Genomic DNA, 55,646 nt, shown 5'->3' with positions numbered 1-55,646 from the left:
AGCCACCAGGTCAGTGCTCCCGCGGCGATCACCAGCAGAAGCGCGTAAAAGGTACCGCCGTCACCGGTCTGGAACGGCATGTCCTTGGTGTTCATTCCGAAGAAGCCGGTGACCAGCGTCGAGGGCAGCATGCATGCGGTCAGGACCGACAGCGTGAACAGGCGGCGGTTGGTGATCGCCGTCATGCGGCCGGCGATCTCGTCCTGCAGCAGCCGCGCGCGCTCATAGATCGCGCTGAACTCGTAGTCGAGCGCGTCGAACTTCTGCGCAAGCTTGCGCATCGCCGACAGCAGGGTTTCGGATTCGACGTCCTCGCGCGTCTCCATGCGATGAAACAGCGCACGGATCTGCGACAGCTGCCGCCGCGTGCGGATCGCCTGCAGGCGCACGCGACCGAGCCGCAATCGCTCATCGTCGATTTCATCGTGCAGTACATGATTCTCGACGATGTCGAGTTCGTCGCCGAGACCTGCCGAATAGCGTCCGATCACATCGGCGAACTGGTCAACGATCGCATCGAACAGCGACACCGGGGTGGGAAACTTGCGACCGCCATCAATCGCACGCCGTGTCAGCTCGATCGCGCGCAGCGGCTTGCGCCGGGCGGTGACCATCAGCTTCGCCGAAATCTCAAAGTGCACCCGCAGGAGATCGTCGCCCTCCTGCATGAACTCCTGATGCAGGTCGGGCAAAACGCCGGCGATCTCCTCGTTGAAGATATCGAGGCGGATATGCTCGTCGGCATCGAGCAGGGTTTCGCGCGCGACATCGGACAGCGCCACACTCCTGGCGAGCCAGTCGTGGCAGCGGCGGTTGGCCAGATTGAAATGCAGCCACAACCAGCCACGCGGATCGGCGAGTTCCGCATCGAGGTTGGTGACGTCGAGCTTCGTCGCGGAACCGTCGCCCGCGAAGCGATAGGCGGAGATGATGCCGATATCGGCGAGGGCCTGGTCCATCCGCTAACCCGTTGCTGGTGTGAAGCAGGCCATGCGTCAACGCAGTGACAAGCTGATGGCGACTACACCCCATCGAAGCTCTGGAGACAAGCTTTTGATTCAATTGGGCAGTTCGTCGGTCGCGCGGTCGCGGATTTTTCTGAAATCGGATCGCGAGCCCTGCCCCCAAAGTCCAGCGCGTAGGGTGGGCAAAGCGACTTGTCCGCCGTAGCTCGCAGAGCGAAGGCGGAAGCGTGCCCACCATCTAGCACCGCGATCGTTGAGCGATGGTGGGCCCGACGCTTCGCGTCTTTGCCCGCCCTACAGCAGCGTTACTCCGCCGCGATCTGCCTCGGCGCGGGTGGCGAGTTCACTCGAAGATCGCGACGGCGCGGATGGGGCTTGCGGTACCACCGCGGATCTTGAGTGGAAAGCCGATGAAGCGGAATCGACCGCGTCCCACAAGCTTATCGAGATTGGCAAGGCATTCCATGTGCGTGATTCCCCGTTCGCCGCATGCGAGATGGGCCTGGAAGTTGGGTTCGCCTTCGGGGGCCGGGCTCACCGCCTCCACACCAAACATGCCGATGCCCCGGTCGGCCAGCCAATGCACGCTTTCCACCGCGAGACCGGGGAAATCGTGGAGGTAGCCCGGCTGACCCAACAGGCGATCGTTGGTGGCCATGTGCAGCAGCACGGTGTCGTCGGCGCGGATTTCCTGCCCGGAAGCCGCCAGGGCCGCTTCCATCTCCAGGACCGTCACGGCATGGCGCAACGGCACGTGGGACAGATCAAGACAGATGCCGGACGTATAGAATTTCTCCAGCGGCATCTGGTCGATTGAAAGGGCATCGGGACGGGAATCGAAGTGCACCGGCGCATCCACGTGTGTTCCCGCATGATCGCTGAAGGCGATGGACAAAGCCTTGGAGGAAAAGTCCGTGTTACCCGCGCGCTTCTTCTCGGCGTGGTCGTACCACACGGAGATGATCACGGGAGGATGGGCGGGATGGGTCTGCGTGCGGTGGAACAGGTCACGGCTCAGATCGATCATTTCCATGGGGTTCTCCCGCGCGAACGATGGACCAATCCTCTTAGGACAGCTCTCTCCGTATAAGCCCTCGTACGGCGGGCAAAGCGAAGCGTGCCCACCATCTAGCACCGCGATCGTTGAGCGAGGGTGGGCACGACGCTTCGCGTCTTTGCCCACCCTACGGCAGCGTTACTCCGCCGCGATCTGCCGTGGCGCGGGTGGCGGGTTGACGAGATCGGCGGCGAGTTGCTCGTAGCGCGCTTTCGCGTCCTGCACCGCCTTCTCCTTTACCGGGCCGTAGCCGCGGATGCGGTCGGGCAGTGACAGGATCTCGACGGCGGTATCGTGCGTCACCGGAGACAGCAGGCCGAGCACGGTGGCGACGTCTTTCTCGTAGCCCGCGATCAGGTCGCGCTCGAGCTTGCGGTCGGGACTGTGGCCGAAGATGTCCAATGGCGTGCCGCGGAGGAAGCGCAGTTTCGCCAGCGTCCGGAACACTGGCATCATCCACGCGCCGAACGCGCGCTTCTTCGGCCGGCCGAGCGCATCCTTGCCGCCGCCGAGAATGGGCGGCGCGAGATTGAAGTTGAACTTGAAGTCGCCTTCGAACTGGTCGCGGAGTTGCTTCTCGAACCGGCCATCGGTGAACAGCCGTGCGACTTCGTACTCGTCCTTGTAGGCGAGCAGCTTTGCGTAGTTGACCGCGACCGCACGCGGCAGCGCATCGCCATAGCCGCCGTCGGTGGCGGCATCGCGCACGCGCTTGACGAGAGCCCGATAACGCTCGGCGAGCGCGGTATTTTGATAATCGGCGAGGTGCGCGCTGCGATGGGCGATGATCTCGTCGAGCGACATCGCATCCAGCGTCTTCGGTGTAACGACCTCATCCTGGCCCTTCATCATGGCCTCAAGCCGCGCCGGGTTGGCGGCGGCGAGACGGCCGAGCTGGAAGGCCTGCGTGTTCATCTTGATCGAGACGCCGTTGACCTCGATCGCCTGCAGTATGGCCTTCGCCGACAGCGGCAGCAGGCCCTTCTGATAGGCATAGCCCAGCATCATGATGTTGGTGGCGATGGAATCGCCGAGCAGTGTTTCGGCCGGTTTTGTGAAATCGTAGAACGAGGAATCCTTGCGCAGCTCGGTCTCCAGCACGTGGTTGACCTTGCGGCTCTGGAAATTGAAGTCGCGGTTGAGGATGAAATCGGCGGTCGGAATGACGTGGGTGTTGATGACGCCGACGGTACGGCTGGCTTCGCAAAGCGTGATGGTGTCCTTGGCAGCAGCCACCACCTCGTCGGCAGCCATCACGAGATCGGCGGTGCCGGTGACGATGCGCGAGCAGGTGACGTCGGCGGTGTGCTCCGAGAGCCGGACATGGCTGAGCACCGCGCCACCTTTTTGCGCGAGGCCGGACATGTCGAGGATCATGCTGGCCTTGCCCTCGATATGCGCGGCCATGCCGAGCAGCGCGCCGATCGTCAGCACGCCGGTGCCACCGACGCCGCCGACGGCGATGTTGTAGGGCCGCTCCAGCGAGGGAAATGAGGTCGGCTCGGGCAGATCGCCGATGTCGCCGAGGCCCGTACCATCAAGACTTGCCGGCGCGCGGCGGCGCGGCTTGCCGCCGTCGATGGTGACGAAGGACGGGCAAAAGCCCTTCAGACACGAATAGTCCTTGTTGCAGGTCGACTGGTTGATGGTGCGCTTGCGGCCCAGCTCGGTTTCCAGGGGCTCGACCGAAATGCAGTTCGACTGCACCGAGCAATCGCCGCAGCCTTCGCAGACGGCCGGATTGATCATGACACGGCGCGCCGGATCTTCCATCAGGCCGCGCTTGCGGCGGCGGCGCTTTTCGGCGGCGCAGGTCTGCACGAAGACGATCGCCGAGGTGCCCTTCAGCGTCCGGCAGGTTCTCTGGACCGCGTCAAGTTCATCGCGATGCGCGACCTTGACGCCGGGCGCGATGTCGGACGCCGGATAGGCAGCCGGATTTTCAGAGACGAGATAGATGTTGCGGATGCCTTCGGCGTGAAGCTGGAAGGTGATCTGCTGCGGCGACAACTCGCCGTCGACATGCTGGCCGCCGGTCATCGCGGTCGCATCGTTATAGAGAAGCTTGTAGGTGATGTTGGCGCCGGAGGCGACCGCCTGCCGGATCGCGAGGCTGCCGGAGTGGAAGTAAGTGCCGTCGCCGAGATTGGCGAACACGTGCTCTTCCTTGGTGAAGGGTGCGACGCCGACCCACGGCACGCCCTCGCCCCCCATGTGGGTATAGGTCTCGGTGTTGCGGTCCATCCACAGCGCCATGAAGTGACAGCCGATGCCCGCGAAGGCGCGGCTGCCCTCGGGCACCTTGGTCGACGAGTTGTGTGGGCAGCCGGAGCAGAAATACGGCGTGCGGGTGACAGGCGCCACCGCCTGCATCTGGGTCGCCTGCCGGCCGTTGAACCAGTCGGCCTTGGCGCGGAGCATCGCGGCGATTTCAGGATTGAGATTAAGTCGAAGCAATCGCTCGGTCAGCGAACTCGCCAGCGAGGCGACGCTAAGTTCGGCGGCGAAAGTGAGAAAACGCTTGTCGTGATCGTCCATCTTGCCGACGATGCGGGGCCGCACATCGTCGCGCCAGTTGAACAGCTCCTGCTTGACCTGGTTCTCGACGATCTCACGGCGTTCCTCGATGATGAAGATTTCCTCGAGGCCGACGGCGAAATTGCGCACGCCTTCCGGCTCCAGCGGCCAGGGCATGCCGATCTTGTAAAGCCGAAGTCCGATCTTGGCCGCGACCTCCTCGGTAATTCCCAACTCGCGCAGCGCCTGACGGATGTCCTCGTAGCTCTTGCCTGACGCCATGATGCCGTAGCGGGCATTCGGCGAATCCATGGTGACGCGGTTGATCTTGTTGGCGCGGGCAAAGGCGATCGCAGCATAGCCCTTGTAGTCCTGCAGGCGCAGATCCTGCAGATAACGATCGTCGGGCCAGCGCAGGTTGAGCCCGCCGGGCGGCATTTCGAAATCGGTCGGGATCGCGAACGGGGTCATCTCGTCGGTAAGGTCGATCTCGGCGGTGGTTTCCACCGTCTCGGTGATCACCTTCATGCCGACCCAGCACCCGGAGTAGCGCGACATCGCGATGCCCAGCAGACCCATCTCGATCATTTCATGGATGCTGGAGGGATAGAGATACGGCATCAGCGCGGAGATGAAGGCATGGTCCGACTGATGCGGGACGGTCGAGGACTTTGCACCGTGGTCGTCGCCGGCAAGGACGAGCACGCCGCCATTCTTGGCTGAGCCCGCGGTATTGCCGTGCCTGAATACGTCGCCACAGCGGTCGACGCCGGGGCCCTTGCCGTACCAGATGCCGACCACGCCATCATATTTGGCGCCGGGCGAGAGATTGAGTTGCTGCGAACCCCAGATCGCGGTGGCCGCGAGGTCCTCGTTCACGCCGGGCTGGAACTTGATGTTGTATTGTTCGAGGTGTTTTCGCGCGGCGAAGAGCTGCTGGTCATAACCGCCAAGCGGTGAGCCGCGGTAGCCGGAAATGAAGCCTGCGGTGTTCAGCCCTGCGGCGCGGTCGCGGCGGATCTGCGCCATCGGCAGGCGGACCAGCGCCTGGATACCGGTCAGGAAGATGTGCCCTGTCCCTTGCGTGTATTTCTGATCGAGACTGATCGGACCCTGGTTGATTCCCATTGCACCCTCTTGAGCCTTGATCGGGATGACTGTTTTTTAGCTAGTCATCTGAGCTTGTTAGAACCAGTCTATGTCGGATTTTCTTAGCCACGCACTACAAATCTCGCCCTCGGAGCCGCGCTTTCAAAGATCGCAATTTCGTGCCGGGAATGAAGGCGCCGCTTTTCGGTTTGTGTCGTCCGGGAGCCCCGCCGCGAAACGGCATGACATCCCTCCTCTGTCCGCTTTCACGCTATAACGCCCCAGGAGGCCAGATGGTGCAGGGACCACGCCGGATGATGCGGACGATTCTCGCTCGCGTGCTTTTGTGCACTGCGTTCGCCGTTACCGAAGGCCATGCCCTGTCCAGGAGCGAACCGCCGACGCCTGAGGATATCGCCCGCGGCAAGGCGCTGACCGACGCCGGGGACTGCGCGAGCTGCCATACCGCCGACCCTGCAAAACCGTTCGCCGGCGGCAAGCGGATCGATACCCCCTTCGGCGGCATCTACTCGCCCAATCTGACGCCTGACCGCGAGACCGGCTTAGGCGCGTGGAGCGATGACGCGTTCTACCGCGCGTTACGGTTCGGCGTGGCGCGTGACGGCTCGCGCTATTACCCGGCCTTCCCCTATCCGAACTTCACCAAGCTGACGCGGCAGGACATCTTTGCAATCCGCGCTTATCTGGCGACGCTGGCGCCGGTGCGAAACGAGCCCCGCTCGCCGGAGCTGCGCTTTCCGTTCAACTATCGCTTTGTTATGCGCGGCTGGAACTGGCTGTTCTTCAAGCCCGGCATCCTGATGCCCGATCAGCAGAAGAGTGCGGAGTGGAATCGGGGGCGATATCTGGTCGAGGGCGTCAGCCATTGCGGCGCCTGCCATACACCGAAGAACATGTTCGGTGCGGACAGACGCGGCCAGGCCTACGGCGGCGGGCGGGTCGCCGGCATGTTCGCGCCGCGGCTGGACGCCGCCGAGCGCAGCGGCCTGAAATCCTGGAGCGTGGAAGACATCGCTGAATATCTGCAGAGCGGCCGCAACGGCAAGAGCCATGCCGGCGAATTGATGTCGGAGGTCGTGGTCAATTCGACCTCAAAGATGAGCGATGCGGATGTCCGCGCCATCGCGGTTTACCTGAAAGACCTGCCGGCCGGCGCGCCGGAGCCGAAGGTCACCCCGCCCCCGCCGGCGCAAATGGCCGCCGGCGAAAAGCTCTACAATGGCGCCTGCATCGCCTGCCATGAAGAGGATGGATCAGGTGCGCCGCGGATCTACCCACCGCTGCCCGGCAACGCCAATCTGCAATCGGCCGATGCCACCAGTGCGCTGCGCATCATTCTCGACGGCGCAGAAACCGTGACGACGCCCCGCGCGCCCAACAAGGGATCGATGCCGGGCTATGCCGCGAAGATGACCGACCAGCAGATTGCCGACGTGACGAACTACATCCGCAACGCCTGGGGCAATGCGGCGCCGCTGGTCACGGCGGATCAGGTCGCGAAAGCACGCAGGGTAAAATAGCTTCGCGGCGATCTGCTCAGCGCTGCTCGCCATTGAACACGAATTTCGGCATCTCCCATTTATAGCGGATCGCCAGCAGCCGCAGCGTGAGACCGAGCGCAAATGTCAGGGCGGTCCAGAGCTGGTCATTGAGATTGAGTCCGAAGGCGGTGGCGTAGAACAATCCGGTCACGACGGAGACGCTGGCGTAGAGTTCGGCGCGAAACAACAACGGCACGTCGTTGCAGAGAATATCGCGCAGCACGCCGCCGGCGCAGCCGGTGATCATGCCCGCGACGATCACGATCGGCAGCGGGGCATTCATCTGCCAGGCGACGTCGCAGCCGGCCATGGTGAAGACCACGAGCCCGATCGCATCGAGCACCAGAAACGCCGTGTTGAGCCGGTGCACATGCCGCGCGATCAGGATGGTGGCGAATGCCGCCACCGCCGTCAGCGCGAGATAGGAAGGGTTCTGCACCCAGACCAGCGGATAGTGCCCGAGCAACACGTCGCGGATGGTGCCGCCGCCAAGCGCAGTAATGCAGCCGAGCATGCATACACCGGCCCAGTCCATGCTGCGCCGGCCCGCCGCAAGTGCGGCAGTCATCGCCTGCGCAGTCAGCGCCACATAAGACAGCAAATGCAGGACGGTATCGCCGGGCGGCAGGCTCCACATGGCAAACCTCACATTGGGAACTCTAGGGAATCATCGGTTCCAACATTACGGGGTTGCAACATTGGCGCGGAACATCCGGTCCCGCCAACCATTGTCTTCCCGCTTACTCTGGGGCGCTAACGGAGGAACCCAATCATGGCATACCAACCCAATCCGAACGATCCCTACCGCGCCGGCCTGAGCGAGGAAGAAATCCGACATCAGGCCCGCCTCAACAGTCTGGACAATGAGTTGCAAGCCGATCCCGGCCTCGCCGCCGAGGGTTCTCCCAGTGGCGGCAAGGTCGCCATGTTCGCCGTCGCCATCGCCGTGGTGCTGGGCGCCCTGTTCTATGGCCTTAACAACACGACCGTAAACCAGGCAGGCACCACACCACCCAACCAGACGGCACAGACGCAGCCGGCCAACCCTGCGGCGCCTCCGGGCATGCGTGACGTAACGCCCCGCACTAACAGCCAGCCAGGCACCACCACGGGCGCAGCCCCCAGCCGCCCGGCGGCTCCGGCTGAGCCGAGCACGGACATGAACAAGGCGACCACGCCGCCGGCCGATAACGCACCGGCCAGCAAGCAGTAACAATCATCATCCGAAATGATGCGCAGCGGGCCAACGGGCCCGCTGCTTTTTTATGCTCAAGGACGTGGACTCATTTGTACGCAGCCAAATTCGGATTGATGCGGGCTTGATGAAGGCCAGATAGTTGGCTGTGGGTTTGTCGTATCCCGTCGCGACACGCCGACATTGCTTGATCTTGTTGAAGAACGGTCCGCTCAGTTTATCGCAGCCCATTCAAATTCGAGGCTCCGGTTTCGGCGCTTGAAAACAGGACAATCGGCATTTCCGAGATTTCCTCTGAACCGGACATGCTGCGCACCTGACAAATCGTCGCTGATGACCCCGTTTCGGACTTTGGCATGGCGCGACATCGGCCGGCGTTTCTGATATACACCATTCGATTTGCCACGAGCTTAAGCGTGTGTATCGAGGAGCGAGCGCGCAGCGCGGCTGGCAGCTATCCTGGCCGTGGATGTCGCGGGCTACAGCTGTTTGATGGGTGCCGACGAGGAAGGCACGCATGATGTCGATAAAATTGCCGCTCTGGCTTCGCTTTTTCCTGCTTGCCGGCGTCGTCGCCTTTGCGGCAGGCGCAGCTCTCCTTGGCTATCGGTACTACAATCGCCCGGTAACGCTGACCGTGGCGGTCGGCTCGATCGACGGCGAGGCCGCCAAGGCAATGTCAGCGATGGCGGGCGAGTTCGTTTCGACGAACGCGCCGGTGCGGCTCACGGTTATCGAGAGCGGCACCGCGCTTGAGGCCGCCAACGCCTTCTCCGCGGGTAAGGTCGATCTCGCCGTGGTTCGCGGCGATGTCGGTGACTTGTCGCAGGCGCAAGCCGTTGTCGTCGTCAGCCATATGGTCGTACTGATCATCGCGCCGCCGGGATCGTCCATCGGCAGCATGGGCAACCTGAAGGGACGCACGGTCGGCGTGGTCGGCGGAGCAGTGAACACCAAAATTGTCGACGCGTTGACTAAGGAATATGATCTGACGAGCGCAAAAGTTGTATTCAAGAACCTTGCTTTGACGGAAGTCCGGCAAGCCGTTCAGTCAAAACAGGTCGGTGCCCTGCTCGTCACGATCCCGCTCACCCAAAAATACCTCTCGCTCGCTCGCGGATTTTTTCAGCTCGACAATAAGAAGGTCCCGATACTGATCCCAATCGAGTCCGCGGCAGCAATTGCAGAGGCCCAACGTGCCTTTGAAAGTTTCGACGTCCCGAAGGGCACGCTGCGGGGATCGCCGCCGATCCCGGAAGATGACCTGACGACCCTAAGGACCTCACTATACCTGGTTGCGCAAAAGAAGCTCGGCACTGATCTGGTAACCAGCCTCACGCAGGCGATCATGAGCGCGCGCAGGAATCTTCTGCGCGAGCAGCCGATTTTCGCGCAGATCACCGCGCCCAGCACCGATCAGGATGCTTACCTTCCGCTGCACCCTGGCGCAGCGGCCGTCTACAACAGCACCACGCAGAGCTTCATGGATGAATACGGCAACTGGATCTATTTGACGCCGATGGTATTGGGTGGCGCTGCCACCCTGCTTGCGGCGGCGTGGAAATTCCTGGGCGTCCGCAACCGCGCGACCGAAGGTCCACTCGATTCTCTCTATGCCCTGGCGCGCCGGATCCGGAAAGTCGAAGCTGAGGCTGAGCTGTCGGATATCGAAGAAGAAATCGACCGCATTCTAAAGGCGGAACGCGCCAAATCCGCTGCCGGAGACGAGAGCGCGGTGGATGATGCCACACTGAACGTGGCAGCCCACCGGCTGGAGAGCTTGATTCACGACCGACGCACATTGATCGCTAGGAGACCCACAGTTGCCTCCGCGGCCTAGGCGACACACCGCGAAGTCGCGACACACCGCGGCACCGCGATTCACGCGATGTCCGGCTTGAGTCCGGAAATACGCACCCAAGCAGACGCCCGCCGGCCACTCTGAATTTATAGGTTCACACCTAGCGTCCTACGAGAGCTCGGCGGCTGGCGGACAAGTGGGTACCGCCTTTCGAGAAATATCGTGCTCTAGCCTGGGGCCTCCAGCTTCTTGCCGCGTCCGAGCGCGAATTGACCGACCGGACCCTCCACGTGGAATTCGAGCCCCGTCATTTTTGCAAACAGATCGATGTTGCTGGTGCCGATGGCGCAGCCACCAAGGCCCATATCGGTCGCCGCCAGGTAAAACGTCTGGATCATGCTGCCGACATTCTTCAGGATCAGCGAGTATGCGATCGAGCTGTATTTCCAGGAGATCCGTCCAAAACGCGCTGATATCGTGATCAGGACCTGCGGCGGACCCGATGCGTCCATGGCAAACTCGGCTGCCGCCGAAAGCGCCTGGAGTTGCTGTGCTGAGACGCCGATCGCTACCAGCGCGTGGCCGCCCGCGTCGTAGTGGTAAAGTCCGCGTGCAAGCCCCTCGCAGTTCGAAACCGCCAGATACAATTCCAGTTCGTACGCGCTGCCGGCCGAAGGATAGGGTCTTGTGCTGTAGGTGATCTCAGGACTGCCTGCGAAATTCGCGTCGCTCTTCCATTCCGACAGGACGCGGGCTGCGGTGTCCAGGAACTGCGCGAGTTCGGCGAGCGTGACTGGATTCTCGTCATCGAAATCTCGTACTGAATGGCGTTCGCGCAACAGCTTTGCGAAGGGCGAGATCGGATCCGAGGTGAGGAGTTTGCGCAGGTCGATCTTCTTGCCGGGCCAGGGCGGACGCACCGCGGGCAGCGGTGAAACGACCCTTGCATAGGCGAAGGTGCTGCCAACCGGATTGGCTTGTCGGCCCTCGGTGCTCCGCGTGTGAAACACGAGATCATGGAAATCCCAGAGAACGAGATTGCCGTCGCCTTCATTCACCCGAAGGCCGTCGCCGCTTTTCGCATTGAGCTTGAGCAGGAACTGGCTATCCAGCAGCAGTTCGAGCAGATCGAGGTTGAAGGCGGCCGCGTGGCGGCGAAGCCCGCTGATCTTGTGAGGCCGCGACAGCGCAGCGAGGGTGGCGGCAATGGCGGGATCGCCAATTCGAAACAGCGCGCCGGCGCGCGGCGATTCCAGTACCATCTCGTTGCCACGCCGGCGCAGATTGGCAAAGCGCGACAACACGACGGTGTCACTATCGCCGAGCTTTGCGCGTTGCGGCCAGTACTCAGGGACCTGGGGTTCGATGGCCACGAGGACCTGCTCGTCACGCTGAAAGGACAGGCGATATTCGAGCAGCCCGTGCCGCGCCAGTCGATGTATCAGGACGTCGATTTCCCTCGCGATCGCGCTCTTGCCGGCAAAGGACGCGAGCGGCAGGCCGTCGGTCAGATTTCGCGCGCGCTCCATCGCGGCCGTGCTCAATTGTCCCAGATTGACGGAATAACCGTCCACGAAGGCAGTGATGCTCCCGTCCGCCTGCATCTGCAGGGAGAAATGACCGTTCAATCGGGCGGTGATGACGGGCGCGATCTTCCTGGTCGGCTTTTTCCGGGGAGCGCGCACGAAAGACCCTTTCAGGTGTGCGGCAGGAACGGAGTGAGTTCGCTTTCCAGCCGCGGGCGATCCAGCAATCCAAGCCTCACGGGAACATCGTAAAGCCGGCCCGGTGCGAAGCGGCGATAGAAATGCCGCAGACCTGGAACGAGCACTCGAACGACGGGAACCTCAACGTCGGGCCGCGTCTGGTCGAGCACGAGGAAATCGTAACCTGCCCGGGTCGCGATCTCGACACAGGCATTCACCTGATCGCGCGTGTTGTCGTGAACCCAGAGGTCGGGTGCCGGCGGAACGATCGGATTGTCGCTCGGGATCAGGAACGGATAATCTTCCAGACGCAGCGGCTTGACACCATCGAGCGACGGCTTCTCACCGCTGCCGCCACCCATCATGCCAATCGACATGAATTGGGTCAGCTCAGTGAGCGAACGCAGCAGGGCTATGCGGCGATCGAAATGCGCGCCGGAACCGAACTCGATATTCTCGTGGCCGTTCTGCATCCAGTGCATGATCGCCACATAAGTGGGAATGCCGAGATCGCTGGTGACGTCGAGCACCCATAGCCGGCGCCCGGCATCAGCAAACTGGGATTGCAGATCCCGGACATAGGAATCGTCGAATTGCTTGAGGTCAAGCTCGGCACGCTGCACCCTGTTGTACCACCAGATGGCGTAGGCATCGCGCTCGATCAGTTCGAGGAAGCCCTGAACGATGGCTTCCTCGCGGGTGTTGCCGGCCGCGCAACCGTTGGAGTCCGTATGGAAGCCGCCATAAAAGAAGTAGAGCAGACCGGTCGGAAGATATTTGAAACGCTTGTCGCGCAACGACCAGACCGGCGACCACTCGGTCTTCATCGAGGGATCGAGCGGCTCAGGGACCGGATGTGAATCGTCCGGCTGCTGGTCATGCCTGCTTTGAAACTGCGTTTCGCTGAAAAGCTGGACGTCATTGGGGTGAAGGGCGTCGCCGGGAGCGAAATCGGTAAAGCGGCGCGCCGTCCTGATCTCGTCACCCTGGAAAATGCCCGAATAGCGTTCGATCGCCTCCATCAGCGCGCTGGCCTCGCCCTGCTCGGCCGTGGAGCCTTTGCCGAAGCTGCCGCCGCTCAGTCCGGACCTGAGCTGATCGACGCTTTGGGCCGGCCCGGAGAAATTGTGATAGGCGAAAAAATTGGTGTTCATCGGCAGATCGACCTCGATCCGCTCGAGCCGCGTCACCACGCCGGTCAGCGGGCTTACATGCTTGCGGAAGCGCGCCACGGTGGCCCGGGAGGTCACGGTGCGATATCCACCGCTGGTCATGATGAGCTTGCTGCCTTCGGCGAGCTCGATTGACGTCGCCGCCCGGCGTGGACTCTGCAGTTTCTTGCTACCGCAGGTGAGACATTGCGGGCGCCGCGCGACAAAGTGCTTGGCGATGACAGCACCAGTCAGATCGAGGCTCGCAATATGATCGCGCAGATCGGTGCGAAAGCCCGTGGCAATCGCTTTCGTGATTTCGACGGCGGCGAAGTGAAATGCGGTGTGTCCAACGCTGTCGTTGACCAGCGGCGATACGGCAACCGCCTGCGCCGGACCGCGGTCGAGGAATCCCTTGATCTCGCGGTTGCGGATCATGCGATCGAACAGACAGTTCCAGCAGGCGCTCTCGCCCGGTTTGAACACGGGCCCCACCAGCGGAAACACGCCGGACGGCTGTACCAGCAGCCAGGGCGTCTTGTCGGCCACGCGCTCCCGGTTCATCTCGGCCAGCCGCCGGTCGAGATAGTCGTTCACCAACGTGATCGTGAGCTTGGGCGAACGCTTGGCGATTTGAACGCCGAGTTTGCTCAAAGCCGCGCTCAGTTCCCTGGCGCCTTTGACATCGATCGATTCCACCTGCACGGGGCAATTGCGGAGATTCTGTTCCGCGACCTCGAGAGGCAGGCCGAGGCTCGCCCAATATCCAGCGACGGCGCCATCGAATGCGTACGACGTTCCTGCAACCACGTATCGGCGCTCAAGCAGCCGCTTGATCGCTTCCTCAATATTGTCGGTCGGAAAGCTCTTCGAAAGCTGGCGAACGATCTCTGGCGCAGACTTTCCATTTTTTCCGATCGACGTGGCCACCGCACAATATAGATCGCCGTGCAGAAAAAATTTGCGATCCTCGGAATAGAGGCAGACCACATCGGGAGGAAGTACATAGGCAGTGAAGTTCGGCGCGAATCGCAGAATGTCCTTGCGGGTCTTGCTCGCAACGCGGCTCTTGCGATTGGCTGTCATCACTCTCGCTTGTCACCGGCAGGCTGCCCGCGCTGGCAGGCGAACGTCACAACGAAAACAAGATACTGGCCGGGTCAACCGAACCCGGCCAATGAAATCGCGGCGTGCCGACGCAAAATCAGGAAGCGCCGTCGCCTAGCACCAGCGGCACCGGCCCCAGGATGCACAGCAACCTGCGCACCCTATGCCTATGCCGATGCCTGGCACGCCCACCCCTATCCAGCCAACGCCGCAGCCACCACATCCGCCACAGCCGACGCCGCATCGGCAGGCTCTGCATCCACAGCCTCTGCAGCCGCGACAACCACCGCATCCGTGGAAGCCACCGCATCCCCGGAAGCCGCCGCATCCGCGGCAACCACCGCATCTGCCGCAGCCGCGCTGGGCTAGCTGCACGGCGCTGCCGAGATCTTCGTCGTCGAAGAGATGGAAGGTGGCGAGGCTGACGTCGGCAAGTTCCTCTTCGCCGAGCGTGATCATCATGCCAGGTGCGTAATTCGCCCCCTGAACGTCGCTCCCCGGCACGACCGATGCCGATGCGCCTCCAGCTAGCGAAAAAGTTAATCCGGCGGCGCCCAACGCCGGTACTGCGGTTCTGGTTACTCGCTTCTTTTTCGAAGCTTGCTTCACCCGCGCCATGGTCGCATCCTCCAACGTTGCAAGAAGGATCTCCGTGGGAGCGATCCTACGCTGACCAAATAAGGCAGGCAAGATTCATGCACACACGAAAATGTAATGCCGCTCGTTCAGGTAGCATTCATGTTCATGAACGACGTCGCCGCATTTTCGCCCGTTGCAACGACGGTCCGCGCCCATCGCGCAAATTGCAGCGAGTGCGACTTGGTGCAGTGCGCAATTGCCTCCAGGCTTGAACGGAGAAATTGGCTTGGTCAAACAACTCGGACGCTTCGTCTGGTATGAGCTCCTGACCACGGACGTTGCGGCAGCACGCGCCTTTTACGGCAAGGTCGTCGGCTGGGATGCGAAGGATGCGTCGACTCCGGAACTGGCATACACGGTGCTTGGTGCCGGCGAAGTTCCGGTAGGCGGGCTCATGGATCTCCCCGAAGAGGGGCTGCGAATGGGGGCAACGCCGAGATGGGTCGGCTACATCGCAGTCGACGACTTGGATGCGACGGCCACACAGATCAGGCGTCGTGGAGGCGCTGTCTTGCTACCCCCAACGGACAGCAATATCGGCCGGGTTTCAGTGGTCGCCGATCCGCAAAAGGCGACTTTTGCGCTGGTCAGCGGACTGACGTATGGCCAACCGCAAGCGAGCGGGCTGGACGAGCTGGGGCGCGTGGGCTGGCACGAGTTGCTGGCTGAAGACCGGAACAAGATCTTTGATTTTTACGGCGAGCTTTTTGGCTGGCAGAAGGCCGACGATGAAACCGATCCGGCAGACTTCTATCAATTGTTTTCGGCGGCCGGGCAGACGATCGGTGGCATGCTCACCAAGCTTCCGAGCGTGCCGCAGCCGTGTTGGCTCTATTACTTCAATGTCGACGACATCAGCACGGCCGCCAGGCACGTCAATGATGGCGGAGGCCGGATCCTCCAGGGTCCGACCGAATTGCCGGATGGTTGCTGGATCGCGCGCTGTGCCGATCCCCAAGGCGCCCTGTTTGCGCTGCAGGGTGCTCAAGGGCCGAAGGACACCGAGCAACCCTCCACCTCGGAAGTCGCCTGGTCCGCCAAGTGGGGTGGCATTGCTTCACAGGGCCGGATGGTGCTGCCAAAGCCGAAGCGCTAAGCCAGAGCGCTCGCAGGCGATTGATCCATTGCTGAAGCGCCTCTCCTCAGCGACGTCTAACCGAATTCGGTTTGGCGCTGACGGTGATCAATGGTGCGCTGCTCTCAACTGTATTCAATCAATTCGCGCCATCATTCCGCGGCTGGTTGCCGATGGTTCGCTCGGAGCCCCGAGCTTGGACGTCGCCGCCTTCCGACGTCCTTGAAGCACGCGGCGCGTCGGTTTGTTCCTCGTCCGCAGGCGGCGAAGGTGGTTGGGGTTGACCTTCGCCGCGATTGCCGAGGAAACGCCGGTGCAATTTTTCGCCCTGGTCGAAAATAATGTTGAGCAGCCAGCCTGCGATTGGTCGCGCGATTGCACGAAACGGTTTGGCGATGATGAAACCGCCTTTGACATTTTCGATGGGGAAGGCCAATGCGTTGATCAGTGTATCGGCGGAAACTTGCCGGTAATTTTCCGCCAAATGCTCGGTGTTCATCAGCATCTGGATGCCAGGTTTGTCGCTTTCACCGTCGACCAGGATTTTCGAGGAGAACTTATTGTCCGAGCCGGCCAGTGCATTGGCCTCTGCCGTTGCGATGGGTTGCAAGCGCACCACGCTGGCTTCGGTTTGCTGGCGGTAATGCACGGCCAGCGTAAGCTCGCCCATCTGCACCGCAGCCAGCAACGTATTGAGATAGTCGGCATCGAGCTCGGGCTTGTCGAAACTTACGCCCGGAACCATTTCTATGATATCGAGAATGCGGCCCAGATCAGCGGCCGCCGCGGCGCGGTTAGCAAGACTGGCGGCTAGGTCGGCAATTGCCCGGGAGGCGTTCGCGAACTGTCCGCTGACGCTTTTCATGGCGCCTGTGGCCAGATTTTTAAGTTTTGAAAGCACGCCTAACCCCTTAACCCCTTCATGAATTTCCGGCATAGCGTAGAAACGGCAGATGAGTACGTCAATTGGCGCATAGAGCGGCGCCCTGTATACCCGGCTGCGCGCGGCGCAACGCGATCTCTACTGAGGGTGACTTTGTTGCCGCCTGAGATGCAATGGCTGCGGCAACCTTGGCTTTGTGAATCTGCCGCTCAACAGGAGCGAGGTATCGCCTTTTAGGCGCACAACGGTCACTTGCTGCTGCATTCAGACATTTCCGCTCTGGCCCTTTTCGGACCTCACGCGATGTTCGACGTGAGTCCGGAAAACGCACCAAAGCGGACGTCCGACGGCCACTCTGAATTTATGGGTTGATGCTTTAGCTGAACATCTTGTTGAGTTCGCCGCCGGGATAACCGTTGGCGAATTCGGTGAACGTGCCCTGCTCCGCCATCTCCTTTGACGCCTTCATGAAGCCAGCCCACGCCATCCGCGCCAGCGCGCCCCCGACGCTGATGCGGCGCACGCCGAGATCGCCAGCGACCTTCAGCGACGGGCCGGCAGCGCCGACCAGCAGATTGACGGGTTTTGGATGCACCGCCTTCACGACAGCCGAAATCTCCTCCGGCGTCGCGATGCCGGGCGCATAGAGGCAATCGGCGCCGGCTTCGGCGTAGGCGGTGAGCCGGTCGATCACGAGCTTCAGATCCTTCTGCCCGCGCAAAAACGCCTCGCAGCGGCCGGTGAGCAGGACGCCGCTGTTGTCGGCATCGATCGCCTTGCGCGCCGCCCTGATACGATCGATCGCAAGCTCGCGATCGAACAGAGGTTTCGCGTTGTCTCCGGTAAAATCCTCGATCGAAAGGCCGGCGAGACCGGTTTTCACGGCACGCGCGACGTTGATCCCGACCTTCTCCGGTTCGTGCGCAAAGCCGTCCTCGAAGTCGGCATTAACAGGTATATCGACCGCCGCGCAGATGGCGGCGAGATGCGCGCAGGCATCATCGACCGTGATGTGGTTGTCGGCCTTGCCGATGGCCCAGGCAAAGCCCGCGCTGGTGGACGCCAGCGCCTTGAAGCCGAGATGCTGCAAGGCTACCGCGCTGCCGACGTCAAAGGGGTTGGGGATGATGAAGCATCCGCTCTCGTGCAATTTCCTGAATGCCGTGCGTTTGTCAGCAGGTGTCAGCATGGGTCGCTCCCCTCAATGTTTGTTTGCGCCGCGTAGATAGGAACGCGACGCCCGTTCTGCCAGACGCCTCACGCCACGACCTTGCGCAGGAACGTCCGCTCCTCAGTGAGGATGAACTTGTTCTCCTCGGCGAAGTTGAAGTTGGCCATGCCTTCACTGTCGGCGCGCAACCGTGCCCGGTAGCTTTCATAGGCCGCCAGACTCTCGAATGAGATCAGCGCGAAGGCGATGTTGTTGGTGCCCTCATGCGGCATCCAGTAGCCGAGCAGGTCACCGCCGCATTTCGGGATGATGGTGAGCCAGTTCTTGGAATATTGCTCGAACTGAGTGCGCTTGAACGGATCGAGCTGGTAGCGGATGAAAACGGTGATGGTCATGGTGGGGCTCCGGTGTTGGTTTCTGCCGTCATTGCGAGCGCAGCGAAGCAATCCATGCCTCCACTTGCGGCGCGATGGATTGCTTCGTCGCTTGCGCTCCCTTGCGCAAACGCCTCGCGTTTGTCGCAGGCAATGACGGCCGTGAGAATACCCGCTTGATCGACGTCAATGCTTCGGCTATCATCGAACTATGAAAGCAGGCCCCGACATCGCCATGGTCGCCTCTCTCGTCGGCGATCCCGCGCGCTCCAATATGCTGACCGCGCTGATGACCGGCCGCGCGCTAACCGCGAGCGAACTGGCGCACCAGGCCGGCATCACGCCGCAGACCGCGAGTTCGCATCTCGCCAAGCTCGAAGCCGGCGGCCTGATCGAGCCGGAAAAACAGGGGCGTCACCGCTACTACCGCCTCACCGGCCCCGACGTCGCCCATGTGCTGGAGGGCCTTGCGGGCCTGGCCGAGCGCGCCGGGCACACCCGCGTGCGCACGGGACCGAAGGAGCCGGCGCTGCGGCGGGCGCGGATCTGCTACGATCATCTTGCGGGCGATCTCGGCGTGCAGATGCTCGACAGCATGCGCAAGCAGCGGCTGGTCCGGCAGACAAAACAGGACATCGAACTCACCGGCGAGGGCAAGCGCTTCATGGCCGAGGCGCTGCAGATCGACACCGAGGCGCTGGCGCATCCGCGCCGTCCCGTGTGCAAGGCCTGTCTCGACTGGAGCGAACGCCGCCATCACCTCGCCGGCACGCTGGGCGCCGCCGTGATGAACCGCTTCACCGAACTCAACTGGGCGGCGCGCGACCCGACGCCGGGCAGCCGCGTCGTCAACTTCACCCGCACCGGCGAAAAGCGGTTTGCCGCCTTGTTCGGAAGCGAGCCGGCATAAGCGCGGCTCATGAACCAATCCGGCGGGAACGCAGACCAAACGGTGCCTGCGTTTCCGACGAGACCTCCATGAACCGTCCGCTTCAAACCATTGCCGCCGCGATGCTGTTCGCGTGCTACGCCCTGCTCGCCCACGCGGAAGCTGTGCCCAAATTCGGTGACCACACGGTGAAGGTCTACACCGGCAAGCGCGCGAAGCCGCGTCTGGACCATGAGTTCTGGCGCGACCGCAGCGAAACCTGTCGGGCGGCGATGGAAGACGACAAGGTGAACGCCGGCGGGCGCTACATCGTCGTGATCCTGCCCTGCGGCTCGGAGTGCCAGGCGCCGACATTCCTCGACGTCCGCACGGGACGGATCACGCAGTTCTTCACCGTCTCCAACTGGGGCGAAGTGGCTGATCATTTCGAGCCTGTGATCAGCCGGGCCGACAGCCGCCTCATCGTGTTCCGTGGCAAACGCAACGAGAAGGGCATCAACGGCAACCACTATTACCTGATCGATGACCGCGGCCAGTTGAAGCATCTCCATACCACGGACACCGGCGGCGATTTCAACGCCGCGCTGAAGGCCGAATGAGGCGGGCCAGATCTCCGCAAAAAGTGAAGCCGCGTTGGCTTTACCGGGCGCGTTCAACGCATCAATAAGGCCGCATCTCAAAGATGGAGCCTGCGATGCAACGCGCGATCATGATCTGCTTTTCTATTTTCCTGAGCAGCCTCGCGTGCGCGCAGGCAGCCGAACCTGTTGCGCGCGAGCCCTATGGCATCGGGCTCGAAGGCTTTGCCTATCCCTACCCCGTCCATCTGCTGCCGTTGGTGAACGACGGCGAACAGGTGCGGATGGCCTATATGGACGTCGCTCCCGCACAGCCGAACGGCCGCACCGTGGTGTTGCTGCACGGCCGCAACTTTCCATCGAGTTACTGGGCGCCGGTGATCAAGACGCTGAACGATGCCGGCTATCGCGTGGTCGTGCCGGACCAGATCGGCTTTGGCAAATCGTCAAAACCGCTAGCCGACCTGCATTTCGACACGCTGGCGCGCAACACGATCGCGCTGCTCGATCATCTCGGAATCCCCAAGGCCGACATCGTGGCGCATTCGCTCGGCGGCATGCTCGGCGTCCGGATCGCGCGCGCTTACCCGGACCGGATCGCGCATCTGGTGCTGACCGCCCCGATCGGCCTGGAGGATTACCGGCTCTACGTGCCGCCGACGCCGACCGAGAAGATTCTGGAGAACGAGGACAGACTCACCGCGGACGGCTATCGCAAGCAGCTAGAGACCAATTACGCGCTGAAGCTGCCGCCCGAACAGGTCACACCCTTCATCGATGCGCGTTTCAACATCAAGGGCAGCGCCGAATATCCGCGCTGGCTGCGCGCCTTCGTCAGCTCGGCGCAAATGATCTACCGCGAGCCGGTAGCGCACGAGATTCCGCTGATCACGCAGCCGACGCTGTTCGTGATGGGCGCCGACGATCACAACGCTCCGGGAAGAGCCAATGCGCCGGAAGCGCTGCGCGCGAAAATGGGACAGAATGCCGAGCTGGCCAAGGCGCTCGCCGCCCGGATGGCGAATGGCCGGGCCGAGGTGGTCCTGAACACCGGCCATCTGGTCTTCCTGGAGGCGCCGGCCAGGTACGGCGAACTGCTGCTCGGATTTCTGGCCGTAGCCCCATGACAAACCACAACATTCATGTTCCATTCAGCTGTTCGTGAATAGGTTCCGAACCGTGCCGCCATTGCGGCCGAAAACGGGAGAAAACATGAAGTACCTTTTCGCAGCAGTTTTGGCCTTGGGCACCGTTGCCAGCTTCAGCGCGGCGGAAGCCGCGCAAGGATGCGGCCCCGGCTGGGCTCGCGGCCCTTACGGCGGATGCCAACCCATTCGCAGGGCCGTCGTGGTTCGTCCGGCCCCGGTCGTCGTGGTGCGACCCGCGGCTCCGGTCGTCGTGGTGCGGCCCGGTCGCGGATGCCCTTACGGCACCGTATGGCGCCATGGACGCTGCCGCGCTTATTGATATTTCCAATCACGACAAAAGCCCCGCTCGCGCGGGGCTTTTTTTTATTCCCTCTAAACAATCCCTGGCTGCGCTTACCAGTAGTAACGACGACGACGCCAGTAACGGCGGCGCCAGCGACGGCGGCGATGCCAGCCCCAATACCTGCGACGCCAACGGCGGCGGCGCCAATACCTGCGACGCCAACCCCAGCGCCGGCGGCCCCAGCCGCGATGGCGGCCGCGGCCCCAGCGCACCTCTTCCGGCGTGAGGCGATCGACCTCCTCGCCCGAAGTGACGGCGGGTTGCGCATCGGGATTGACGGGCAGTTTCGCGTCGTCGGCGAGCGGCGCCGGCATCAGCGGCGCGGCCTGCGCACTCGCTGCAAGCGCGACACCGCCCGCGGCAAATCCAAAGGCGAGTTTCAGAAAGTGGCGGCGTTCCATCACATCTCCTCCTCCGTCTGCTGTGTGCAAGAAGGCGAGTTTCGATGCGCCGAGATGAATGCGCGGTGAACTGCGCGTTCAGCTTTGCGGTGAACGACAGCGATCCAAGGTCATTTTCGCAGCGCTGTGTTCACAGCGGGACATTTGTCATTGCTACGGCCGCGTCGCGCTGGCGTGTGACGCTATTTCATTTTAGCCGGTACGAGCTCTTCCGCCAGCACCAGCACCTCCCGCGTGCGCGTCACGTCGGGCCAGTCGCGGTTGAAATCAGCCACCAGACGCTTCAGCTCCGGCCCCTCGATTGCGCGATCGAGCGCGGCCTTGTCCGGAAATTGGTACATCGCGTGGTGCAGCGACGGATCGGTGGCGCTCCAGTAGCGCCATGCCTTCAGCGCGCCGAACGATTTCATGGCATCCGGCAGATGCTCGCGCGAATACCAGGCGTCGAACGCTTGACGTTTGGCGAGATCGGACACGGTGGCGCGGACGACGAATAGGGCTGCGGGCATGTTTCTCTCCCAGGTGTTGTTCTTGTAGGGTGGGCAAAGCGCAGCGTGCCCACCATTTCTTGCACCGTTGTTGATGGGTGGTGGGCAGGCTGCGCTTTGCCCACCCTACGCACCTACGCACCCATTCAAACTGTCACATGCTCCGTGATATCAAGGCCGCGCGCAACGCGTTATCCGAGGTGCCACCCATGCCCATCCGCCATCGCTCCGCCCTTGCCGCAGCCCTCTGGCTGTTGACGGCGGCCGTTCCCGCCCTTGCCGACGACATCCTGCTGCCGCGCGAGCCGCAGATCGGGCCGCGGCCGTTTTATCTCGTCGACAAGATGAAGGACGGGCCGCTAAAGCAACAGCTCAGCCAGTGCACCGGGCCGTTTCACAAGACCGACTTTTCCATCGGCCACCGCGGCGCGGCACTGGAATTCCCCGAACATACGAAAGAGTCTTATGTAGCGGCCGCCCGGATGGGCGCCGGCATCATCGAATGCGACGTCACCTTTACCAAAGATCGCGAACTGGTCTGTCGCCATTCGCAATGCGACCTGCACACCACGACCAACATTTTGACGGTGCCGGAGCTGGCCGCAAAATGCTCGCAAGCGTTCAGCCCGGCCGACCCGACGACCGGCAAGAAGGCTTCTGCAAAGTGCTGCACCAGCGACATCACGCTCGCCGAATTCCGCACATTGACCGCGAAAATGGACGGCTTCAATCCAGATGCGAAGTCGCCGGAGGAATACCGGAACGGCACGCCGCGCTGGCGCACTGATCTCTACGCCAATTCCGGCACGCTGATGACGCATGACGAGAGCATCGCGCTGATCAAAAGCCTGGGGGCCAAATTCACGCCGGAATTGAAAGCGCCCGAAGTGGCGATGCCGTTCGACGGCGACTACAGCCAGGAGAAATACGCAAGCCAGATAATTGCGGCCTACAAGAAAGCCGGCATTCCCCCAAGTGATGTGTTCGCGCAAAGCTTCAATCTCGCCGACGTGCTCCACTGGGTGAAGACCGAGGCGGCTTTTGGCGCGCAGGCGGTCTATCTCGAGGACCGCTACGAGAAGCAGGGTCTCGATCCCAACAAGCCCGAAACCTGGAAACCCTCGATGGCGGAATTGAAGGCGCAAGGCATAGCGATCCTCGGACCGCCGATCTGGACCATGCTGACACTGAACGACAAAAAGGAAATCGTCCCGTCCGAATACGCCAAGGCTGCGAAGGCCGCAGGCCTCGACCTGATCGGCTGGTCGCTGGAGCGCGACGGTCCGCTGCACAAGGGCGGCGGCTTCTATCACAAGTCGATCAGATCAGCGGTCGACCGCGACGGCGATACGCTGACGGTGCTGGACGTGCTCGCCAAACAGGTCGGTATCCGCGCCATGTTCTCGGACTGGCCGGCGACGACGACGTTCTATGCGAGTTGTACCGGGATGAAGTGAAGAACTTCGTAGGGTGGGCAAAGGAGCGTAGCGACGTGCCCACCATCTATCTGCAGCAACCGCGGTAAATGGTGGGCACGCTTCGCTTTGCCCACCCTACACACCGCACGCACATCAACTCAGTTTCATGGGGCTATCACCAACCACCCGGAGATCGATCCTGCTGATCAGATCCGAACGGAGCGCCTCGGCGGCGCTGATGGCGTCCGTCGTCTGTCGCAACGTACTGACATTCGATCCGAGCGACACGATGCCGCCCAGCACCGCGGCTATCGACCCGAGGGCGGCGGCCTGATTGGTTCCGAACAAGCCGAGCATCATCACGAGCAGCAATACGACGCCGCCGGCGATGACCGCCTTGGAAACCAGAATGATCTTCCGGCATCGCTCCGAGACTCCCGCAAGCTCCTCGAGCCGTTCCTCGATGAGTGAAATCTCGTCGGTCGGGTCGTCCTCAGCCATCATATTCAAGATCGAGCACCACGTGTCGTTTCGTAGGGTGGGTTAGCGTAAGCGTAACCCACCGAGGTCTCGACACGTGGTCGGTGCGGCCGGCGGGTTACGCGGAGCCTATCATCGGGCGCGCATTCGCGCGACCCGTTGGCTACCCCATCCTACACGCTGATCCGCCTTTCGCGCTAGGCAGGCTCGAGGCCGAGCGCCTGCCCGGTCTCGATCCAGGTTGGCAATTCGCGCTGGTACAAGGCATTGCTCTCCTTGAAGCCGATCGCCGGATCGAGCACGAAGGTAGAGAGAACTTCCTTCACCTTCGGATCGCCATTGGCCGCCACGCACAGTTCCGCCAGCCGGTCGACGACCGGCTGCGGCGTTGCCTTCGGCACGGCCCAGCCGGTGAAGCCGCTCAGGGTGAAGAACTTCGATGTCGCGCCTTGCTCGGGCAATGTCTTGACGTCCGGGATCGCGGCAACCTTCCTCGAGTGCACTGCGAACACCACGCCGTGGTTGCCTTGCAGGACAGGTTGCGCCGCTGTGTAGCTGCCCATCGCAACGTCGAGCGTGCCGTCCATCAGCCCCGTCCACATCGGCGCTTCGCCACGGTAGTGGATCGGTTCGATCTTGAGTCCATACTGCTTGTTGAGTTCGTTGATCGTCATGTGCGGGGCCGAACCCGCGCTATAGGTGCCGAAATTCACCTGGCCCTTCTTGCGCGCGAAGGCGACGAAATCGTCCAGCGTTTTGACGCCGGACGCCAGGCTCGCGACCAGTGGCAGCCCGGCGCCGGGGATGATGCTGACGAGCGTCAAGTCCCTGTCCATGTCGTAGCCGGGGTTCTTCATCATGACCCGGTTCATCACGTAAGTGGTTGAGATGGAGCACAGGATGGTGTGGCCGTCCGGCGCCGCGCGCGCGACTTCCGCGGCCCCAATCGAACCGGAGGCGCCCGCCTTGTTTTCGATGACGACGTTCTGCCCCACCTGCTTGGAGATGTAGTCGCCGAAGGCGCGCGCGAGCAGGTCGGTCTGGCCGCCCGCCGGGTAGCTGCAGACCATACGAATATTCCGCGACGGCCACGCGGCTTGCGCCGAGGCCCCGCGCGAAAGGAAAGGCGTCGCGGCGGCTGCCGTGCCGGCAGCGATGAAGTGACGGCGATTGATTTTTATTGACATGATTCTCTCCCTGAATTTTTCAGGGAGCGTAGCGCATCAACCGCCTTCCGCCAGTGTGAATGCCGGGACAGATTGGCGCACGCAACAATACGGGCTTTCCAGACATGCCTCGCAGGCGTGCAATGACAGTATTTGCAACTCGATTTTTCCGCGCAAGAGAATATCTCGACGAGCGATTGCACATCCGGGGCGACCTGTTCGCTGTAGCTCGTTAGAGCACTCGGGACGCCGGCCGCAGCATCGGCGTCAGCACGGGAGAAGAGCCGCTTTGTATCTTGCCGGTAATCTTGAAGCCGTGGCGTTCATAGAAGGAAATGTTACGCGGATTCGAGCTTTCGAGGTAAGCCGCGACGCCCTCCTCGTCGCATCGTCGAAGAGCGTGTTTCATCAGCAACGTGCCGAGCCCTTGCCCGATCCAGTTCGGATCGGCGGCAACAAGGGGTAGATACCAATGCGGCTCACGGGGATGATGTTCGGCCATGCCTTTCATGACGGCGCCAATGTCCGCGGCGATCTCCGGACGCAGGGACTGCTCCATGACGGCGCCCATTTCTGCTTCGTCCGGCTCGACGCCTGGCGGCAGCCAAAGGGCGGCGGCGCGAGCCCCTTCAGTGATGTAGGCTGTGCGATGCTCGAAAGCCCGGCCGCCGATAGCATTGACGAACTGCGGCATTATTCTCAGGTACTGGGACGATTCGGGCCAAGCCCAACGCGCCATCGGGTCGGCCGCAAAGCCGAGCACAATGGTGCTGATTGCGCTTTCCCGAATGCTCGCGCCCGCGGATTTGACTTCCGGCGCCGCCGCCATCGTGTCGTTCTCCCAGTCACCATTCGATTTCAGGCATCGTTAATGTAACCGGGCCGATGCCTTCTTCAAGAACCAGCCTGGCTCTTAATTTTGCGAACGCGTGAAGGGCACAAAGCGCACGAGAGCGACGGCGCGCGTCGTCGTCTTGTCGGGGGCGGTTTTTTCCACGACCGTGAGGTGCTGCGTGGTGTAGGCGGCCCCCACCGGCATGACGAGCCGGCCACCCACTTTGAGCTGCTCAATCAGCGGCGGCGGTATCTGCCCGAGTGCGGCGGTCACGACGATGGCGTCAAAAGGACCGCATTCGGGCCAGCCGACAAAGCCGTCGCCCAGCCTGACGCTCACATTGTCATACGCGAGCTCTCTGAGTGCTTTCGCGGCAGTCTCGGCCAATGCCGGGATAAACTCGATGGTGCAGACCTTCCGCGCCAGCTGCGCCAAAATGGCGGCCTGATAGCCCGAACCCGTGCCGATTTCGAGCACGACATGATCGGGCGCGACCTCGGCCAGCTGGGTCATCAAGGCCACGATGAACGGCTGCGATATGGTCTGGCCGTGGCCGATCGAAACCGGCCTGTCCGCGTATGCGATGGAGCAGGACCGCTCAGGGATGAACAGATGGCGTTTCGTTCGCCCCATGGCCTCAAGAACTCTCTCCGAGAAGCCCTGCTGTCCCACACCACTCGCGTCGGAACGGGCGTAGGCCCTGATGGTTTCGACCATGGCGGCGCGCTCGCTGGCGCATTGAGCGTCCTGGGCGGTCGCCTCCCGCGCGAAGGTAACCATCGACAGCACGAGTGGCAGCAAGATCTTCATGACCATGCGCTCGGCTATAAAAATCGAAAGCACCGTCCGCTATCTCGGAGGGAAGTGAACGTTGCTATCGCACCTGTTCACACAGCTTGGGCAGGGCGGACATGCTGTGCCCGACTTCCAGCCGCCAGTTTGTGCCGGAAACCCTCTCCCGGCAAGAGAGCGCGAACACCGCCTTCGCGGCAGGTGGCGGCGTCGATGAAAAGCTACTGCCTGGGCTGTAACTGCACTGGCGCCGCCCGCGCTTGCGCTCTGGCTTCCGCCGGCGCACGCGCCGACGGGGGCTTACGTGTCGGCGGTAGTGGGGTCACTGCTGTCCTCGGCCGCAGGTTCTGCTCGGAGGCGCTGGAGATCATGCGCGCCATTTGCTCCTGGCTCGCCTTGAGCTGCTCGGCGATCCCCGCATTTTCGCGGGCCAATTCATCCTGGCTGGCCTTGAGCTGCGCGATCTCCTGCTGCGCGTTTGCGAGATCACGCGCCATCGTTTCGAGCGACTGTGTTACCTCGGGTGGGATCGGGGCGGCTGCCGCCTCCTGCGGCACGGTCTGAGCCGGAGGTGATAATTGCGAAAGTGCAGCATCCGCTGCAGCCACCTGAACGGCAGGCGCGCTCTGCTGGGCGGCGAGCTTCGGTGTTTCCGACGGCAACGACGAAGCCAGTTGCGGTGCCCACCGGGAGATCATCGGCCTGACCGTCTCGCCATAGGACTGCCAGGCGAAAGCAGCGGTACCGATGCCCACTGCCAACAGCAGGCCGATCAAGCCGCGTAGCGCGGGCCTGCCGCGCGATGGCCGGTGAAGCGGTTTCACGGCCTTCCTCGCGCCCGAAGAACGGCGCGCGGCATCGCGATCCAGCTTGAAAACCTGTTCATTGAGACGCGCGAGCTGTTCATCCGCGCGGGCGATCTGTTCATAAGCATGTGCGAGCCGTTCATCGGCACGCGCGACCAGCTCGATCTCTTGCGTAGACAGTCCCGAACTACCATCGCGTGCATCGGTCGTCTGCTTGGTGTCCACCGAGGAATCCATAGGCGCCTCCTGCCAGTTTTGCCGTCAACTGAACGGGCGATCGTCGGATTGTAGACACTCCCTACCGCCGTCTTGACCAAAACAAGGCTGGAGGGTGGAAAGTATAGGGCTGATTTTGGGCAATAGCCCTTCCGGCGTCGCCTGGGAGAAGACCCCGCGGCGCCTGGAAACGAGTCGTCCTGGCTCTAACGACGGCTCAGTTGGCCTTGCGGTTCAGGAAGACCGGGATATCGAGAACCTTTTCCTCGACCGGGTTGCGTACGGGAGCGGCGCGGCCGAACGGATCGAGGCGCTGCGGAGCCGTCGGCCGCGCATGCTCCGCGATCGGCCTTGCCGGTCGCGCTTCGGGGTGGCGAGCCGCCGGAATGAGCGACGGCGGGCTCGCATATTGCGGCGGTGGTACATGGCGGTCGGCGACGCGGCGCCGGTCGTTGCTCAGCCGGCCGGCGAGGTCTGTCAGCGAGCTTTCCGCCGGCTGCCTTTCTCGCGCAGAGCCGAGATTATCGATGCCGGTCGCCACGACCGAGACGCGGACGACACCATCGAGGCTAGCATCGAAGGTGGCGCCGACGATGATGTTAGCGTCCGGATCGGCCTCGTCGCGGATGCGGGTCGCAGCTTCGTCGACCTCGAACAGCGTCAGGTCCCTGCCGCCGGTGATGGAGACGATCAGGCCACTGGCGCGCTTGATCGAGGGATCCTCGATCAATGGGTTGGAAATCGCAGCCACCGCGGCGTTGAGCACGCGCTTGTCGCCGGAAGCCTCGCCCCTGCCCATCATGGCCTTGCCCTTCTCGCGCATGACTGAGAGGACGTCGGCAAAATCGAGATTGATCAGACCTTCCTTGACGATGAGGTCGCTGATGCAGGCCACGCCCGAATACAGCACCTGATCGGCCATGGCGAAGGCATCGGCGAACGTGGTCTTCTCGCTGGCAACCCGGAACAGGTTCTGGTTCGGAATGATCAGCAGGGTGTCCACCTCCTTCAGCAGCTCCGCGATGCCGGCTTCGGCATAGCGCATGCGGCGCTGGCCCTCGAACTGGAATGGCTTGGTGACGACACCGATGGTGAGAATGCCGAGCTCACGCGCGGCCCTGGCGATAACGGGCGCAGCGCCGGTGCCGGTGCCGCCGCCCATGCCCGCCGTGATGAACACCATGTGTGCGCCGGCCAATTGATCGCGGACTGCCTCGATGGCCTCTTCCGCTGCGGCGCGCCCGATGTCGGGCTGCGCGCCGGCGCCAAGGCCGCCGGTCACCTGCATGCCCATCTGGATGACGCGCCCGGCCTTCGAACTGGTGAGCGCCTGTGCATCGGTATTGGCGACGATGAATTCGACGCCTTCGAGCCCGGCCTCGATCATGTTGTTGACGGCATTGCCGCCGGCACCGCCGACCCCACACACGACGATGCGCGCCCTCAGCTCGCGAATACCGGTGATGTCAGTCATTGTGGCCCCACGATTGTTCCGCCAGGCGGCGGAATGAGAAGACAGCGATAGTTACCCACGCGCAGCCTTGCGGTCTGATTCCACCAGGGTCGCGGCGAGTTGCCCCAGCCGGCGTTCCGTCCTGTCGATCGAGCTATCAGTGAGGGCACGGGTCCGCAGGACTGCCACCTCCCCCTCAAGCCGTGCAGCCGCCTCCCTGGCGGCCGTGGCCTCGGCAGTCGCCTGCAGCAGCTCGGCCATCAGGCGATCGGCGCGCGCGCGTTCGTGCTCGAAATCGGCGCGGTGGCCGGCTGCGCTTGCTTCAAGCTGCGCGATCTCCACGTGCAATGCCGCGACCATTGTCGTCCACTGGGCGACGTCGGCTGCCTGGCGACTGCTTGGTGGATGTGGCGTATGCCTTATTTCAGCGAGATCAACGGTCACCAGGGCCTTGCCATCCTCCGACAGCGAACGCGGCAACCGGAGCCGCCTGGCAAGCGAACGGGCGGCCACGGGCGAAATGTTCAGGCGGGCGCCGAGGGCGCTATAGGTGAGAATCTCAACGGACATCGGCTGTTCTCCCCGAACGAACCGGCGGTAAATCCGCTAGTGATGACTGGCAATGACCGCAGGCTAGGCCGCTATGGTTAACAGATGGTTAACGGACGGGGGTGTGCCGCCGATATAGGCGCGCCGCGGCAGCGATGACCGTCCGACTTCGCCCCCGAAAGGAACCTAGGCAGGTAACTAAGCGTGTCGAAAGTTGGCACGGGATCAACAGGTTGCGGTATATTTTGGGGATTGCGACTGAGGCGCGATGACCATGGATGACGAACAGCTCGCTGACCTGCACAGGTTTCTTGCCGAGCACCATCGAAGGCTTGCCAAGGAAGCCGTGCTCGACGTCGTGCAGCAGTACCACTCCGATCTCGCGCAACGCCTCGCGGATGAGGCTGCGCTGATCTCAAGACGAACGGCGATCGCGCAGCGCCTTCGCGAAGGCGAGCAGCGGAAGAAGAGCGAACTGGAGTGATAAGGGGGCGGCGGCAGTCTCGTAGGGTGGGCAAAGCGCAGCGTGCCCACCATTCAAGACAATGGTCGCGTATAGGTGGTGGGCACGCTTCGCCTTGCCCACCCTACGAAGCTACCCGCTACCCCTGACCGTTTCGGGAATGGCGGAGGAAGGCTATCATCGCACACCACGCGAGGGGCGGATGATCCGAGGGAGGCCGTCATGAGCCAGCCGCAGCCAGTCAAGGACGCCAGTCACCTTTACGAAGTCGAGCGTCGTGCCTACCACGCCGAGCGCCCCGGCTTTCGCATTGCGGAGTTGCAGCTCTCTGAAAAGCAGAAGGTGCCGTGGCACACCCACACCAACGTGTCAGATACTTTTTACGTTCTGGAAGGCCACATGAGGCTGTTCCTGCAAAATCCGAAAGAGGAAGTGAATTTGAAGCCCGGCGAAGTGTATGTCGTCAGGCCCACGCGTCCGCATCTGGTGACTAACGGCGGCACGACGTCGCTCACATTTCTGGTTCTGCAAGGGGTCGGCGAGTATGATTTTGTCCCGCTGTTGGGGACGAAGTAAGGGCTCGGCTTCGTAGCTTCGTAGGGTAGGCAAAGCGACTTGTCCGCCGTAGCTCAACGAGCGAAGGCAGAAGCGTGCCCACCATTTCGAAGCGCGGTCGGCGATGGATGGTGGGCACGTCGCTAACGCTCCTTTGCCCACCCTGCGCGCTGCCCAGGTGCGAGCTGTGCGGCGCAACTGCAAAAATCAGTCGCGTTCGAAGATCCTGGCGCCAGGGTAGGCTCGCCAAGCGTACGCCACGACCAGCTCCCGGTCCTGTGTCTCCAGAAACGGCGTTCGGATCTGGCACGACCCAACGATGAGGTACCACAGACCATTGAGCTTCTGAATGAAGACGTTCATTTGAGCGTTCCTCGAAGAACTTTCGGTCCAGCAAACGCGTGTTGATCGCGACAATCCAGCGATTCACGCCTCGGAGCAGTGATCCCAGTCACAGATTTCGGAACCCGCCTCGCGCCCGCTGGAGAACGACGATTACTAGCCCGCGAGTATAACGACCTGTCGCGGTCGCTAAATTGTACGAGCGTAAGCAAGGGGCATGAGATGGGATGAAAGAGATATACAAGGGTATGCTGATGTCTGTCTGCGATGACGAAAAAGATGTCACTGATGTCGGAACGTGAGTCCTTCGCACGTCCTTTGCTTGAATCAGCACATCTCGGTGAGTTTGCCTTGATGGCTAGCCAGCCCCGCAGCCGATGATTTTCGCCAAGGAGGAGCCTCACGATGACCATCATCATTACTGCCTTTGAGCGGTCACCCGATGGCGGCAAGGGTCTGGCGCGTGACACGCGCGTTCGCTGGGCACTTGAAGAAGTCGGCCAGCCCTACGAGGTTCGGCTTGTTTCGTTTCGTGCGATGAAGGAACCCGCGCATCTGGCGCTTCATCCTTTCGGCCAGATTCCGACCTACGAGGAAGGCGATCTCGCGCTGTTCGAGACAGGGTCGATCGTCTTCCATATCGCCGAGCGCCATGCCGGCCTGCTGCCGGACAACGCCGATGCGCGGGCGCGCGCGATCACATGGATGTTTGCCGCGCTCAACACGGTGGAGCCGCCGATCCTTGAACTCGCAACCGCCAGGATTTTGGAGGGTGATAAGCCCTGGAGTAAGGAGCGCCTGCCTCTGGTCGAGGATCGCGTCCGCCACCGGTTGAAGCAACTTTCCGCTCGCCTTGGCAGTGCCGACTGGCTCGATGGTGGGTTCAGCGCGGGCGACCTGATGATGGTGTCGGTGCTGCTCAGGTTGAAATCATCGGGCATCCTGGACGGATATCCGAGCCTGGCCGACTATGTCGCTCGCGGCGAAGCGCGGCCCGCCTACAAGCGGGCTTTCGACGCTCAATTGGCGGTTAACACCGGCAAGCCACCGACCGGCTGATTGAGCTCCGTCCTGGGCTCGAAGCCGTCATCGTGGATCGAAAAAGCCGCTCAGCTTTTGATGATTGCAACGCGCTTCCTGTTGTTCCGTGAAGGAACGCGGAACCCCGCAGCGCGAGCGCCCGCGGACCTACCGTTGCGGCAATGAGATTGTCACACTTTCTACAAACAACCGCGTGAAAATCCAGCGGAACAAGGGGGAATGTTGGGTCGTTCTGCTGCAGGCGTCATCCAAACCAGAGGAGACAATGATGGCAACTAAGGTAAAGCCCATTCCTGACGGACATCACACCCTCACGCCTTATCTCGTCGTCGACGGCGCGGAAAGGATCGTCCAGTTCATGAAGAACGCATTCGGCGCACAATTCGTGTTCGAGCCGATGATGCAGCCGAACGGCAAGATCATGCACGCGGAGCTCAAGATCGGCGATTCCGTCGTGATGATTTCCGATGCTTCCGAGCACGTAAAGGCCACTTCGGCCATGCTGCACGTCTATGTGCCCAATGTGGATGCGGTTTACCAGAAGGCGCTGAAGGCTGGCGGCACGTCGGTGATGGAGCCTGCGGATATGTTTTATGGCGACCGCAGCGGCGGAGTGACGGACCCGGCCGGCAATCACTGGCACATCGGCACCCACGTCGAGGACGTTTCGCCTGCTGAGCTCAAGAAACGCGCGGCGGAATATATGAAGCAGCAAAACAGGGCGGCCTAGCCCTCCGAGTTTGCAGTGGAGTGAGGCCCAGCTTCGTAGGGTGGGTTAGCGTAGCGTAACCCACCAACGGCTTGACGCGCGGTCGGATCGGCCGGTGGGTTACGGCTTCGCCTAATTAGGCGCAGCCGTAACCCGTCGCTCCAGCATCACAAGAAGATGGCGGGCTAGCTTCGCTAAGCCGCCCTACGCACTGAAGCGGAAAGCCTCAAGAACCAGCCCGATGATCCTTAAATAAGTGCAACATCGAGTCATAACGGATCTCGGCGAATATCTTTTTCAGAAGACCTTTGAAGAAAATCTCTAGCCGCGTATTCGGCGAGTAGTCAGCCTCAAAATATGCGTCGACCCGTCCTGCTTTAAAAAGAGCGTCGCATTTTTCTGTCTTTTCTCCGGGTGAGAAGACGGCGAACGCATGACCGCCATTCTTTCGCGTTACAGTCATCGACGGAACGTCAGTATCGCCATCGCCAATATAGATCATATTGCGAAAAGGGATCGGACGGACTTCTTCGGGCATATGGTCATTGACGGCCAATGAAAGATCTTCGACGCCTTTATTTATCCGAAACAGATACTGCGTCTTCGAAACATCGGTGATAACTCGATTGGCAAATGTTGGACGCCCAAAGGCATCATAATGATACTGCGATGCGAATATCGTATGAAAGTGTTTGGCTATCGAAACACCCTCAAGTATCTCCTTTAGACCTGCAGATACAATATAGTGGCGCACCTTCACGTAACCCGACGTCTGTTCTTGAACAAATTTATTGATGCGATCGAACCACGTTTCCACACCAGCGAAGTATGGGACGTTTGCGCCTAGCTCGCGCAATCTGGATCGATCAATGGGAAGACTTCCTTGAGCGATGCGCTCGGCCATTAGACGCATATACGTTAGAACTTCGGTAGCTTCATTCGCCTTCGTCGCGGCCTTCACTTCCGTCCAGAAGCTCTTGGGATCAATGCCGAGTTCGGGAAATACGGTATATTCTTGCATGCTAAGCGGAGAGAGTGTCCCGTCAAAGTCGTAGACGATCGCAATCGTCCTGTGAGGATAATCTCGCAAGTGCCGCAGCGTTACACTCTTGGCGCTACCCTTGTCGGCTGCCATCAAATTATGGCCTCACAACGGTAAATTGTCGTGCTTCTTCGCCGGCATCTCGACCTTCTTATCCCTGAGCATCGCCAGCGCCCGCGCGATTCGCCGCCGCGTCGAATGCGGCATGATGACGTCGTCGATGTAGCCGCGCTCGGCGGCGATGAAGGGGGACAGGAAGCGGTCTTCGTATTCCTTGGTGCGCTTGGCGATCGCCTCGGGATCGTTCATGTCGCTGCGGAAGATGATTTCCACCGCGCCCTTGGCGCCCATCACGGCGATCTGCGCGGTCGGCCAGGCGTAGTTCATGTCGGCGCCGATTTCCTTGGAGGCCATCACGTCGAAGGCGCCGCCATATGCTTTTCGGGTGATGACGGTGACGAGCGGCACGGTGCATTGCGAATAGGCGAACAGCAATTTCGCGCCGTGCTTGATCAGGCCGCCATACTCCTGGGCGGTGCCCGGCAGGAAGCCCGGCACGTCCACAAAGGTCACGATCGGGATGTTGAAGGCATCACAAAAACGAACAAAGCGCGCGGCTTTCCGTGAGGCGTCAGAGTCGAGCACGCCCGCGAGCACCATCGGCTGGTTGGCGACGAAGCCCACCGTGCGGCCGGCGATGCGGCCGAAGCCGGTGACGATGTTCCTTGCAAACGTTTCCGAGATTTCGAAGAAGTCGCCCTCGTCCACGACCTTGCCGATCAGCTCCTTCATGTCATAGGGCTTGTTCGGATTGTCGGGGATCAGCGTATCGAGCGACATGTCCACGCGCTCGATGTCGTCAAAGCTCGGCCATTCCGGCACGCCGTCGGTGTTGTTGGACGGCAGGAAGTCGATCAGCCGGCGCATCTGCAGCAGCGTCTCGACGTCGTTCTCGAACGCGCCGTCGGCGATCGAGGAGCGCGTGGCGTGCACCGAGGCGCCGCCGAGTTCTTCGGCCGTGACCACTTCGTTGGTGACGGTCTTCACCACGTCGGGGCCGGTGACGAACATGTAAGAGGTGTTCTTCACCATGAAGATGAAGTCGGTCATGGCGGGCGAATAGACGTCGCCGCCGGCGCAGGGGCCCATGATGACTGAGATCTGCGGGATCACGCCGGACGCAATGACGTTGCGGCGGAACACGTAGGAATAGCCCGCGAGCGCCGCCACGCCCTCCTGGATGCGCGCGCCGCCGGCGTCATAGAGCCCGATGATCGGCGCCCTCGCCTTCATCGCCATGTCCTGAAGTTTGGTGATCTTCAGCGCGTGGGTCTCGGACAGCGAGCCGCCGAACACGGTAAAATCCTTGGCGAAGACAAACGTCTTGCGGCCGTTGACGGTGCCCCAGCCGGTGACGACACCGTCGCCCGGCACTTTCGACTTCTCCATGCCGAATTCGGTCGAGCGGTGCTCGACGAACATGTCGAATTCCTCGAACGAGCCCTTGTCGAGCAAGAGCTCGATGCGCTCGCGCGCGGTCAATTTTCCGCGGGCGTGCTGCGCCTCGATGCGCTTTTCGCCGCCGCCGAGCTTGGCGCCGGCGCGCCGTTCTTCGAGGGTGTCCAGGATATCCTTCATGCTGCTTCCGCCCGCCTTTTGGGTGCCGATTTAAGGGCCTTCTAACACGGCATTTTCCGATCCGGAAACACCCCTTCCGGCCTCTGGTACCGCCATCCGGCACGCCCTATATGCCCATCCTGATCAGGGGAATGGAATGACCGATACCGCAAGCGCCGAGACGTCGGGCGCCGTTACCGGGGGCCCGCGAACGGTGCTTCGGCTCGAGGGATTAGCGCTCTTTATCGGTATGACGCTGCTTTATTATATCTGGGACGGCGACTGGTGGATCTATGCCATCCTGTTCTTCGTGCCCGATCTCAGCTTTGCGGCCTACCTGTCGGGACCGCGTTTCGGCGCCCTCGTCTACAACGCCGTGCACAGCTATCTCGCGCCTGTCGCGATGATGACCGGCGGATTCGCCACCGCCGAGCCACTCGTACTCTCGATCGCCATGATCTGGCTGGCCCATATCGGCTTCGACCGCGCACTCGGCTACGGGCTGAAATATTCCTCAGGCTTTGGTTTCACGCATCTTGGGCGGATCGGGAAGCCTTCGAATTAGGGCGTGAACTCACAAATTTAGATTGGTCGGCGGACGTCCGCTTTAGTGCACATTCCGGACTCGGGTCGTACACTGCCAGTTCCTACGGCGGGATGCCTGCAAATCGGAATCCGAGAATGCGCCGCCCGCGCATTGACAGGCTCGCATATCAGTTATGAAATGACAGCGTTTCACCCAAAATGCGTTAGGAGGGTGCAAATGAGCGAACATGAGAACCGACAGTTTGTTGAGCAGGCTTACGCCACCTTCAAAGCCGGTGACATCCCAACGCTGTTGCAATCCGTGTCAGACGACGTCACGTGGCAGTTGCCAGAGATTGAGAACGTGCCTTTTGCCGGCAAGCGACAGGGGCGCGGTGCGGTCGGCGAGTTCTTTTCGACCCTCGCAAGCCTACAGGATGCGCGTTCATTCGAGGAGCGCGAATTCATTGCACAGGGCGACAAGGTCGTCGTGCTCGGTCATTACGTCTGGCAGGTCAAAGCGAACGGGCGCACCATCGAGGGCGACTTCGCGCACGTCTTCACCGTCCGCGGCGGTCAGATCGTAGCCTTCCATGAGTACATGGACTCAGCCGCGGTCGCCAAAGCGTATCGTTAGGTTTTTTGAGCACCGAGTAGAGCCGTAGACCGCGGCGGAGCGCCATCGCTGCCGGGCAATCGCCAGCGACGTAGGCCTTGATCTGGCCGATCAGGGCGCGCGCGGCGCCGTAAGGTTCGGCTCGGCTGCACGAGCGTTTCCCGACAGCAGTCGGACCAGGAGCAAAGCGACGCCTGGCACCCTTGAAATGATGCCATATGTCCTCCCGAACCGCATCGCATCTCCCCTGGTTTCCGGGGCTCTCGCAAGGCAGGACGCATCGAGGGACTGGCGCAGCAAATTGACAGTCCGCCGCCCGCTTGATCTAATTCTGCAGATAACAAAAAAGCACTTGGGGGGATTGATGCTGACGGATTGGCGCGTCGCGGCAGCGGCCGTGGTTTTCTGCACGGGGCTAATGTTCACCTGCATCGAAACATCAGCGCAATCGATGCCAAAGGACGTCGCGGCGCGGACCGAAATCTACGCGATCCCGTCGCTGACGATTTCCGACCAGCAATTCCTCACCGGCGACGCCAACGGCAAGCAGGTCACCGTCGCCGGCGAATTCCGCATCGCGCAAGGAAGCGGGAAACTCCCCGTCGTGGTGCTGATGCACGGATCGAGCGGCGTCGGCGCCGGCATGGATCCGTGGGTGCGCCACTTCAATGCGATGGGGATTTCGACCTTCGTCATCGACGGCTTCAGCGGCCGCGGGCTGACGGCGGTCGGCCCCAACCAGGCCCTGCTCGGCCGGCTCAATTTCATCGTCGATATCTATCGCTCGCTGGAGATCCTCGGCAAACATCCGCGCGTCGATCCAGAAAGGATCGTGCTGATGGGATTTTCACGCGGCGGACAGGCCGCGCTCTACGCCAGCCTCGATCGCTTCCACAAGCTATGGAACAAGTCCGGCGCGCAGTTCGCCGCCTACATTCCGTTCTATCCGGACTGCTCGACCAGCTATGCCACCGACGCCGAGACCGTGGCGCGTCCGATCCGGATCTTTCATGGCACGCCCGACGACTACAACCCCGTCGCAACCTGCAAGGCCTATCTCGCCGCCTGCAGGAAGCCAAGCGCGACGCGGTGCTGACGGAATATCCGGATTCCGCACATGGCTTTGATGCCGGCCTGCTCGGCCTCAGCACGGTCGCCGTTTCGACCAATGCCCAGTCGGCGCGGAATTGCCGCCTCAAGGAGGGCGAAGGCGGCGTGTTGATGAACGACGATACGAAGGAGCCATTCACCTACAAGGACGCCTGCATCGCGCTCAATCCGCATGTCGGCGGCAACCCGGCGACCGCAAGGGAAGCGCAGAAAGCGGTAAGCGAATTCTTGCAGGCGCTGCTCAAGCTGGGGTAGCAGCGGCGTGATGGAACCCGCCCCACAAGTCAGGCGGCGGTGAAACCAATGAACCCGTTTGCGGTTCTGGCGTTGATGGCCATATCGAAATGGAGGCCATCAAGATGTCTGGACACAATTTTGCGCGGATGGCGTTGCTGGCCGCATCGCTAAGCCTGCCTGGCTGCACGGCGCTGGCCGCACCTGCCTCGCCCTTCATCGCCATGGCGGGTACCTGGTCGGGTGGCGGCGTGGTCACCACCAGCGACGGACAACAGGAACAATTGCGTTGCCGCGCGACGTATGATGTCGCCGGGAGCGGCGAGCAGCTTCGGCTCAATCTGACCTGTGCCAGCGCGAGCTACAAATTCGATCTCGCAAGCGAGGTTGAATACCGCGGCGGCGCGATCAGGGGTTCATGGACCGAAGCGAGCCGCAACGCTTCCGGCACCCTTTCCGGACGTGCGGCCGCTGATCACGTCGAAGCCGCAGCAAGAGGCGACAGCTTCTCGGCCAACCTGTCGTTGACGACGCGTGGCAGCCGCCAGACGGTGTCCATCCAGCCTCAGGGCACCAACATCACGTCCGTCTCGCTCGCGCTGAACCGGCGTTAGCTAAGAGTCGAACACGGTCACAGGCCTACGGCAGCCGCTTGCCCGGCATGTCCTTGCCGTTCTGATGCAGCGTCAGCGATGGCGCCATGCCGCCTTCAGGCCGGGCAAAGCTGACCTGGGCATCGACCACGCGATAGAAAAACTCGGTCTCGCTCTCGGCATAGGCCTCGAACTCGGGCTGCGCCGTCGCCTGAATGTACAGGCGCTTGCCATCGGGGCGCACCGTCAGGATGAAGGTCGGCGATATTTCGTAGCGGCCGGCATAGGTCGCGAGCACCGCCGGATCGACCGGCACCTCGCGGCGAAGTTTTGGGGGCGGGTATGCCGCGTTCACGAGATGCGTGCCAAGTGCGATATGGGCGTCATAGTCGGCCGCATTGGAGAGCAGGATGCAGTTTCGCCGGGTCTTGGTCGAGTAGCCGATGAAGGTCGCATAGCCGCCGGTGCCGCCACTCTTCCAGATCAGTTCGTCGCCGAACCGTGAGGAGACGAACCAACCGAGCGCCACGTCGCGCTGATCCATCCGCGGGCGGCGCTCGGAAAGCGTCATCTTCAGCGCGGCGGCGACCGGCGTATCGGGGGCATCGAGGCACATCTGAAGAAACTTCAACAGGTCGTTGGCCGTTGAACGAAACGCGCCGGCACCCGCAAGCGCCAGAAAATCCCAATTCGGGACCGGCGCGAGGCCAGCGTTGTGGCCCTGCGCCAGCCGCTGTTTCATCGAATCTGTGAGGGTGATGCGGGTGTCGTCCATGCCAAGCGGCGCGCAGATGCGCGAAACAACGAGTTCCTCATAGCTCCTGCCGGCGCGCAGCTCGAGGATATGGCCCAGCAGGCCGAAGCCGAGATTGGAATATTCGAAGTGCTTGCCCGGCTTGAAGCCGAGCTTGTGGTTCGACAGGTAGTCGTAGAGCCGCTCGGCCGTGTAATCGATGTAAGGATTGCCCCAGTCTTTTGGCGCGAAATTCGACGGCATCCGCGGCAGGCCCGACGTGTAGGTCGCCAGGTCCAGCAGCGTAATCGGCGCGCCCTCGAAATCCGGCATCCTGACGCTGGCGGGCAGAAATTTCGATGCAGGATCGTCCGCGGCCACCTCGCCCCGCAGCACCATGTCGGCCAACAATAGCGAGGTGAGCACTTTTGTGATCGAGCCGATCTCGAACACCGTGTCGGCATCGAGCGGGCGATCGGAGCCGGACTGCCCATAGACGGTGACGCTGCGCTGGCCGCTGTCGATCGACGCGGCGACCAGCCCCATCGTGTCGCGGGCGATATCGACGCGCTCTTTCAGGATGGCGGCGAGGTTTTGCACGGGCATTGACGGGGCTTGCATCGACGGGGCTTGCATTGACTGGGCCTGCACCCTTCCCCGCGCAAGCAGCAGCGCCGGGCCTGCGAGCAGAACCGAGCGGCGATGCAGCATGCAAAGCTCCGTTTGCCGTCCCTGCCCCGACACCGATGCCGGCCGGGCTCATGCCAACCTCAACCTGCGCGGGCGCAAGCTATCTCGTCAAGTTACGTCTCGTTAATATGCCACGATGTCGGCGAGGCATTGCTGCACCACCGTCATGCGCGCGGCGATTTGGCTTTGCTCCTTGCAGTCCATGTTCATGGCGAACACGGTGGCGGAAGAGCCCTTCTCCACCCAGCCGACCATCCAGCCCAATGACGGCTTGCCCGCTTCCGCGCCCAGCAGGCCGCTCTTGGTGCGGATGGTGGCGTCGCCGACCTTCGTCACGGTGAGAATATCGCGCGTCAGTTCCTGGCTGCGCTTGGAGACCGGCAGCACGCCGCGCCGCAGCCGGTCGAGGAAATCGATCTGCTGAACGGGATCGATGCGCAAATTGCCGGTCAGCCAGAACTGGTCGATGCCGCCGCCGATGTCGCGGTTGCCGTAGTCGAACAGGTCGACATATTTCTGCATGCGCTCGGCCCCGATGCGCCGGGCGATTTCCTGATAGACCGGCACGGCGGACACCGCGATCGCCGAACGCAGCGTGTGGTCCTTGTTCCAGGGCTCGATGCTGCGCGTCACGCCGTCCCACTTGAAGACGTCCTTGTCGGGGTCCTCGACGACGCCAGTCTCCAGCGCGATGATCGAATTCGGAATCTTGAAGGTCGAGGCCGGCAGCCTGCCCTCGCCTGAGCGCACCTTGTCGCTGGCGATGATCAGGTAATCGTCCACCTTGTAGGCGACGAAGGTGCCTGTCGTGCCGAGATCGAAAAAGCGCTTGGCCAGATCGTCGCGAAATTCGCTGCGCTGGTAGGAGACATTGGCGAAACTGCGCGCGGGGAACAGGCTGGTGGCGGCCAGGAGGCCGAGCGCATGGCGACGATTGATCACGGTTGTATCCGAGCTGGTTGAGGAATGCAGAAACGATGCTGACGACATCGTGGTAAAACAATGACAAGGGGACTTTTCGTCTGACGCGTTTTCTTCACGCGAACCGGAATCCACCCCCGGATCAAGCCCGGGGCAGCCTTTCGCCTGAAAACGCAATCACCGTATCCGGCCCGACAGCCGCAGCACGAAGACCAGCACTTCGGCGACCGCCTTGTAGAGGTCCGGCGGAATTTCGTCGCCGATGTCGACATGGGACAAGGCGCCTGCCAGCACCTCGTTCTCCTCGATCGGGATGTCATGTTCCCGGGCGAGTTCGATGATCTTCGCGCCGATGACGCCCTTGCCCTTCGCCACGACCCGCGGGGCGCCGGTCTTGTCATAATGCAGCGCGACCGCAAGCTTGCTCCTGGTCTCGACGCTCATAGCGCGCGGTCCAGAAAATGGCCGGCACGGGCGGCAGGCTCGGCCTGTGTCGGTGCGCCGTCGCGGATCACGATATCGCCGGGCTGCAATTCTGCCCGGCTGAGCGCCTGGCTCAGGTCGGATGCGCCGGCGCGCAATTGCTCTGCCGTCGCGGGCCGTTCCGCCCAGATCCGCACCGAGGTCTTTTCGCCTGCCAGCGAGATCAGCGCGTGAACCGGACCGGCCGGCTCGACGTCGAGCGAAAATCGCGCCCGCCACACCCGCTTGGCGGCCTCGACTTCCTGCTCGGCGCCATCGCGGGAAATCTCGAACTGCGCCATTGCCGTGCCCTGCGGCGTCGCGAAGGGAATTTCAAAATTCCAGCGCGGCACATTCATGTCGGCCTTCGGCGCCGAAGTGTCGATACGATCCGGCAAGGATGCCACCTGCAACAGGGTCTGCCGTGCGATGGCGGCATCGGTGTCATCAAGCAGGTGATGCGCGGTTGCCTCGAGCGGCGCATGCGGCGCGATGGTCGGCTGCGCGATGGGCTGCGCGGCCGGCAGCGCGCCGCGGATGGGCGGCGGCGGCGTGCTGGTGTGAAAGGTCGCGTCCGCGCCACGAACGTCTTTCGACGTGGCGGCCGCGCGCGCGGGGTTGCCAAGCTCCTGCAGCGCTTCCTGCAGCAGGTTCAAGGTCGCACCAGCCGAAGGTCCGGCGTTGAGTGCAGCCGCAAGCGGACTGCGCGCGGCCTGGCCGGCCAGCGCCAGATTTTCGGCGACCACCAAACGCGCCTGCGGCAGCAGGATTTCCTGGACATCGAGAGTGGGAGACGAAGACGGCGCAAGGCTCGCGGCGGCGGCCTGTGGCAATGCGGCTTGCTGTGCTCCTGTCGAGCCCGCCGGGGTCGCGACCGTCGAATTGAAGCCGAGCGCCGACTGCAGCGTCTGACGAAGCACGATCAGCGCGGCCTTGAGATCAGGCACGCCGCTTGGGGGGACTGAGCCCGCCGCCAGCGACGCCTCGAGGAAGATTCCGGACTTCTGGAACGCCGTCTTGATGTCGCCGCCGTCGAGGTTCTGATCGAGGCTGGTCTGTTGCGCCAGCACCTGCGCGATCGCGGCTTGCAATTTCGGCGGCAGATTGCTGGAGGAAACCGCCGCGCCGAGATTGGCGAACAACGGCGCCAGGCTGTCCTGTTCGGTGACCGCGGCTTGCGCGGCGGCGGAGATGGCTACGCGCTCCAGCGGCGTCAGCATGTTCTTCGGTGACACGACGGCCGGCCGATTGACGGCCACATCGGCCAGCGCATCGGGTGAAAGCGTCACGGCATCGGCCGCGACATCGCCGCCCTGCCCGACCATGGCGAGGCGAATGCCGTCCTTGGTCTGCGTTACCGCAAGCTGCAGGTTCTGGCCCTGCTGCAGCGGGATTTCCGTGGCCACGTCGATCGAGAGGCTGGCGATCGCAATCCGCACCAGATCGGCGGACAGCACTTTCAGGACCTGCGCGTTGACCACGCTCCCCGGCTGCAGCACGAGTTCGGGCGCAATGCCGCCAGCCTCTTGGGCTGATAGCACCGGGAGAACGGGATTGATCGAAATCGCCATGGTTTGAGGTCTCGGCCAGGCTAGAGGCTAACCCGGCGTCGTAAACCTCTCCTTAACCGATGCGGGCTTCAGGCCTTCAGGGCGTCCAAAATGGTCACCGCGGCCCGGAAATCGACCAGCCGGGCGGCACGGCGGGCCGCCACCTCCTCGTCCACGCCCCATTTTTCGGCGTTCCAGTCCTCATCGACATGGGCGGCGGTCCAGACCTGATCGGGGTCGCGGACGCCGTGCAGCAGCGCCAGCGCCAGCAGCGCCGAGCCCGTGAGCGTCGTCACCACGTGGAGCGCGGCCACGGACCAGGGGTCGGCCGGAAACACGCCTCGGGCCGCGCTGATCGCCTGCGCCGGCTGGGCGACATACACGATCCCCTCGGACAGGATGAAATGGGCCCCGAGTTCATTCGCGGCCCAGGACAGCACCGGGTCCCAATGCGCGGCTTCCCGGGCGACCAGCGCCTCGGGATGGCCGGCGCGATAGAACAGCAGATCCGAGCCGAGATACTTTGCGACATCGTCGGCCACGGCATCGACGCGATCGGTCACCTCGGCGACGCTGTTGGCAAAGCGCGTCAGCGGCATGGTCAGGGGATTGATGGTCTCGCTTTGCGCATTCCATTCGGCGGCGATAGCTTCCGCGATGGAGCTGGCCGGCGCGACGACCTGGCGGCCTGAAGGCGTGCGAATCGGCTTGCCGTCCAGCGTGACGAAAAACCCGCCATCGGCTGGCGCGATGCCGGCCTCCTTGTAGAAGCGCTTGCGCTGGGGAACGCGCGTGGCGCGTCGCACCGCCTCCTCCGGATCGAGCGGCGAATGTCCGGCGACTTCATCGAAGAGTTCACGCATCTCGTATCGGCTTCCGCAGGCGGTGATAAATTCAGGTCTGACAATACGATAACGGTGGATGCAAATAAAGCCGATGAGGAAGTTGCGGCGACATCGCTGGTTCTGGCGGCAACCGCGGATACCGGGTTCCACCGACGTCAGGGTTTTTGATAGATCACCTTGCCGCCCCGGATCGTGTACGCAACTTTGGCGAGGTTGGTGGCATCGGCTGTGGGATCGCCATCGAGCACCACGACGTCGGCGTCAAACCCCTTCTCGACCCGGCCCTTCTTCGCGGCCTTGAAATATTGCGCGGGGTTGGTTGTCAGCGACGCCAGGATTTGGCGCGCGGACAGCGCGCGATGCATCAACTCATATTCGAGCGTGGTGTCATAGATCGTGGTGAAGCCGACATCGGTGCCGAACAGGACCGGACTGCCATTGTCGGAGAACGCCTTGACCTGAGCGACAGTCGTTGCAACGAGGCGCGAAGCGATATCGGGCCCGACCGGGAGCTTTGCAAACAGCGACAGCGTCGGAATCAGGGCAATGCCCTGCTGCTTGAACCGCGCGAGTTGATCGGGCGAATAGACCGGCTCACCGGCCACCGTGTGAGCCATGATGTCGACGCCGGCCGCGATCACGGCGTCCACACCCGCCATGTTTTGCGGATGGGCGAACACCGGCTTGCCCGCGGCATGCGCCAGATCGACCGCCGCCTTGGCGATGGCCGGATCCATGTTCACGACCGGCTTGCCGGAGCCCTTGAAGGAGCCGGTGAACAGTTTCATGCCGTCCAGGCCAGCCCGCAGATAGCCGCGCGTCATTTGTGCGGCTTCGTCGGGCGTGGCGGCTTCGGGGAGTTGCATCTCCGGCGGCAGATAGGCGGGATGGCCGCCTTTCGGAAAGATGCTGCCCGCAGCATGGATGTCCGGGCCCGGCACCTCGCCCGCGTTGATCCGCCGTCGCAACGGCAAGGTATCGCTGGGGTCGGAGCCGACGTCCCAAACGGTGGTGAAGCCCCACCGCGTCAGCATCTCCCGCATATGCTCCTGCAGCGGTGCGGCGGGAGCGGATCCAGCGTTTTTCCATACCGCTTGCGTGAAATGGACGTGGCTGTTCCAGAAACCGGCAACGACGGTCTTTCCGGTGCAGTCAATGGCCCGCGCATCGGCAGGAATTTGCACGTCGCTGCGGCTGCCGATCGCGGCAATGACGCCATTGGATGTGACGACGACGGCGTCGTCGAGCGGAATGGCGTCAGGCGACGCGTAAACCTTGCCGCCCACAAGCGCGAGGGTCTGCGCGTTGGCCGTAGCGCCGATGCCTGCGGCCGCCGCAAGAAGGCAAAGCGCGGTGCGGAGCAGATTTCCAATCATGCGGAGTCCTCAATTGGATAACACTGCCGAACAATACCCGATGCGTGCGCTGCCGGTTTGACAGTTGTTGCGCAACCGACGGCGCTGGATGGCCGTGTCACTCCTCCGGCGCGTTCTCGATCGGATCGAACCGGTCGGCCTCCAATCCCAGCAGGTTCCAGGATTGCAGCATGTGCGGCGGCAGCGGCGCGGTGGCATCGATGACGCCGCCGCGCGGGTGCGGGATCACGATCCGCCGCGCCAACAGATGCAGCCGGTTCTGCAGGCCGCCGGGCAGCTCCCAGTTCTCCTTGTTGAAATATTTGGGATCGCCGACGATGGCGTGATCGATATGCGCCATATGGGCACGCAATTGATGGGTTCGCCCGGTGACCGGCTTCAGCGACACCCAGGCGAGTTTTTGGGCGGAGGTTTCGACCACGGCATAGTAGGTCACCGCGTGGCTCGCGCCTTCATCGCCATGCTTGGCGACGCGCATGATGCTGTCGTCCTCGCTCTCTTCCTTGGCGAGGTAGGTCGAGATGCGGCCCTGCTTCGGCTTCGGCACGCCGGCCACCAGCGCCCAGTAGATTTTGCGCGCCGAGCGATGGCGGAACGAGCCGGTCAGAGCGGTTGCGGCAAAGCGGGTCTTTGCGATCAGCAGACAGCCCGACGTTTCCCGATCCAGCCGGTGCACCAGCCGCGGCTTCTGCCCCTTGGCATCGCGCATCACTTCCAGCATGTCGTCGACATTTCGCGTGATGCCGGAGCCGCCCTGCACCGCAAGCCCCGCCGGCTTGTTCAGCACCATGACATCGGCGTCCTCGAAGATGATCATGTCCTTGATGGCTTGCAGCGTCTTGGTTGCAGCTTCCGAGAGCTGACCCGCGCCTTTCGGCGTATCGAGTTTGAGTGGCGGAATCCGAATGCTCTGCCCCTCCTCGATCCGGTCCTTGCTGTCGGCACGCTTGCCGTTGACGCGCAGCTCGCCCTTCCGGACGATGCGCTGGATGTGGGAGAACGACAGGCCGGGAAAGCGCGCCTCGAGGAAACGGTCGACGCGCATGTTGTTCTCGTCGGCGGTGACGATCACGGTCTGAACCTTGGTGGGCAACGGCGGCGGCTCGGGCGCGACCTTCTCCGGCTCAGGCACAAAAGGCTTCGCCGCACGTGGCGGCGAGGTCGGAAACCGCGCCGGCGGCTTGCCGCCCGGACGAAACGACTGCGGCCGCTCGGCTGCCGAGCCCCGATAGGGCCGCGCGCCCTTCGGACGATCGCCCGCTGGGCGGAGAGGTCTCTTGACGCGTCGGCTCATGGTTGTTGCGGCTCCGGAGTTAAGCGGTTGGGTAGCGCAAATGCCGCGAATCGTCACGGTGAAATCGATGCAATTCCACGCGGGATCGGCCATGTTAGGTCAAATCGCCAGGAAACGGGGGACCGGATGGGCCTAACAAGATCGGCTTTGACCATTGTTGCGGCCCTGCTCGCGAGCGCGGCATGGGCGCAGCAATCCCCGATGTCGGAGGATCTCGCCTGGAAGCTCCTGGAACTCGGCCGCGTCATCGATCCGCCGAAGACCGTCGAACTCTACGCGCCGCTGCAGGAAAAAGAGCCGTATCAAGGCGTCAAGGTCGAGCGGGACGTCAAATACGGTCCAGCCGACCGCAACCTGCTCGACATCTTCTTGCCGGAGACGGCTGCACCTCCCCGGCCGGTGCTGATCTTCGTCCATGGCGGCGCGTTCGTGGGCGGCAACAAGCGGACAACACCGACCAGTCCGTTCTATGACAACATCATGCTGTGGGCGGCAAAGAACGGCTTTGTCGGCGTCAACGTCACCTACTGCCTCGCGCCCCTGGCGCCCTGGCCGGCCGGCGCTGAGGATATGGCCACCGCGGTTCAGTGGGTCACAGCCAAGATCGGCGAGCGCGGCGGCAATCCTGCGCGCATCTATCTGATGGGGCACTCCGCGGGCGCGGTTCACGTCGCAAACTATGTATCGCATCCCGAATTTCACAAGGTGAAAGGCGGTGGGCTCGCCGGCGCAATCATGGTCTCCGGCATTTACGACCTGACCGCGACGCCGCTCGCCGATACCCAGCGCGCCTATTTCGGCGACGATCCCGTGCGCTACGCCGAACGATCCTCGCTGTCCGGTTTGGCGACAACCGAAATCCCGCTGATGATGGCTGCCGCCGAACTGGACCCCGAGGGCTTCGTGCTGCAATTCGATCTCGCGAAGCAGGCGAGTTGTAAACGGGCCAGCGGATGCGCCCGCACTTTGCTGCTGCCGCAGCACAGCCACATGTCGGAGGTGTATTCGATCAACACCGCCGACACGCGGCTGACTGATGAAATCCTCGATTTCGTTAAAGCGGGCAAATAGCCGGTAGTTCTCGAACGCGTGTGAAGACCGGCGACACACGTTGACAGCGCCACAGGCACCGTGCATATTTTTATCGGGTGGATACGACCCGCTGCTTGCACCCTTTGGGTTTGGCGAATGTATCGAGCCGCTCCCGGCCTCCTTTGCCCGGCGAACGAGTCAGTAACGCAAGCATCTGACCAATTCTCGTTCGCCTGAAGCAGAGGTTATCCCATGCGTGATTTCCGCGATGCCAAGGCCATGGCGCAGACGCTGCGCGAGGCGCTGAAAGTCAAATCAATCTCCGTCAGCCACAGCGAAAGCCTCGAACTCGTCGCGAGGACCTTGGGCTTTCACGATTGGAACGTGCTGTCGGCGGCCATTCAATCGAGCCAACCCGTTTCCATTCAAGACGCCAAATTGCGGGCCCGATCGCGAAGCGCCGGAACCGTGATTCCGGTAGCGCCGATGCGGGACGTCGTGTTCTTTCCGCAACTGATTTCGCCGATCTTTGTCGGGCGCGAGAAGACGCGACGTGCGATCGAGAGCGCTGCCGCCGATGGCGGACGGATTCTGGTCGTCACCCAGAAGCGGCCGGACGACGATGACCCGGACTTCAACGCGCTTCATTCGGTCGGCGTGCTCGCCGAGATCATCCATCGCGCGGAGATGCCGCACGGAGACCTTCGCGTGAAGGTTTCCTGTTCCGAACGAACCGCCATCGTGCGACCGGTCGACGGGGATTTTCTGGCGGCCGAAGTTGCGCCGATCGAAGAGACACGCGGCCTGGACGCAGAGGCGTTCATGCTCACGCGCGAAATCTTTGAGGCGTATCAGGGCTTCACCAATACCGCGCCGCCGCAGTCGCTATACCGTTACGCCAGCGAACCGGGCGTGCTCGCCGATGTCGTGGTTCAGCTGATGGAAGTCGGAATCGACAGGATGCAGCAAGTCCTGGAAACCAGAGATGTGGTCGCAAGGCTCCAAGCCATCCTCGGCTGGATGCGCGAGGGCTCACCGGCAAAGGCAGGCTGACAGTACAGAGCGGGGTCGCCCTGGCGCTCCCGCTCACGCTATGGCGAGCGAGCCTCGGACACTATTTGCACTGCGCCGCGTTTCTCACCGCGGTCAGGTCGCTGATGGAGTTGTTCGACGGACGCTTTTTGGCGGCCTCCTCCGCTGCGGCGCAGGCCGCCGCCGGATCTCCGTTCTGGAACCTGGCCCAGGCGAGATTGGTCCAGGCATCGCTGAAGTCAGGGGCCTCCTTGACTGCCTGGTCCAGCACCTCCTGCGCATCGCGCGGCCGCTTGGCGATCAAGAGCAGGCGGCCATAGTCGGCCTTGAGCGCCTTCACCGGATTAGGCTGCTTGAGCGCGATCTTGAACAGTTCGTCGGCGGCATCGAAATCACTGAAGCGAGCTTGGGCAATTATCGCAAACCCATGATAGACGCTGCTCTGTTCAGGTGAAACGAGAAACGCCTGATTAAACCGGAGCGCGGCTTCCCGTACCTTGCCGCCCTGTATCGCTATCCAGGCGCGCTTGGTTGCTTCTTCGAAAGCCTTTTCGCGCGACCCGGTGGCGCCGATCATGGCGCTTACGAACTTCTCATCCTCGGCTTTCTGCTCCGCACTTTTGGCCGTAAATCCGAAGAAGGGCTGCTCGTTGACCGGCGCCGTATAGGTCCGCTTCGTCACTTGCACGCCCGGCGCCACCTCGACGGTCTCCGCGGCTGCAGGAAGCGTCCACGCCAGCGTCACGAAAGCGACAGCCCGAATGGTTTGTTTGAGATAGTTCTTGAACCTGCTCATTCGCGTTCACGTTCCTTGCGCAGCTTAGCCCAATAATCCAGTCGCCTGCGGATTTCGCGTTCAAACCCGCGGTCGGGCGGATCGTAGAAGGTTTGCCGCCCGAGCGCCTCTGGAAAGTAGTCCTGCCCGGAGAAGGCGTCCGGCGCGTCGTGGTCGTATTCGTAACCGGAACCATAACCTTCCGACTTCATCAGCTTGGTCGGTGAATTCAGAATATGCTTGGGCGGCAGCAGCGAACCGCCCTCCTTCGCCGTGCGCATCGCCGCCTTGAAGGCCTTGTAGGCGGCGTTCGATTTCGGCGCGGTGGCGATATAGATCACGGCCTGCGCGATCGCGAGTTCGCCCTCGGGCGACCCAAGAAAGTCAAAGGCATCCTTGGCGGCGTTGCAGATCACCAGCGCCTGCGGATCGGCCAAGCCGATGTCCTCGACCGCCATCCGCACCACGCGCCGCGCCAGGAACAGCGGGTCCTCGCCAGCGTCCAGCATGCGCGCGAGGTAATACAGCGCCGCATCGGGATCGGAGCCGCGCACCGATTTATGCAGCGCCGAGATCAGGTTGTAATGGCCGTCGGCGGACTTGTCGTAGATCGGCGCGCGGCGCTGCAAAATTTCCTGCAACTGCGCGGCGTTGAAGATTTCGTCCTTGCGCGCGGCGCGCCAGACCTCTTCGACCAAGGTCAGCGAAGCGCGGCCGTCGCCATCGGCCATGCGCACCAACACGGCGCGCGCTTCCGGATCGAGCGGCAGTTTTCTGCCCTCGACCTTTTCGGCATGCGCAAACAGTTTTTCGATCGCGGCAGCATCGAGCGAATGAAACACCAGCACCCGCGCCCGCGACAAAAGCGCGGCGTTGAGTTCGAACGACGGGTTTTCCGTGGTGGCGCCGACCAGCACCACGGTGCCGTCTTCCATCACGGGCAGAAACGAGTCCTGCTGCGCGCGGTTGAAGCGATGCACCTCGTCGACGAACAGCAGTGTGCCCTTGCCCATCTCGCGCCGGGCGCGCGCCGCGTCGAACACTTTTTTCAAATCGGCGACGCCGGAAAACACCGCGGAAATCTGCTCGAAATGCAGTTCGGTGGCGTCGGCCAACAGCCGCGCCACCGTGGTCTTGCCGGTGCCGGGAGGTCCCCAGAACACCAGCGAGCCCAGCGTGCGCGTCTCCAGCATGCGCGTCAGCGCGCCGTCGGGACCGAGGATGTGATCCTGCCCGACGACATCCGACAGCGACTGCGGGCGCAATCGATCGGGCAACGGACGCGGCGCGTCCTGTTCCATCCCTGCCGCGGCAAAGAGATTGGTCGCCTCGCGCGGTTGTTTCGGGCTCATCCGCCGAGCGTCACGTTGATCTGCTGGCCGCCACGCACCACGACGATGCGCCAGAGCCTGGACGACGCTTTTGAAGCCTTGTCGAGATCGCTGGTCTTAGCAATCTTCTGGTTGTTGACCGCCAGGATGATGTCGCCCTTCTGGAAGCCGACGCTGGCGGCGGTGCCGCCGTCGGTGAGGTCAACCACCACGACGCCTTCGGTCTGGGAATCCAGATGCAGTTCATCGGCGACCGCCGGCGAGATGTTGGCGACCTTGGCGCCCTGGAACGGCGAGCGCGCGGTGAGAACGATCTCGTCGCGGTTGGTGTCGGGAGCGGTCTCCAGCGGCACCGTGACCTTGACGGTCTTTCCGGCGCGCTGCACGTCGATCTGCGCAGCACCGCCCAACTGCCGCGTGGCGAAGCGATAATCGAACGCATTGGGGTCGTCGATCGTCTGCCCTTCGATCGCAACGATCAGATCGGACGCCTTCAGGCCGGCGCGCGCCGCCGGACTGTTCGGCGCGACATTGGCGACCAGTGCGCCATTCGGCAGTTTCAGTCCGAGCGTCTCGGCGATTTCGGGCGTCACCGCCTGCAGCTTTGCACCGAGCCACGGCCGCTTGACGGCCTTGCCGCCGCTCTTGGCGGACGCCACGACCACGCGCACCATGTTGGCCGGGATCGCAAAGCCGATGCCCTGCGACCCCCCGGAGCGCGAGAAGATCGCGGTGTTGATGCCGACGAGCTTGCCCGTCATGTCGACCAGCGCGCCGCCGGAATTGCCGGGATTGATCGCAGCATCGGTCTGGATGAAGAACTGGTAGTCGGTGATGCCGACCTTGGTGCGGGCCAGCGCCGAGACGATGCCGTGGGTCACGGTCTGGCCGACGCCGAAGGGGTTGCCGATCGCGAGCACGACGTCGCCGACCAGCAGTTCATCGGAATTGGCGAAGTCGAGCGTGGCGAATTTCTCTTTTCCGTCCTTCACGCGCAGCACGGCCAGATCCGTGCGGCTATCCTTGAGCACGATCTCGGCCTCGAACTCGCGCTTGTCCGCGAGCGAGATCTTGACCTGATCGGCGCCCTCGATGACGTGGTTGTTGGTGACCACGAGTCCCACCGGGTCGACCATCACGCCCGATCCGAGCGAGCGCTGCATCTGCTCGGGTTGCTGGCCAGGGACGCCGAAGAAGCGGCGGAAGACCGGGTCGTCCAGCAGCGGATTGCGGTTCTGCACGGTCTTGGCGGCATAGACGTTCACCACCGCCGGCTGCGCACGCTGCACGATCGGCGCGTAGGACAGCCGTAGCTCGGCGCCCGAGGACGGCACGCGCCGGTCCTGCGCCAGCGCAGGCGTTGCAACGGCTGCGGAGACCAGCAGCAGGGCGAAGGAGCGGATCAAATTCATGCGAAAATCCTGGAATTTGGCGCCACACATATAGATGCGAGGCGGCAACGAGAGAAGATAAAGTGGACGCAATACCGGCAGCTAGGCCGCGCGATCGGGCGTTTTGACGGCGTCCGGCGCCGGCGCACAGGAAAGCCTTTCCTGATGGCCCTCGCCCCACGCCCGCAGCGTCTCGATCACCGGCCGCAGGCTCTCGCCAATGTCCGACAGCGTGTATTCGACCCGTGGCGGCACCTCGGCATAGACCTTGCGGATCACGAGCTTGTCGTCCTCAAGGGCCCGAAGCTGCTTGGTCAGCATGCGCTGGGTAATCCCCGGCATCCGCCGCCGCAACTCCCCAAAGCGCTGGGTGCCGGCCTGGAGATGGAACAGGATGACGCCCTTCCACTTGCCGTCGATCAGGTCGAGCGTCGCCTCGACCGCGCAGCCGGGCCGGTGGGCAAAATTCCGACGTTTCATTCCGTTTCCTGGGCCATTTTCCAATAGTATCCAAACAGGGACTAGTTCCCCGAATTTACAGTACTTGCCAAGTTGATGCCAGCGCGACAGTTAAGCAACCAACGCTCAAGCAAGGCAGGAGAAACGGGCATGAAGGCCGTCGGATACCGAAAATCGCTTCCCATCGAGGACGCGGATTCGCTGATCGATTTCGAAACCGCCAAACCGGAGCCGAAGGGCCGCGACGTCAGAGTCGCCGTCAAGGCGATCTCGGCCAACCCGGTCGACTACAAGGTCCGCAAGCGCGCCGCCCCGCCCGAGGGCGAGACCAAAATCCTGGGCTATGACGCCGCCGGCATCGTCGACGCCGTCGGCCCCGACGTGACCCTGTTCAAGCCGGGCGACGAAGTGTTCTACGCCGGCTCGATCCTGCGCCAGGGCACGAACGCGGAATTTCATCTGGTTGACGAGCGGATCGTCGGCCGCAAGCCGAAATCGCTATCGTTCGCGCAGGCCGCCGCGCTGCCGCTGACATCAATCACCGCATGGGAATTGCTGTTCGACCGGCTCGACGCCATACCGGGCAAGAGCGTCGATCCGCGCACGCTACTGATTACCGGCGGCGCCGGTGGCGTTGGCTCGATCCTGATCCAGCTCGCACGCCGCCTCACCGGCCTGACGGTGGTCGCCACCGCCACGCGCCCGGAGTCGCAAAAATGGTGCCTCGACCTCGGCGCGCACGCCGTGATCGACCATTCCAAACCGATGAAAGAGCAGATCGAGAAGCTGAAAGTGCCGCCGGTAGGCCTCGTCGCGAGCCTCACCTTCACCGACCACCACTACAAGGCGATCGCGGACTTCATCGCGCCGCAAGGCAAGTTCGGCCTGATCGACGACCCCCCGGAATTCACCGTCTCTGCCTTCAAGGGCAAGGCGGTCTCGATCCACTGGGAATCGATGTTCACGCGATCGTCGTTCCAGACGGCTGACATGATCGCTCAGCATCATCTGCTCAACGACGTGGCGGACCTGATCGACAAGGGCGTGCTGCGCACCACCCTCGACCAGACCTTTGGCACCATCAACGCGGCCAATCTGAAACGCGCGCATGCGCTTCTGGAAAGCGGCAAATCGCGCGGCAAGATTGTGCTGGAGGGATGGTAGCGGCCCAATAACGGGGTTGATCGAGAAATCGATTTAGGGAACCCTATCCTCTCGATCCGGGATGGCTGTCGCCGAAAACCCCGGCGCGAATTGCCGGGTTAAGGAAGACAGGAGGCCTGTTTCGATATGTTGCGTAAGTTTCTGGCGGCCGCGATCGCGTCGGCCTGTGTGGCAGCCTGTCCGTCGATTGCAACGGCGCAAGCCAACTACCCCGAAAAACCGCTGCAGTTGATCGTGCCCTTTCCAGCCGGCGGCGCCTCCGATGTCGTCGGACGCATCGTTGCCGGCGAGATCGAGGCGCGTCTGGGCAAGCCCGTGATCGTGCTCAATCGCCCCGGCGGCGGTACCACGATCGCAGCGAAGGAAGCCGCCAACGCGGCGCCCGACGGCTACACCCTGCTCTCCAGCTCGAATTCGACCTTCACCCTGCAGAATGCGGTGAAGGAGAACGTGCCGTACGACAGCGCGAAGGATTTCGAGCCGATCGGCCAGACCGGCACCCTCACCATGGTGCTGGTGACCCATCGCGACAATCCGATCAAGGACGTCGCGGCGCTGGTCGCGGCCGCGAAGGCCAATCCCGACAAGCTGTCGCTGGCCTCCTTTGGCGTGGCGACCATTTCGCATTTTGCCGGCGAGCTGTTCAAATCGAGCGCCGGCATCAAGATGGTGCACTTGCCCTACAAAGGCAGCGCGCCGGCGATGAACGACCTGATGGGCAAGCATATCGAGTACCACGTGGACACCGTGATCGCGATCAGGCCGCTGCTCGAAGCCGGCACGATTCGCCCGCTGGCGGTGTTCTCCGCCAAGCGCTCGCAATTCCTTCCCGACGTTCCGACGCTCGCCGAACTCGGCTATCCCAATATCGATCTTGTCTCCTGGGGTACCGTAGTCGCGCCCAAGGGAATCCCGCCGGCCATCCGCGACCGGCTGACCTCGGTGCTGGAAGAGGTGGTCGCAAGTCCTTCGGTGATTGAGCGCTTTAAGAAGGTCGGGTACGAAGCCGCCTTCAAGCGCTATCCGGACTGGCCGGGCTTCATCGCCAAGGAAACCGCCGAGATGAAGGAACTGGCCCGCAAGGGTGGCATCAAGGAAGAGTAATCCTGACATGACCGAGCCGTGCGATCTGCCCGCGGTAACGGCCCGGGCGCTGATCGGCGAGCGCAAGCTTTCGCCGGTCGAACTCATGGACAGCTGCATCCGGCGGATCGAGGAGATCGATCCTGCCGTCAACGCGGTCATTGCGCGCTCGTTCGAAACGGCGCGCGCAACGGCGCAGGAGAGCGAGGCGGCCGTGATGCGCGGCGATAACCTCGGGCCGCTGCACGGGCTTCCGCTCGGGGTGAAAGACCTGATCGACGCCAAGGGGCTGCCGACGAGTTTCGGCAGCGTGCTGTTTGCCGACAACATCGCGGCTGAAGATGAAGCGATCGTCGCGATGCTCAAGCGCGCCGGCGCCATCGTCGTCGGCAAGACCAACGTCCCCGAATGGGGCGCGGGCGGCAACACCCGCAACGCGCTGCATGGCGCCACCGGCAATCCCTTTGACCCCGAGCGCTCCGCCGCCGGCTCGTCCGGCGGATCGGCGGTGGCGCTTGCCACCGGCATGGTGCCGCTGGCGACCGGTTCGGACACCGGCGGCTCGGTCAGAAACCCCGCCGCGTTTTGCGGCGTCGTCGGTTTCCGCCCCTCGCCCGGGCTGATCGCCAGCAACAGCCGCAACATGGCATGGCTGCAGATCTCGCAGCTCGGGCCGATGGCAAGAAATGTATCGGACGCCTGCCTGATGCTTTCCTGCATGCTGGATCGCGACGCACGCGATCCGCTGTCGGCGATCCTTCACGCCGGCGGAGCGCCCGTGCGCGAGACCTACCGCGATCCGCCAAG

53 protein-coding genes and 2 pseudogenes (2 of these 55 running past the window's edge) are annotated in these 55,646 nt (G+C 62.6%); 22 read left to right on the top strand and 33 right to left on the bottom strand.

Annotated elements, in window-relative coordinates; genetic code table 11:
- The 3 genes from KIP88_RS27485 to KIP88_RS27475 form a co-directional block, all read right to left on the bottom strand.
- Window positions 1-959, bottom strand: partial view of a CorA family divalent cation transporter gene (locus KIP88_RS27485; protein WP_214491195.1) — the 5' portion only. It extends 25 nt beyond the left edge of the window; 959 of the gene's 984 nt are visible here — the first part of the coding sequence; the start codon lies at window positions 957-959; its stop codon lies off the left edge, out of view.
- 349 nt (window positions 960-1,308) lie between these two features.
- Entirely contained in the window at window positions 1,309-1,998 is a 690-nt protein-coding gene (locus tag KIP88_RS27480; protein ID WP_214491194.1) for a cyclase family protein, read from the bottom strand.
- Window positions 1,999-2,160: 162 nt separating this feature from the next.
- Window positions 2,161-5,667, bottom strand: a complete 3,507-nt coding sequence (locus tag KIP88_RS27475; protein WP_214491193.1) for an indolepyruvate ferredoxin oxidoreductase family protein — start codon at window positions 5,665-5,667, stop codon at window positions 2,161-2,163.
- Between the two features lie 278 nt (window positions 5,668-5,945).
- On the opposite strand from KIP88_RS27475, the gene KIP88_RS27470 reads away from it, so the two are divergent.
- Window positions 5,946-7,169, top strand: a complete 1,224-nt coding sequence (locus tag KIP88_RS27470) for a cytochrome c (RefSeq protein WP_214491238.1) — start codon at window positions 5,946-5,948, stop codon at window positions 7,167-7,169.
- Between the two features lie 16 nt (window positions 7,170-7,185).
- Here KIP88_RS27470 and KIP88_RS27465 read toward each other — a convergent pair whose 3' ends face one another.
- Entirely contained in the window at window positions 7,186-7,827 is a 642-nt protein-coding gene (locus KIP88_RS27465) for a trimeric intracellular cation channel family protein (RefSeq protein WP_214491192.1), read from the bottom strand.
- 135 nt (window positions 7,828-7,962) lie between these two features.
- Between KIP88_RS27465 and KIP88_RS27460 the strand changes: the two genes are divergently transcribed.
- Window positions 7,963-8,403 (top strand): hypothetical protein, encoded by a 441-nt coding sequence (locus KIP88_RS27460; RefSeq protein ID WP_214491191.1) that lies wholly within the window; start codon window positions 7,963-7,965, stop codon window positions 8,401-8,403.
- A 6-nt stretch (window positions 8,404-8,409) separates the two neighbouring features.
- Here KIP88_RS27460 and KIP88_RS46695 read toward each other — a convergent pair.
- Window positions 8,410-8,589: pseudogene (locus KIP88_RS46695) on the bottom strand (hypothetical protein); the annotation flags it as partial.
- 313 nt (window positions 8,590-8,902) lie between these two features.
- Here KIP88_RS46695 and KIP88_RS27455 point away from each other — a divergent pair.
- Entirely contained in the window at window positions 8,903-10,225 is a 1,323-nt protein-coding gene (locus KIP88_RS27455) for a TAXI family TRAP transporter solute-binding subunit (RefSeq protein WP_214491190.1), read from the top strand.
- A gap of 188 nt (window positions 10,226-10,413) precedes the next feature.
- Here the strand turns inward: KIP88_RS27455 and KIP88_RS27450 are convergent, their stop codons facing one another.
- Both KIP88_RS27450 and KIP88_RS27445 read right to left on the bottom strand, forming a co-directional pair.
- Window positions 10,414-11,790 (bottom strand): SagB family peptide dehydrogenase, encoded by a 1,377-nt coding sequence (locus KIP88_RS27450; protein ID WP_214491237.1) that lies wholly within the window; start codon window positions 11,788-11,790, stop codon window positions 10,414-10,416.
- Window positions 11,791-11,882: 92 nt separating this feature from the next.
- Window positions 11,883-14,129 carry a TOMM precursor leader peptide-binding protein gene (locus KIP88_RS27445; RefSeq protein ID WP_214491189.1) on the bottom strand — a complete coding sequence of 749 codons (2,247 nt, stop codon included), beginning with the start codon at window positions 14,127-14,129 and terminating at the stop codon, window positions 11,883-11,885.
- Between the two features lie 886 nt (window positions 14,130-15,015).
- Here KIP88_RS27445 and KIP88_RS27440 point away from each other — a divergent pair.
- Window positions 15,016-15,885 carry a VOC family protein gene (locus KIP88_RS27440; RefSeq protein ID WP_249791053.1) on the top strand — a complete coding sequence of 290 codons (870 nt, stop codon included), beginning with the start codon at window positions 15,016-15,018 and terminating at the stop codon, window positions 15,883-15,885.
- Window positions 15,886-16,003: 118 nt separating this feature from the next.
- Here the strand turns inward: KIP88_RS27440 and KIP88_RS27435 are convergent, their stop codons facing one another.
- From KIP88_RS27435 to KIP88_RS27425, 3 genes are all read right to left on the bottom strand, one after another.
- A complete protein-coding gene (locus KIP88_RS27435) occupies window positions 16,004-16,765 on the bottom strand; it encodes a hypothetical protein (RefSeq protein WP_214491187.1) in 762 nt (253 codons plus the stop codon).
- Between the two features lie 358 nt (window positions 16,766-17,123).
- Window positions 17,124-17,936 (bottom strand): oxaloacetate decarboxylase, encoded by an 813-nt coding sequence (locus tag KIP88_RS27430; protein WP_214491186.1) that lies wholly within the window; start codon window positions 17,934-17,936, stop codon window positions 17,124-17,126.
- Between the two features lie 68 nt (window positions 17,937-18,004).
- Complete coding sequence (locus KIP88_RS27425; RefSeq protein ID WP_214491185.1) at window positions 18,005-18,313, bottom strand: NIPSNAP family protein; 309 nt, start codon at window positions 18,311-18,313, stop codon at window positions 18,005-18,007.
- 190 nt (window positions 18,314-18,503) lie between these two features.
- Between KIP88_RS27425 and KIP88_RS27420 the strand changes: the two genes are divergently transcribed.
- The 4 genes from KIP88_RS27420 (at window position 18,504) to KIP88_RS48545 (ending at window position 21,226) form a co-directional block, all read left to right on the top strand.
- A complete protein-coding gene (locus KIP88_RS27420; RefSeq protein WP_214491184.1) occupies window positions 18,504-19,202 on the top strand; it encodes a helix-turn-helix transcriptional regulator in 699 nt (232 codons plus the stop codon).
- Between the two features lie 68 nt (window positions 19,203-19,270).
- Window positions 19,271-19,780: a hypothetical protein gene (locus KIP88_RS27415; RefSeq protein WP_214491183.1), complete on the top strand. Its 510-nt coding sequence runs from the start codon at window positions 19,271-19,273 to the stop codon at window positions 19,778-19,780.
- Window positions 19,781-19,890: 110 nt separating this feature from the next.
- Complete coding sequence (locus tag KIP88_RS27410) at window positions 19,891-20,886, top strand: alpha/beta fold hydrolase (RefSeq protein ID WP_374226521.1); 996 nt, start codon at window positions 19,891-19,893, stop codon at window positions 20,884-20,886.
- Between the two features lie 85 nt (window positions 20,887-20,971).
- On the top strand, window positions 20,972-21,226 hold the full coding sequence (locus KIP88_RS48545; protein ID WP_249791052.1) for a GCG_CRPN prefix-to-repeats domain-containing protein: 255 nt from the start codon (window positions 20,972-20,974) through the stop codon (window positions 21,224-21,226).
- A 74-nt stretch (window positions 21,227-21,300) separates the two neighbouring features.
- Here KIP88_RS48545 and KIP88_RS27405 read toward each other — a convergent pair whose 3' ends face one another.
- Both KIP88_RS27405 and KIP88_RS27400 read right to left on the bottom strand, forming a co-directional pair.
- On the bottom strand, window positions 21,301-21,651 hold the full coding sequence (locus tag KIP88_RS27405) for a twin-arginine translocation signal domain-containing protein (protein ID WP_214491181.1): 351 nt from the start codon (window positions 21,649-21,651) through the stop codon (window positions 21,301-21,303).
- A 182-nt stretch (window positions 21,652-21,833) separates the two neighbouring features.
- Window positions 21,834-22,160 carry a hypothetical protein gene (locus KIP88_RS27400; RefSeq protein ID WP_214491180.1) on the bottom strand — a complete coding sequence of 109 codons (327 nt, stop codon included), beginning with the start codon at window positions 22,158-22,160 and terminating at the stop codon, window positions 21,834-21,836.
- A 188-nt stretch (window positions 22,161-22,348) separates the two neighbouring features.
- Between KIP88_RS27400 and KIP88_RS27395 the strand changes: the two genes are divergently transcribed.
- Complete coding sequence (locus KIP88_RS27395; protein WP_214491179.1) at window positions 22,349-23,596, top strand: glycerophosphodiester phosphodiesterase family protein; 1,248 nt, start codon at window positions 22,349-22,351, stop codon at window positions 23,594-23,596.
- 114 nt (window positions 23,597-23,710) lie between these two features.
- Here KIP88_RS27395 and KIP88_RS27390 read toward each other — a convergent pair whose 3' ends face one another.
- The 7 genes from KIP88_RS27390 to KIP88_RS27360 all read right to left on the bottom strand — a co-directional run bounded on the left by KIP88_RS27390 (window position 23,711) and on the right by KIP88_RS27360 (window position 29,875).
- Window positions 23,711-24,058: a hypothetical protein gene (locus tag KIP88_RS27390; RefSeq protein ID WP_214491178.1), complete on the bottom strand. Its 348-nt coding sequence runs from the start codon at window positions 24,056-24,058 to the stop codon at window positions 23,711-23,713.
- Between the two features lie 176 nt (window positions 24,059-24,234).
- The gene (locus KIP88_RS27385) at window positions 24,235-25,224 is read right to left on the bottom strand and encodes a tripartite tricarboxylate transporter substrate binding protein (protein ID WP_214491177.1); all 990 of its coding nucleotides are present in this window, start codon (window positions 25,222-25,224) and stop codon (window positions 24,235-24,237) included.
- 211 nt (window positions 25,225-25,435) lie between these two features.
- Complete coding sequence (locus KIP88_RS27380) at window positions 25,436-26,032, bottom strand: N-acetyltransferase (RefSeq protein ID WP_214491176.1); 597 nt, start codon at window positions 26,030-26,032, stop codon at window positions 25,436-25,438.
- Window positions 26,033-26,116: 84 nt separating this feature from the next.
- Window positions 26,117-26,848, bottom strand: a complete 732-nt coding sequence (locus KIP88_RS27375; RefSeq protein ID WP_214491175.1) for a protein-L-isoaspartate(D-aspartate) O-methyltransferase — start codon at window positions 26,846-26,848, stop codon at window positions 26,117-26,119.
- 203 nt (window positions 26,849-27,051) lie between these two features.
- Entirely contained in the window at window positions 27,052-27,873 is an 822-nt protein-coding gene (locus tag KIP88_RS27370) for a hypothetical protein (protein WP_214491174.1), read from the bottom strand.
- A gap of 196 nt (window positions 27,874-28,069) precedes the next feature.
- Window positions 28,070-29,326: a cell division protein FtsZ gene (gene ftsZ, locus KIP88_RS27365; protein ID WP_214491173.1), complete on the bottom strand. Its 1,257-nt coding sequence runs from the start codon at window positions 29,324-29,326 to the stop codon at window positions 28,070-28,072.
- Between the two features lie 51 nt (window positions 29,327-29,377).
- Window positions 29,378-29,875 (bottom strand): hypothetical protein, encoded by a 498-nt coding sequence (locus KIP88_RS27360; RefSeq protein ID WP_214491172.1) that lies wholly within the window; start codon window positions 29,873-29,875, stop codon window positions 29,378-29,380.
- A gap of 253 nt (window positions 29,876-30,128) precedes the next feature.
- Here KIP88_RS27360 and KIP88_RS27355 point away from each other — a divergent pair, with 253 nt between their 5' ends.
- Window positions 30,129-30,338 (top strand): hypothetical protein, encoded by a 210-nt coding sequence (locus KIP88_RS27355; RefSeq protein ID WP_214491171.1) that lies wholly within the window; start codon window positions 30,129-30,131, stop codon window positions 30,336-30,338.
- A gap of 201 nt (window positions 30,339-30,539) precedes the next feature.
- A complete protein-coding gene (locus KIP88_RS27350) occupies window positions 30,540-30,893 on the top strand; it encodes a cupin domain-containing protein (RefSeq protein WP_214491170.1) in 354 nt (117 codons plus the stop codon).
- A 186-nt stretch (window positions 30,894-31,079) separates the two neighbouring features.
- On the opposite strand, the gene KIP88_RS27345 is transcribed toward KIP88_RS27350, so the two are convergent.
- Window positions 31,080-31,235, bottom strand: coding sequence for a hypothetical protein (locus KIP88_RS27345; protein ID WP_214491169.1), 156 nt, complete (start codon window positions 31,233-31,235; stop codon window positions 31,080-31,082).
- Window positions 31,236-31,619: 384 nt separating this feature from the next.
- On the opposite strand from KIP88_RS27345, the gene KIP88_RS27340 reads away from it, so the two are divergent.
- Together KIP88_RS27340 and KIP88_RS27335 are read left to right on the top strand one after the other, a co-directional pair.
- A complete protein-coding gene (locus KIP88_RS27340; RefSeq protein WP_214491168.1) occupies window positions 31,620-32,273 on the top strand; it encodes a glutathione S-transferase family protein in 654 nt (217 codons plus the stop codon).
- A gap of 88 nt (window positions 32,274-32,361) precedes the next feature.
- The gene (locus KIP88_RS27335; RefSeq protein WP_308163650.1) at window positions 32,362-32,985 is read left to right on the top strand and encodes a VOC family protein; all 624 of its coding nucleotides are present in this window, start codon (window positions 32,362-32,364) and stop codon (window positions 32,983-32,985) included.
- Between the two features lie 205 nt (window positions 32,986-33,190).
- Here the strand turns inward: KIP88_RS27335 and KIP88_RS27330 are convergent, their stop codons facing one another.
- Both KIP88_RS27330 and KIP88_RS27325 read right to left on the bottom strand, forming a co-directional pair.
- On the bottom strand, window positions 33,191-34,099 hold the full coding sequence (locus tag KIP88_RS27330) for an HAD family hydrolase (RefSeq protein ID WP_214491167.1): 909 nt from the start codon (window positions 34,097-34,099) through the stop codon (window positions 33,191-33,193).
- 12 nt (window positions 34,100-34,111) lie between these two features.
- Complete coding sequence (locus tag KIP88_RS27325; RefSeq protein ID WP_214491166.1) at window positions 34,112-35,644, bottom strand: acyl-CoA carboxylase subunit beta; 1,533 nt, start codon at window positions 35,642-35,644, stop codon at window positions 34,112-34,114.
- A 136-nt stretch (window positions 35,645-35,780) separates the two neighbouring features.
- On the opposite strand from KIP88_RS27325, the gene KIP88_RS27320 reads away from it, so the two are divergent.
- The 4 genes and pseudogenes from KIP88_RS27320 to KIP88_RS27305 all read left to right on the top strand — a co-directional run bounded on the left by KIP88_RS27320 (window position 35,781) and on the right by KIP88_RS27305 (window position 38,722).
- Window positions 35,781-36,188, top strand: a complete 408-nt coding sequence (locus KIP88_RS27320; protein WP_214491165.1) for a DUF4260 domain-containing protein — start codon at window positions 35,781-35,783, stop codon at window positions 36,186-36,188.
- 198 nt (window positions 36,189-36,386) lie between these two features.
- Window positions 36,387-36,785, top strand: coding sequence for a nuclear transport factor 2 family protein (locus KIP88_RS27315; protein ID WP_214491164.1), 399 nt, complete (start codon window positions 36,387-36,389; stop codon window positions 36,783-36,785).
- A gap of 343 nt (window positions 36,786-37,128) precedes the next feature.
- Window positions 37,129-38,129, top strand: a pseudogene (locus tag KIP88_RS27310) (dienelactone hydrolase family protein).
- A gap of 104 nt (window positions 38,130-38,233) precedes the next feature.
- Window positions 38,234-38,722 (top strand): hypothetical protein, encoded by a 489-nt coding sequence (locus KIP88_RS27305; RefSeq protein WP_214491163.1) that lies wholly within the window; start codon window positions 38,234-38,236, stop codon window positions 38,720-38,722.
- A 25-nt stretch (window positions 38,723-38,747) separates the two neighbouring features.
- Here KIP88_RS27305 and KIP88_RS27300 read toward each other — a convergent pair whose 3' ends face one another.
- From KIP88_RS27300 to KIP88_RS27270, 7 genes are all read right to left on the bottom strand, one after another.
- Entirely contained in the window at window positions 38,748-40,040 is a 1,293-nt protein-coding gene (locus KIP88_RS27300) for a serine hydrolase (protein ID WP_214491162.1), read from the bottom strand.
- Between the two features lie 207 nt (window positions 40,041-40,247).
- Window positions 40,248-41,066: a class D beta-lactamase gene (gene blaOXA / locus KIP88_RS27295; RefSeq protein WP_214491161.1), complete on the bottom strand. Its 819-nt coding sequence runs from the start codon at window positions 41,064-41,066 to the stop codon at window positions 40,248-40,250.
- Window positions 41,067-41,222: 156 nt separating this feature from the next.
- On the bottom strand, window positions 41,223-41,489 hold the full coding sequence (locus KIP88_RS27290; protein ID WP_214491160.1) for an EscU/YscU/HrcU family type III secretion system export apparatus switch protein: 267 nt from the start codon (window positions 41,487-41,489) through the stop codon (window positions 41,223-41,225).
- A complete protein-coding gene (locus KIP88_RS27285; protein ID WP_214491159.1) occupies window positions 41,486-43,078 on the bottom strand; it encodes a flagellar hook-length control protein FliK in 1,593 nt (530 codons plus the stop codon). Before KIP88_RS27285 ends, KIP88_RS27290 begins: the two co-directional genes overlap by 4 nt.
- A 68-nt stretch (window positions 43,079-43,146) precedes the next feature.
- The gene (locus KIP88_RS27280; RefSeq protein WP_214491158.1) at window positions 43,147-43,920 is read right to left on the bottom strand and encodes an ATP12 family chaperone protein; all 774 of its coding nucleotides are present in this window, start codon (window positions 43,918-43,920) and stop codon (window positions 43,147-43,149) included.
- A gap of 137 nt (window positions 43,921-44,057) precedes the next feature.
- Window positions 44,058-45,278 carry an amidohydrolase family protein gene (locus KIP88_RS27275; protein WP_214491157.1) on the bottom strand — a complete coding sequence of 407 codons (1,221 nt, stop codon included), beginning with the start codon at window positions 45,276-45,278 and terminating at the stop codon, window positions 44,058-44,060.
- A 97-nt stretch (window positions 45,279-45,375) separates the two neighbouring features.
- Window positions 45,376-46,572: an RluA family pseudouridine synthase gene (locus KIP88_RS27270; RefSeq protein ID WP_214491156.1), complete on the bottom strand. Its 1,197-nt coding sequence runs from the start codon at window positions 46,570-46,572 to the stop codon at window positions 45,376-45,378.
- A 147-nt stretch (window positions 46,573-46,719) separates the two neighbouring features.
- Here KIP88_RS27270 and KIP88_RS27265 point away from each other — a divergent pair, with 147 nt between their 5' ends.
- Window positions 46,720-47,643 carry an alpha/beta hydrolase gene (locus KIP88_RS27265; protein ID WP_249791051.1) on the top strand — a complete coding sequence of 308 codons (924 nt, stop codon included), beginning with the start codon at window positions 46,720-46,722 and terminating at the stop codon, window positions 47,641-47,643.
- Window positions 47,644-47,856: 213 nt separating this feature from the next.
- Window positions 47,857-48,657, top strand: a complete 801-nt coding sequence (locus KIP88_RS27260) for an LON peptidase substrate-binding domain-containing protein (RefSeq protein WP_214491154.1) — start codon at window positions 47,857-47,859, stop codon at window positions 48,655-48,657.
- 61 nt (window positions 48,658-48,718) lie between these two features.
- Here KIP88_RS27260 and KIP88_RS27255 read toward each other — a convergent pair whose 3' ends face one another.
- The 4 genes from KIP88_RS27255 to KIP88_RS27240 form a co-directional block, all read right to left on the bottom strand.
- Entirely contained in the window at window positions 48,719-49,432 is a 714-nt protein-coding gene (locus KIP88_RS27255; protein WP_214491153.1) for a M48 family metallopeptidase, read from the bottom strand.
- The gene (locus tag KIP88_RS27250; RefSeq protein WP_214491152.1) at window positions 49,429-50,763 is read right to left on the bottom strand and encodes a replication-associated recombination protein A; all 1,335 of its coding nucleotides are present in this window, start codon (window positions 50,761-50,763) and stop codon (window positions 49,429-49,431) included. Before KIP88_RS27250 ends, KIP88_RS27255 begins: the two co-directional genes overlap by 4 nt.
- Window positions 50,760-52,154 (bottom strand): DegQ family serine endoprotease, encoded by a 1,395-nt coding sequence (locus KIP88_RS27245; RefSeq protein ID WP_214491151.1) that lies wholly within the window; start codon window positions 52,152-52,154, stop codon window positions 50,760-50,762. The genes KIP88_RS27250 and KIP88_RS27245 overlap by 4 nt, the downstream gene beginning before the upstream one ends.
- A gap of 81 nt (window positions 52,155-52,235) precedes the next feature.
- Window positions 52,236-52,613, bottom strand: coding sequence for a helix-turn-helix domain-containing protein (locus tag KIP88_RS27240; protein WP_108518138.1), 378 nt, complete (start codon window positions 52,611-52,613; stop codon window positions 52,236-52,238).
- Window positions 52,614-52,742: 129 nt separating this feature from the next.
- Between KIP88_RS27240 and KIP88_RS27235 the strand changes: the two genes are divergently transcribed.
- From KIP88_RS27235 to KIP88_RS27225, 3 genes are all read left to right on the top strand, one after another.
- Entirely contained in the window at window positions 52,743-53,756 is a 1,014-nt protein-coding gene (locus KIP88_RS27235; protein ID WP_214491150.1) for a zinc-binding alcohol dehydrogenase family protein, read from the top strand.
- A 126-nt stretch (window positions 53,757-53,882) separates the two neighbouring features.
- On the top strand, window positions 53,883-54,860 hold the full coding sequence (locus KIP88_RS27230; RefSeq protein WP_214491149.1) for a tripartite tricarboxylate transporter substrate binding protein: 978 nt from the start codon (window positions 53,883-53,885) through the stop codon (window positions 54,858-54,860).
- 7 nt (window positions 54,861-54,867) lie between these two features.
- Window positions 54,868-55,646, top strand: partial view of an amidase gene (locus KIP88_RS27225; protein ID WP_214491148.1) — the 5' portion only. 715 nt of this gene lie beyond the right edge of the window; 779 of the gene's 1,494 nt are visible here — the first part of the coding sequence; it begins with the start codon at window positions 54,868-54,870; the stop codon falls past the right edge of the window.

The sequence above is a fragment of the Bradyrhizobium sp. SRL28 genome (assembly GCF_018596315.1).
In the GTDB taxonomy this organism is placed as follows: Bacteria; Pseudomonadota; Alphaproteobacteria; order Rhizobiales; family Xanthobacteraceae; genus Bradyrhizobium.
The sequence above is the reverse complement of the archived record's forward strand: the minus strand, read 5'-3'. Positions and strand labels throughout refer to the sequence as shown.

Bases quoted from the DNA above. Each gene is read 5' to 3' on its own strand.
- KIP88_RS27480 (WP_214491194.1), bottom strand. From the start codon at position 1,998: ATGGAAATGATCGATCTGAGCCGTGACCTGTTCCACCGCACGCAGACC.
- KIP88_RS27475 (WP_214491193.1), bottom strand. From the start codon at position 5,667: ATGGGAATCAACCAGGGTCCGATCAGTCTCGATCAGAAATACACGCAA.
- KIP88_RS27470 (WP_214491238.1), top strand. From the start codon at position 5,946: ATGCGGACGATTCTCGCTCGCGTGCTTTTGTGCACTGCGTTCGCCGTT.
- KIP88_RS27465 (WP_214491192.1), bottom strand. From the start codon at position 7,827: ATGTGGAGCCTGCCGCCCGGCGATACCGTCCTGCATTTGCTGTCTTAT.
- KIP88_RS27460 (WP_214491191.1), top strand. From the start codon at position 7,963: ATGGCATACCAACCCAATCCGAACGATCCCTACCGCGCCGGCCTGAGC.
- KIP88_RS27455 (WP_214491190.1), top strand. From the start codon at position 8,903: ATGATGTCGATAAAATTGCCGCTCTGGCTTCGCTTTTTCCTGCTTGCC.
- KIP88_RS27450 (WP_214491237.1), bottom strand. From the start codon at position 11,790: ATGCAGGCGGACGGGAGCATCACTGCCTTCGTGGACGGTTATTCCGTC.
- KIP88_RS27445 (WP_214491189.1), bottom strand. From the start codon at position 14,129: ATGACAGCCAATCGCAAGAGCCGCGTTGCGAGCAAGACCCGCAAGGAC.
- KIP88_RS27430 (WP_214491186.1), bottom strand. From the start codon at position 17,936: ATGCTGACACCTGCTGACAAACGCACGGCATTCAGGAAATTGCACGAG.
- KIP88_RS27425 (WP_214491185.1), bottom strand. From the start codon at position 18,313: ATGACCATCACCGTTTTCATCCGCTACCAGCTCGATCCGTTCAAGCGC.
- KIP88_RS27420 (WP_214491184.1), top strand. From the start codon at position 18,504: ATGAAAGCAGGCCCCGACATCGCCATGGTCGCCTCTCTCGTCGGCGAT.
- KIP88_RS27415 (WP_214491183.1), top strand. From the start codon at position 19,271: ATGAACCGTCCGCTTCAAACCATTGCCGCCGCGATGCTGTTCGCGTGC.
- KIP88_RS27410 (WP_374226521.1), top strand. From the start codon at position 19,891: ATGATCTGCTTTTCTATTTTCCTGAGCAGCCTCGCGTGCGCGCAGGCA.
- KIP88_RS48545 (WP_249791052.1), top strand. From the start codon at position 20,972: ATGAAGTACCTTTTCGCAGCAGTTTTGGCCTTGGGCACCGTTGCCAGC.
- KIP88_RS27405 (WP_214491181.1), bottom strand. From the start codon at position 21,651: ATGGAACGCCGCCACTTTCTGAAACTCGCCTTTGGATTTGCCGCGGGC.
- KIP88_RS27400 (WP_214491180.1), bottom strand. From the start codon at position 22,160: ATGCCCGCAGCCCTATTCGTCGTCCGCGCCACCGTGTCCGATCTCGCC.
- KIP88_RS27395 (WP_214491179.1), top strand. From the start codon at position 22,349: ATGCCCATCCGCCATCGCTCCGCCCTTGCCGCAGCCCTCTGGCTGTTG.
- KIP88_RS27390 (WP_214491178.1), bottom strand. From the start codon at position 24,058: ATGGCTGAGGACGACCCGACCGACGAGATTTCACTCATCGAGGAACGG.
- KIP88_RS27385 (WP_214491177.1), bottom strand. From the start codon at position 25,224: ATGTCAATAAAAATCAATCGCCGTCACTTCATCGCTGCCGGCACGGCA.
- KIP88_RS27380 (WP_214491176.1), bottom strand. From the start codon at position 26,032: ATGGCGGCGGCGCCGGAAGTCAAATCCGCGGGCGCGAGCATTCGGGAA.
- KIP88_RS27375 (WP_214491175.1), bottom strand. From the start codon at position 26,848: ATGAAGATCTTGCTGCCACTCGTGCTGTCGATGGTTACCTTCGCGCGG.
- KIP88_RS27370 (WP_214491174.1), bottom strand. From the start codon at position 27,873: ATGGATTCCTCGGTGGACACCAAGCAGACGACCGATGCACGCGATGGT.
- ftsZ (WP_214491173.1), bottom strand. From the start codon at position 29,326: ATGACTGACATCACCGGTATTCGCGAGCTGAGGGCGCGCATCGTCGTG.
- KIP88_RS27360 (WP_214491172.1), bottom strand. From the start codon at position 29,875: ATGTCCGTTGAGATTCTCACCTATAGCGCCCTCGGCGCCCGCCTGAAC.
- KIP88_RS27355 (WP_214491171.1), top strand. From the start codon at position 30,129: ATGGATGACGAACAGCTCGCTGACCTGCACAGGTTTCTTGCCGAGCAC.
- KIP88_RS27350 (WP_214491170.1), top strand. From the start codon at position 30,540: ATGAGCCAGCCGCAGCCAGTCAAGGACGCCAGTCACCTTTACGAAGTC.
- KIP88_RS27345 (WP_214491169.1), bottom strand. From the start codon at position 31,235: ATGAACGTCTTCATTCAGAAGCTCAATGGTCTGTGGTACCTCATCGTT.
- KIP88_RS27340 (WP_214491168.1), top strand. From the start codon at position 31,620: ATGACCATCATCATTACTGCCTTTGAGCGGTCACCCGATGGCGGCAAG.
- KIP88_RS27330 (WP_214491167.1), bottom strand. From the start codon at position 34,099: ATGGCAGCCGACAAGGGTAGCGCCAAGAGTGTAACGCTGCGGCACTTG.
- KIP88_RS27325 (WP_214491166.1), bottom strand. From the start codon at position 35,644: ATGAAGGATATCCTGGACACCCTCGAAGAACGGCGCGCCGGCGCCAAG.
- KIP88_RS27320 (WP_214491165.1), top strand. From the start codon at position 35,781: ATGACCGATACCGCAAGCGCCGAGACGTCGGGCGCCGTTACCGGGGGC.
- KIP88_RS27315 (WP_214491164.1), top strand. From the start codon at position 36,387: ATGAGCGAACATGAGAACCGACAGTTTGTTGAGCAGGCTTACGCCACC.
- KIP88_RS27305 (WP_214491163.1), top strand. From the start codon at position 38,234: ATGTCTGGACACAATTTTGCGCGGATGGCGTTGCTGGCCGCATCGCTA.
- KIP88_RS27300 (WP_214491162.1), bottom strand. From the start codon at position 40,040: ATGCCCGTGCAAAACCTCGCCGCCATCCTGAAAGAGCGCGTCGATATC.
- KIP88_RS27290 (WP_214491160.1), bottom strand. From the start codon at position 41,489: ATGAGCGTCGAGACCAGGAGCAAGCTTGCGGTCGCGCTGCATTATGAC.
- KIP88_RS27285 (WP_214491159.1), bottom strand. From the start codon at position 43,078: ATGGCGATTTCGATCAATCCCGTTCTCCCGGTGCTATCAGCCCAAGAG.
- KIP88_RS27280 (WP_214491158.1), bottom strand. From the start codon at position 43,920: ATGCGTGAACTCTTCGATGAAGTCGCCGGACATTCGCCGCTCGATCCG.
- KIP88_RS27275 (WP_214491157.1), bottom strand. From the start codon at position 45,278: ATGATTGGAAATCTGCTCCGCACCGCGCTTTGCCTTCTTGCGGCGGCC.
- KIP88_RS27270 (WP_214491156.1), bottom strand. From the start codon at position 46,572: ATGAGCCGACGCGTCAAGAGACCTCTCCGCCCAGCGGGCGATCGTCCG.
- KIP88_RS27260 (WP_214491154.1), top strand. From the start codon at position 47,857: ATGCGTGATTTCCGCGATGCCAAGGCCATGGCGCAGACGCTGCGCGAG.
- KIP88_RS27255 (WP_214491153.1), bottom strand. From the start codon at position 49,432: ATGAGCAGGTTCAAGAACTATCTCAAACAAACCATTCGGGCTGTCGCT.
- KIP88_RS27250 (WP_214491152.1), bottom strand. From the start codon at position 50,763: ATGAGCCCGAAACAACCGCGCGAGGCGACCAATCTCTTTGCCGCGGCA.
- KIP88_RS27245 (WP_214491151.1), bottom strand. From the start codon at position 52,154: ATGAATTTGATCCGCTCCTTCGCCCTGCTGCTGGTCTCCGCAGCCGTT.
- KIP88_RS27240 (WP_108518138.1), bottom strand. From the start codon at position 52,613: ATGAAACGTCGGAATTTTGCCCACCGGCCCGGCTGCGCGGTCGAGGCG.
- KIP88_RS27235 (WP_214491150.1), top strand. From the start codon at position 52,743: ATGAAGGCCGTCGGATACCGAAAATCGCTTCCCATCGAGGACGCGGAT.
- KIP88_RS27230 (WP_214491149.1), top strand. From the start codon at position 53,883: ATGTTGCGTAAGTTTCTGGCGGCCGCGATCGCGTCGGCCTGTGTGGCA.